Origin of the sequence: Microbacterium sp. Leaf436 (genome assembly GCF_001424715.1) — a bacterium.
Lineage (GTDB): Bacteria > Actinomycetota > Actinomycetes > Actinomycetales > Microbacteriaceae > Microbacterium.
Genome location: NZ_LMRB01000001.1, coordinates 844507 through 901054, shown reverse-complemented (window position 1 = coordinate 901054; position 56548 = coordinate 844507). Strand labels below are relative to the sequence as shown.

Sequence of the window (56548 nt, the reverse complement as noted above, 5' to 3'; positions counted from 1 at the left end):
CGGGCCTCGGCCGTACGCTCCGCATCCAGCAGGCCCACCGCCGCGTGCAGACGGTTGGCATTCTCGTGCCGCTGCACGCGCAGGGCGTCGCCCATCGCCCGGACGCTGTCGAGACGCCCCGACAGCGCGGCGACGTCGGTGCGGTCGCGCAGCACCGCGACGCGGCCGAGCGTGCGCGCACCGCGGCGGACAGGGCGCACGTCGATGAAGACGACCCGGCCGCCGACGGGCAGCCCCGTGCTCGCGCCGGTGCCGGCCAGGGCGGTGGCGACGGCGGGCGCGAGGGCGAGGGCGGAGAGGGGGCGGCCGACGGCATCCGTGATCCCGAGCAGTCGTTCGGCCGCGGCGGTGCAGACCCGCACGATCCCCGCGTCGTCGAGCGCGAGCACCCCCTCGTCGGCGCCCTCGAGCACGGCGGTCTGGGTCTGCACGAGAGCGACGAGCTCCTCGGGCTGCACCCCGAGCGTCAGCCGTTCGAGCCGGCGGCGCATGAGCAGCGCGACGGCCGCGCCGATCGCGACGGCCAGCAGCACCGCGACCGCGATGCCGACGAGGAGGGCGGGGAGGTCGTCGAAGACGCTCGCGCGCTCGAACCCGACGCTCACCTCGCCGACCGGGGCACCGCCGGCGGGCGGATAGACGGGGACCTTGGCGCGGGCGGACTCCCCCAGGGTGCCGACCTCCCACGTCACGACCTCGCGGCCCGCGAGCGCGTCGGTGAAGCTCGTGCTCACCACCTCGCCGAGGCGGTCCGGATCGGGGTGGGCCAGACGGATGCCGTGATCGTCGGTGATCACGACGAACAGCCCTTCGGTGCGCGCGGTGACGTCGGCGGCGTACCGCTGGAGGACACCGTCGCGGAGTGTCGCGGCGACCGGCGTGCCGGGGTCGGCGGAGTACTCGGCGACGAGGTCGCGCACCTGGGGCGACTCGGCGACCGAACGCGCGATGTTCAGGGCCGAGGAGTCGGCCTCGGCCCTCAGCTGCTGCACGCCGAGCCACGCGAACACCGCGGTGCACACCGCGACCACGGCGACCTGCGTGGCGACCTGCACGACGAGCATCCGGGTGGCGAATCGCATACGCACCTCCGGGCTCGTGCTGCGCGAAATGCGCAGAACACACGGTACGCGCATAACCCGCCGCAATGCGAGCAAGCGCGCGCCCGGGGGCACGGCATCCGTAGTGTCGCCGGATCGAGAGCGCGAGAGCCGCGCCCGTCACGACGAAGGAGTCGCGATGACCCCCCTGATCCTTGCGGCCGAAGCGGCCGAGTACCCGGTGGGCTATACGCCCGCCGACGGGGTGCTCGTGGCCCTCGGCTTCCTCATGGTCCTGTCGTTCATGGCGCTGATCATGACGCGGCGCCTGACCCCCATGGTCGCCCTCATCGTGGTTCCCACGGTCTTCGGCCTCATCGCCGGCGCGGGCCTGGGCCTCGGCGACATGGTCATCGACGCGATCAGCACGATGGCGCCCACCGCGGCCCTGCTGATGTTCGCGATCATGTACTTCGGCATCATGATCGACGTGGGGCTCTTCGACCCGCTGATCCGCGTGATCACGCGCGTGCTGGGCGACGACCCGGCCAAGATCGTGCTCGGCACCGCGATCCTCGCCGCCGCCGTGTCGCTCGACGGCGACGGTTCGACCACCTTCATCATCACCACCTCGGCGATGCTGCCGCTGTACCTGCGGCTGGGCATGAGCCCCGTCGTGCTCACCTGCGTCGCGGGACTCATGAACGGCACCATGAACATCGTGCCGTGGGGCGGCCCGACCGTGCGCGCCGCGACCGCCCTGGGCCTGCAGCCCACCGACGTGTTCGTGCCGATGATCCCCTCGTTGATCGCGGGCCTGGTCGTCGCGCTCGCCTTCGCGTGGTTCCTCGGTCTGTCCGAGCGCAAGCGTCTCGCGGGCTCGGTCGACACCTCGAAGCTCGACGCCCCCGGTGGATTCGGTCGCCTCGGCGCCCCGAAGATCTTCCGCGGCGCGGAGCACAAGCCCGGCGCGGTCGCGTCGCTGCGCACCGGCAACATCGTCACCGTCCGCGGCGGGCGCGACGCCGTCGCCGCGACCCAGCTCGTCGACACCGCCGACACCGCGATGGCCGACACCATGCTCGACCCGAACCGCGCGACCCTGCGCCCGAAGCTCATCTGGTTCAACCTCGCGCTGACGGCCGCCGTCATGGTGCTGCTGGTGATGGACCTGTTCCCGCTCGCGTTCGTCTTCATGGTCGGGGCCGCGGTCGCCCTGATCGTCAACTTCCCCAAGCTCCGCTCGCAGGCCGATGAGATCGTCGCCCACGCGCCCAGCATCGTCGGCGTCGTGTCGATGGTGCTCGCCGCCGGCGTGCTCGTCGGCGTGCTCAACGGCACGGGCATGGTCACCGCGATGGCCTCGTGGATCACCGAGGTGATCCCGACGTCGATGGGCCCGTTCCTCGCCGTCATCACCGGGGTGCTGTCGATCCCGTTCACGTTCTTCATGTCGAACGACGCGTTCTACTTCGGCATTCTGCCCGTGCTCGCCGAGAGCGCCGCGAACTACGGCATCGCCCCGGTCGAGATGGCGCGCGCCTCGATCACCGGCCAGCCCGTGCACCTGCAGAGCCCGCTGGTTCCCGCCATCCTGCTGCTCGTCTCGCTCGCCGGCGTCAACCTCGGCGACCACCACAAGAAGGTGCTGTGGCGCGCGACGATCGTCTCGCTCGTCATGCTCGGCGTCGGCGTGCTGGTGGGCGCGGTGCCGCTGCTGGGCTGAGACCGCGTGCTCGAACGAAGACCCCGGATGCCTCGGCATCCGGGGTCTTCTCGGTTGACGGCGTCAGCGCGCGAGAGGCGCCGACGACCGCACGACGAGACGGGTCGGCAGGGGGGTGCTCTCGGTCGCGGTGTCGGGCTCCTCGACCAGCAGCAGGACCTTCTGCATGAGGATCTCGCCGAGGGCGGCGAAGTCCTGCCGCACGGTCGTCAGCGAGGGGTACACGAACGCGGCCTCGGGCACGTCGTCGAATCCGACCACCCCGATGTCTTCGGGCACGCGCAGCCCGCGCTCGCGTAGGGCCGAGAGCACGCCGATCGCCATGTGGTCGTTGGCGACGAAGATGCCCTCACCGGGAGACAGGTCGGCCTCGGACGCGATGCGGTACCCGCTCGCCGCCGACCAGTCGCCGTGCACCGCCGGCGTCGACTGCGCGCGCGCGGCGGCGATCTCTTCGCGCCATCCGCGGATCCGCTCGACGGCGTCGGGGTTGCGGGCCGGACCCGCGATGTGGCGAACCGTCTCGTACCCGGCCTCGAGCAGGTGGCGCACCGCCCCGCGCGCGCCCCGGTACTGGTCGATCGCGACCAGGCGCGGGTGGGGGCGGGCGCTGGCGGCCGCGGCGACGATGGGGATGTCGAGGTCGAGGGCCTGCACGGCGGCGAGCACCTCGGTGTCGACGACGACGAGCACGATGGCGTCGACGCGCTGCTTCAGGAGCCCGTCGATCGCGGCCCGCACCGGGGCGACGTCGCTCTGGGGCGAGCTGATCGCGTCGACGTTGTACCGCGCGGCGCGGGCGGCGAAGTTGAAGTTCGTCGCGATCGACGAGGGGCCGTAGTCGACCGTGCCGGGGGTGACCAGACCGATCGTGCGGGTACGCCGCGTGACGAGCGCGCGCGCCGCGGGCGAGGGGCTGTACCGCAGCTGGGCGATGGCCTGCTCGACGCGCGCGCGGGTCGCCGGTCGCACGTTGGGCATGTTGTTCAGTACGCGCGACACCGTCTGATGCGACACCCCGGCCAGACGGGCGACGTCGAAGATGTTGGCGGTGCGCGAGGCCTTGTCGTCAGCCACCCAGGTCCTCGTCCCCGCTCGTGTGCCCCGCGACCAGTGCGAGCAACGCGTCGGAGGTGAGGTCGGCGGCCGGCACGATCTGCGCGAGCACGCCGTCGCGCATGACCGCCACCAGGTGCGCGACGCGCAGCACTTCGTCGAGCTCGGCCGAGATGTAGACGATCGACAGACCGTTGTCGCTGAGCTCGCCCACCAGCCGCTGGATCTCGGCCTTGGCCCCGACGTCGATGCCGCGGGTCGGTTCGTCGAGCACGATGAGGCGGGGGGACAGTGCCAGCAGCCGCGCGAGCAGCACCTTCTGCTGGTTGCCGCCCGACAGCGTCGACACCCGCCGATCGATGTCGGTGGGGCGGATGTGCAGCGCCTCGACCCAGCTCATCGCGAGCTCGCGTCGACGCGCGGTGCTGAGGCGGTGCAGCACCCCGCGCTGCGCCTGCAGTGCGAGCGTGATGTTGTCGAGCACGCTGAGGTCGCCGATGACGCCCTCGGTGCGCCGGTTCTCGGACGAGTACGCCACCCGGCGACGGATCGCCTCGCGCGGGTTGCCGAGCTGCGCGGTCTCGCCGTCGATGCGCAGGTCGCCGGCGTCGGGGCGGTCGACGCCGGTGAGGGCCCGAGCCAGTTCGCTGCGGCCCGAGCCGAGCAGTCCCGCCACCCCGATGACCTCACCCTCGGCGATGTCGAGGTCGGCGGCGCGCAGCCGGCTTCCGGATGCCAGACCGCGGGCGCTGAGCAGGCTCGGCCCGTCGGCGGCCTCGACCTCGCGCTGCCCGAGCGGGGCGAGGGTCTCGACGGTCGCGCCGAGCATCTTCTCGACCAGGTCGATGCGCAGCAGCTCGCGCGTGCCGTACTCGCCGACCAGGCGACCGCCGCGCAGCACGGTGACGCGGTCGCAGATCTCGTACACCTGGTCGAGGAAGTGCGACACGAAGACGATCGCGATGCCCTGCGACTTCAGATCGCGGATGACGCGGAACAGTTCGGCGACCTCGTCGGCATCCAGGCTCGAGGTGGGCTCGTCGAGAACGAGGACCTTCACCTCGGTCGACACCGCGCGGGCGATGGCCACCAGCTGCTGCACGGCGAGCGGGTGCGACGAGAGCACCGAGGCCGGGTCGACGTCGACCCCGAGAGCGGCGAGCGCCGACTCGGCCCGCGCGCGCATCTCGCGGTGATCGATCACTCCCCAGCGGCGGGGTTCGCGCCCGAGTGAGATGTTCTCGGCGACGGTGAGGTTGGGGAGCAGGTCGATCTCTTGGTAGACCGTCGAGATGCCCACCGCCTGCGCGTCGGCCGGAGACGCGAAGCGCATCTCGTGCCCCTCGAGCAGGATGGAGCCGGCGTCGAGACGCATCGCGCCCGTGAGGGCCTTGATCAGCGTGGATTTGCCCGCGCCGTTCTCGCCCATGAGCGAATGCACTTCGCCGGGGAGCAGGCGGAAGTCGACGTCGGCGAGCGCGGATTCGACGCCGAAACGCACCGTCGCCCCGCGCACCTCGAGGAGGGGCGGGGCGACGGCGGACATGGGCTCAATCATGCCCGCGCCGACGCGGGAGTGCGAACACGACCCGGCTGATTCAGCGGCTGAGCGCGGAGCGGGAGACGATCACGCGCTGCACCACCACGAACAGCAGCAGAAGGGCTCCGACGGTGATGCGCGTCCACGACTGTTCGGCTCCCGAGAACGAGATGATGGTGCGGATCAGGCCGTACACGAAGACGCCGATCATCGAGCCGACGACGAACCCGCTGCCGCCGGTGAGGAGCGTGCCGCCGATGACGACCGCGGCGATCGTGTCGAGCTCGGTGCCGACGCCGTTGAGGGGGTAGCCGGCGCCCGAGTAGGCCGTCAGCACGATCCCGGCGAGTCCCGCGCAGACCCCGCTGATGACGTAAACCGAGAGCTTCGCCCGCACCACCGGCAGACCCATGAGCCGCGCCGACTGCTCGTTGCCGCCCACGGCGTACACCGTGCGGCCGAAGCGGGTGTAGCGCAGCACGAACGCGGCGAGCGCGACCGTGAGCAGGGCGATGATCCCCGTGGGGGTGATGTACCAGCCCGCGAACGAGAAGCGCGTGGACTGCAGCCAGAGCAGTCCTTCGTTCTCGACCTTGATCGACTCGAGGCTCACCACGAAGGCGAGGCCACGGGCGAGGAACATCCCCACGAGCGAGGCGATGAACGGCTGCACGTCGAAGAACTGCACGAGGATGCCGATGAGCAGGCCGATCGCCGCGCCGATGAGCACCATCGCCGGCAGCGCGACGGCGACGGGTACGCCGTCGCCGAGCATCTTGGCGCAGAGGATGCCGGTGAAGGCCATCACCGCACCGACCGACAGGTCGATGCCGCCGGTGAGGATGACGAAGGTCATGCCCACCGCGAGCACCAGCAGATAGGCGTTGTCGAGCAGGATCGACGACATGATGCGGTTCAGCTGGAAGTTCGGGAAGTACCACATCGACCCGGCGATCATCAGAACGAGGATGATCACCGCGGCGAACACCGGCACCCACGAGATGTGACGGCTGAGGAAGCGGCGGTACGTGCTCGCCGGTGCCGCCGAGCCGTGTCGTTCTTCGGTGAGAGTGGCCATCAGGACAGCACCTTTGCGTCGGGACGTCGGGTCAGGGAGCGGATCTGGAAGTAGGCGCGGAAGCGGCTCGACTGCAGCAGCACCACGATGAGCACGGCCGCGGCCATGAAGACCGGGCTGACCGCCGGCGGGACGCCGAGGAAGGTGATCGTGCTCTTCAGCGTCTGGATGGTGAACACGCCCACCACGGTTCCGGCGAGACTGAATTTGCCGCCGGCGAGAGAGGTGCCGCCGAGGACGACCGCGAGGATGGCATCGAGTTCGATGTACAGACCGGCCGCGTTGGCGTCGGCCGCCATGATGTTCGAGCTGTAGAGGATGCCGGCCATGCCCGCGAGCGCGCCGCTGGCGATGTAGGCCCCCCAGATGATGCCGCGGGAGCGGACGCCGGCCAGGCGGCTGGCCTCGGGGTTGATGCCCACCGCCTCGGTCAGCATGCCGAGGGCCGTGCGGCGCTCGATCACGCCGATGAGGATGACCGCGACGATCGAGACGTAGAAGGCGAAGGGAAGGCCCAGCACGTACCCGCCGGCGATGAACTTGTAGGGGTCGCTGTTGATCGTGGTGATGAACCCGCCCGTGATGAGCAGGGCCACACCGCGACCGGCGAGCATGAGCACCAGGGTGGCGATGATCGGTTGGATGCCGAGGACCGAGACCAGGAAGCCGTTCCACACCCCCAGCAGCAGAGCGACGCCCACCGCAGCGGCGATCGCGGTGAACACCACGCCGAGGTTGCCCGGTTCGGGCGAGGCCTCGATGACGGTCAGCGCGACGGCCCCCGACACCGCCATGATCGCTCCGACCGACAGGTCGATGCCGCGGGTGGCGATGACGAGGGTCATGCCGAGCGCGACGAGCATGAGCGGCGCGCTATTGCGCAGGATGTCGATCAGCGAGCCGTAGAACTGACCGTTCTGCATGGTGATGCTGAGGAACGACGGCCGCGAGATGGTGTTGACGGCGATGAGCGCGACGAGAGCCGCGATCGGCCACACGAGGCGGTGCGAAAAGAATTTCTTCATGCGATCTTCTCCCGATCGGACGACGGTGTCTCGGGGGCGGTGGGGGATGCGGCGGTGGGCTGGCCCTCGGCGATGTAGGACACCAGCGCATCGAGATCGACGTCTCGGGTGGCCAGTTCGCCGATCTTACGACGGTCGCGAAGGACCGCCACGCGCTGAGCGAGACGCAGGACCTCTTCGAGCTCCGACGAGATGAAGACGACCGCGAGGCCCTTCGCGGCGAGCTCGGCGACCTTGCGCTGGATGTCGGCCTTGGCGCCGACGTCGATGCCTCGGGTCGGCTCGTCGAGCAGGAGGAGCTCGGGCGCGGTGGCCAGCCATCGTGCCAGGAGCACCTTCTGCTGGTTGCCGCCGGAGAGGTTGCGGATCAGCGCGTGGGGGTTGGCCGGGCGCACCCCGAGGGCGGTGATGTACTCGTCGACGATGGCCGCGGTCTCGGCGGCGCCGACCTTGCGCAGCGCACCTCGACGCGCCTGGATGCCCAGGACGATGTTCTCGGCGACGGTGAGGTCGCCGACGATGCCCTCGGCGCGGCGGTCCTCGGACGAGAAGGCGATGCCGCGGTCGAGCGCGTGTCGCGGAGACCCGGTGCGGGTGGCGGTGCCACCGACCTCGATGGATCCGCCGTCGGGCCGGTCGGCGCCGGCGATGAGGCGCGCGAGCTCCGTGCGCCCCGAGCCGAGCAGGCCCGCGAGCCCGACGATCTCGCCCCCGAAGACCTCGAGATCGACGGGCTCGAGGGCGTTCTTGCGCCCGAGCGACAGGGCGCGCAGCACCGGGGTGCCCGACCGGTCGATCGGGCGTTCGGCGCTGGCCGAGATGGCATCCAACTCGCCCAGTTCGCGGCCGATCATCTTGGCCACGAGCTGTTCGCGACCGAGTTCGGCGATGGGGTATTCGCCCACGAGCGCTCCGTTGCGCAGCACCGTGAGGCGGTCGGAGATCTCGTAGATCTGGTCGAGGAAGTGCGAGACGAAGAGGATCGCGACACCGCGGTCGCGCAGGTCGCGGACGACGCCGAAGAGCTGCTCGACCTCGCCGCGGTCCAGGCTCGAGGTGGGTTCGTCGAGGACGAGCACCTTGGTGTCGACCACCATCGCCCGGCTGATCGCGACGAGCTGCTGCACGGCGATCGAGTGGCTGGCGAGGATCGAGCGGGTGTCGATGTGCACCCCCAGGCCCGCCAGGTGCGTGGCCGCGGCGGCGTGCGTCGCCTTCCAGTCGACCATGCCGGCGCGGCGGATCTCGCCGCCGAGCATCACGTTCTCGCCGACCGTGAGGTTCTGGCAGAGGTTGACCTCTTGGTAGACGGTGGCGATGCCGGCGGACTGCGCATCGGCCGTGGAGCGGAACTGCCGCTCCTGCCCGTCGACGAGGATGGTGCCCTCGTCGATGCCGTAGACCCCGGTCAGGGCCTTGATGAGAGTGGACTTGCCGGCGCCGTTCTCTCCCATGAGGGAGTGGACTTCGCCCGCGTGGAGGGTGAAGTCGACGCCGTCGAGCGCCTTCACCCCGGGGAACTGGATGCTGATCCCGCGCATCGCGACGACGGGCGCACGTTCGGTTGTCATGCTCGATCGCTTTCTGTGCGGGGTCGGACTCGCCGACCCCGCACGCCGGGGAGGATGTTCCGTCGATGCCGGGGCGATCGGACGGGGTGCCGCCGAGGGGGAGCTCGGCGACGGGATCCGAACGGATCAGTAGGGGCGGCTGTCCAGGACCTTCTCGGCCTGCTCCTGGTCGAACGCCTGGTCCTCGACGACGTAGCTCTTGTCGACGGACTCGCCGGCGACGACCTTCTTGACGACCTCGGCGGTCTTCTCACCCAGGAGCGGGTTGCACTCGACGATGTAGTTGAACTCACCCGCGGCCAGAGCGGTCATGCCGTCCTTCACCGCGTCGATCGTCACGATCTGGATGTCCTTGCCGGGCGTCATGCCGGCGGCCTTGATGGCCTCGAGCGCGCCGAGACCCATGTCGTCGTTGTGGGCGAAGAGCAGGTTGATCTCGGAGCCGTACTTCTGAAGGAAGCCCTCCATGACCGTCTTGCCGTCGGCGCGGGTGAAGTTGCCCGTCTGCGAGTCGAGCACCTTGATGTCGGTGCCGGCGATCGCGGAGTCGAAGCCTTCGGCGCGGTCGGTGGCGGCCGACGAGCCCGTGGTGCCCTCGAGCACGACGAGGTTGGTGGGCTTGTCCCCGAAGTTGTCGGCGGCCCACTTGCCGGCCGTCTCGCCTTCCTTCTTGAAGTCGAGGCCGATCCAGCTGGCGTAGAGGTCTTCGGATGCCGAGACGGTGCGGTCTTCGAGGACGACGGGGATGTTGGCATCCTTCGCCTCCTGCAGCACGTCGTCCCAGCCGTCGGTGACGATCGGCGCGAGCACGATCGCGTCGACGCCCTGGTTGATGAAGCTGCGGACCGCGGCGATCTGCGCCTCGGGCTTGTTGTCGGCCGCGTTGAAGATGAGGTTGAAGCCGTTGGCCTCGCTGAACGCCTCTTTCATCGACTCGGTGTTGGCGCTGCGCCATCCGCTCTCGGAGCCGGTCTGCGCGAAGCCGACCGTGATGGTGTCGCCGCTGCCGCCACCGGCACCGCCCGCCGCGCCCCCGCCGCCGGCACAGCCGGTCGCGGTGAATGCGATGGCGCCGACCAGGGCCACGCCCGCAATGATCTTGTTCGCCTTCATGATGAAACCTCCTCGTTTCGCCGGCTGCGATGCCGGTTCATGTGATGCAGCCCCTCGGGTGAGCCGTTGCTGAATGTTAGCGCTCACACAACCAGGAGTGTCAAGCGATTTCCCGCCGCGAAAAGTCACGGATTGATAAATGTGAAGCCTCACACTGAGCCGCCCGGCGGGGTGTCGACGGTTTCGCCGTGTTGCGCCGACGATGCCGATACCCGCGTAAGCGCCTAGCGTCGTAGTCATGACTTCGCTTCCGCACGGGGACCACGAGAGCACCCCCGCGATCGGCACCACCGTCTCGGCGGACGACTTCAAGCGCGCGTTCCGGGGCCACCCGGGCGGCATCGCGGTCATCACGGCCTATGGCGAGAACGGCCCCGTCGCCCTAACCGCCTCATCGGTGTCATCGGTCAGCGCCGACCCGCCGCTGCTGATCTTCTCGGTCTCGGCGCTGTCGTCGGCGACGCCGACGATCATCGCGGCCGACACGATCGTGGTGCACCTGCTCGACGCCGAAGACATCGGGCTCGCGCGAACGGCCGCCACGAGCGGTCTCGACCGCTTCGCCGACACCTCCACCTGGTCGCGGCTGGCCACGGGCGAGCCCGTGTACCACGGGGTGCGCGCGTGGCTGCGGTGCCGGATCGTGAGCCGCATGGATGCCGGCGGCTCGACGGTCATCGCCGCTCAAGCCCTGCAGGTCGACGTCGAACGCGACCTCGAACCCGGCGAGTCCGGCGCCGCGCTGGTCTACCACAACCGCGCCTGGCACCGCCTCGGCGACCACTCCCGCCTGGACGACTGAGCCGGGGCGACGGTCGCGCGGTGCGCCGTCAGCCGCGAGAACACACGTTGTCGCCGAGCACACACGCCGTCACGTGTGCGCTCGAGCGGAGCGTGTGAGCTCGCGAGTGCGGCGGGCGGCGCGGTCTGGCGGCCGGCGGGCGGCGCGGTCGCGCGAGCGTTAGGCGGCGCGGTGACGACCCGCGTCAGGCCCAGGTCACCTCGGCCGTCGCGAGCACGACCTCACCGGGGCCGAGGGCCACCACGCGAGAGGCGTCGGCGGTGCCGCACAGGCGGATCGCGGAGTCGACGAAGGCCGGCGCGGTCATGCGCACGCGCAGCGCCGTGATGCGCCGATCGGGGGCATGACGGCGAGCGGCGTCGACGAGCAGGATGCGCAGCAGCGGACCGTGCACGAGCAGGTCGTCGAGCCCCTCCTCGTCGCGCGCCCAGCGGCGGTCGTAGTGCACGAGGTGGGTGTTGAACGTCAGCGCCGAGAAGCGGAAGAGCTGGCGGGCGTCGAGGGTGACCTCGTCGATCCACGCGGCCTCGGCGGCGGCCGCGGGGTCGGTCCGGGGCGGGCGGGCGGGGCCCGAGGCCGCTCCGAGGAAGACGTCGTGCCAGGTGCTGCGCACCACGACCTCGCCTCCCACGGCGATCGCGCGCTCGATGTCGGCGAAGACCAGTCGGCCACTTGCTCCCGTCTTCTCGACGAGCGAGCCCGCGGTCGCCGTCTGCGTCGCGACGTCGCCCACACGCAGGACGCCGGGGAACACCGTGTCTTCGCCCGCGTACATCCGCCGGGGCAGATCGATCTCGGGCAGGATGCCATCGCGCGCGGGCGTCCCGTCGGGGCGCAGGTCGTCGAGCGCGACGGCGAAGGGGAAGAAGACGCCCTCCCACCCGGGCGGGAGCGTCGCGCCCTCGGCACGCACCGGGTCGGCGGGGGCGAACGTGCCGCGGAAGGCCTCGACCGGCACGGTATCCAGGATCTGCGTGCGGGTGATGCTCACGACAGCGCGCCCGAGGCGCGCAGCGCCGCGATCCGGTCGGCGTCGTACCCGGCGAGACCGGTCAGCACGGCATCGGAGTGTTCGGCGAAGCGGTTCGCGACGCGCGCCGGCGTGGCGGGGGTGGCGCTGAGCTTGATGGGCTGCCCGAACATGCGCAGCACCCCCAGGTCGCCGTAGTCGGCCTCGACGATCATGTCGCGCTCGGCGATGCCGGGGTCGTCGACCACCTCGCCGATCGTCTTGATGGCGGTGAGGGGGATGACGTCGCCGGCGAGGGCTTCGAGCTCGGCCTTGGTGCGGTCCCGGAGCCACCCCGCCACCACCGGCTTCACCCGGCGCGCGTACACCTCGGCGTCGAACCTCTTGCGCATCGTGTCGATCTCGGGATCGTCGGCCACCTCGGGCGACCCGAACAGCTCGCAGCTCGCGCGCCACAGCTTGTCGGTGTAGGCGCCGAAGAACACCTGACCGTCGGCGCAGTCGAACAGCTCGTACGGCCGCACCCACGCGTGCTCGTTCCCCGCGGGCTGGGCCTCGACCCCGCGCACGGTGTAGTCCACGACGGCGGTCTCGGTGAGCGCCAGGATGCTGTCGACCTGGGCGACGTCGACGAGCTGGCCCTCGCCCGTGCGCTCCGCGTGCCGGAGGGCGGCGAGCGTGCCGATGACGGCGAACAACGTCGCCGAGAGATCGCCGATCGTCACCCCCACGCGCACGGGCGGCTGCCCGGGGTAGCCGTTCATCGACCACATGCCGCCGGCCGCCTGAGCGGTGTTGTCGAAGGCGGGGCGGCGGCTGCGCGACCCGGTCTGGCCGTAGCCCGAGACGGCGACGTAGACGAGGCGAGGGTTGGCCGCGCGCAGCACGTCGTAGCCGACGCCGAGCTTGTCCATCGTGCCGGGCCGGAAGTTCTCGACCAGGATGTCGGCCCGTCGCACGAGGTCGAGGAGCGTCTCGGTGCCGCCCGGGGCGGCGAGGTCGAGGCCGACGCCGAGCTTGCCGCGGTTGTACTGCGCGTAATAGGCGCTGAACTCCTCGTCGCCGTGCGTGAGGTACGGCGGGAAGCCGCGGGACACGTCGGGATCGCGGGGGTTCTCGATCTTGATGACCGTCGCGCCGAGGTCGGCGAGCGTCTGCGCGGCGTAGGGTCCGGCGAGCACGCGCGACAGGTCGAGCACGACCACACCCGCGAGGGAGCCGGATCCGGGGGCCAGGGGAATGCTCATGCGGGGGTCTCCTCCAGGGGGACGGGGGCGGTGCGGGTGAGCGCGGCCGCGACGCGGGAGACGTGCGGGCGCCCGCGGACGCCCGCGAGCCACGCGCTCGTGCGGGCGAGGGCGACGAGGTCGAGACCGGTGCGGATGCCGAGACCCTCGAGCATCCACACCAGGTCTTCGGTGGCGAGGTTGCCGGTGGCGCCGGGGGCGTAGGGGCAGCGGCCGAGGCCGCCGACCGAGGAGTCGAACTCGGTCACCCCGTTCTCCACCCCCGCGAGGACGTTCGCGAGGGCCTGACCGTAGGTGTCGTGCAGGTGGAGGGCGAGGGCGGAGCGCGGGATGCCGGCACCCGCCACCGCCTCGATGACCGCCTCGACGTGGCCCGCCGTGGCCACCCCGATCGTGTCGCCCAGGGCGAGGGTGCGGCATCCGGAATCGTGCAGCGCCGAGGCCGCGTCGACCACGGCGGCGAGGTCGACGTCGCCCTCCCACGGGTCGCCGAACGCCATGGAGACGTAGCCGCGCACCGGGACCCCCTCGGCCCGGGCGGCCGCGACGACGTCGGTCGCCCGGGACACCGCCCCGGCGCGGTCGGTGTTGAGGTTGGCGCGGGCGAAGGACTCGGTGGCGCTCACGACGACGGCGACCTCGCGGATCCCGGCGGAGAGGGCGTCGTCGAGGCCGCGGCGATTGGGCACGAGGGCCACCGCGCGGCTCGCGGCGGGGACGGCGACCGACGCCACGAGGGGGCGCGCGTCGGCGAGTTGCGGGATCCACGCGGGCGGGACGAAGCTGGTCAGCTCCAGCGCCGTGACGCCCGCGGCGTAGAGGCGTCGGCAGAGCTCCGCCTTGACCGCCGTGGGAACGACGTCGGTCTCGGCCTGCAGACCGTCGCGGGGACCCACCTCGTAGACGGTGACCTCGGCAGGCATTCCCGCACGGGCGACGACGCGGGGGAACGAGCGGGGCGCGGGGCTCGTCACGACGAGGCTCCGCGCAGCTCGGCGAGCACCTCGCGCGCGTCCTCGACGCGGATGCGGCCCTCGGCGACGATGCGGGCGGCGACGGCCGCGACCTCGTCGACCGCCGCCCCCGCGCTGGCGGCGATCGTGCGGGCGTGCAGCGTCATATGACCGCGCTGGATGCCCTCGGCGGCGAGCGCGCGGCACGCGGCGAGGTTCTGGGCGAGCCCCACCGCCGCGATGGCGGCGGCGAGCTCGCGCGCCGAGCCGACGCCCAGCAGCTGCACGGCCGCACGGGCGGCGGGGTGCGCGCGCGTCGCTCCCCCGACGAGCCCCACCGCGAGCGGCACCTCGAGGGTGCCCACCAGGTCGCCGTCGGCGTTCTGCTCGAACCGCGAGAGGGCGCGGTACGCGCCACTGCGAGCGGCGTGCGAATGGCATCCGGCCTCGACCGCCCGGGTGTCGTTGCCGGTGGCGAGCACCACCGCCGAGATGCCGTTCATGATGCCCTTGTTGTGCGTGGCGGCGCGGTACGCGTCGGCCTCGGCGAACGCGCTCGCCGCCACGATGTCGGCCACGACGCGCGGCCCGCCGAGCAGGTCGGCCGGGAAGACCGCGCGAGCGCGCGTGAGGCGCAGCTCGGCCTTGTTGGTGAGGATGCGCAGCAGCGTGCGGGCTCCGGCGATCTCGGCGATCCGGGGGGCGAGGGCCTCGGCCATCGTGTTCACGGCGTTGGCGCCCATGGCGTCGCGCACGTCGACGTGCAGGTGCAGGATGACCTGCACCCCGGCGCGGGTGGCGAGGGTGCGCACCGACACGTCGACCGCTCCCCCGCCGAGCGACACGAGCATCGGGTCCTGCGCGTCGGCCAGGGCGAGCAGCTCGTCGCGCGCCTCGAGCAGGCGCAGGCACGCCCCCTCGGGATCGACGGCGTCGAGCACCTGCACCTGGGCGATCATCACGTCGCCGGTGGACGAGGTGAAGAAACCGCCCGTCTCGCGGGCGATGCGCGCGGCGTTCGAGGCGGCCGCGACGACGGAGGGCTCTTCGGTGGCCATCGGCACGAGCCGGTCGACGCCGTCGACGCGGAAGTTCGTGGCGACTCCGACCGGGATGCCGATGAGTCCCACCACGTTCTCGACGAGGTGGTCGGCCTGCGACAGCGACAGGCCGTCGCGGGGATCGAGGGCCGCGAGGTCGTCGGCCGACAGACCGGCGGCCTCGGCGACGCGCGCGCGTCGATCGAGCGGCTCGTGGTCGCGGAGGCCCGGGAGGCGGCTGTTCGTGGTCACGGGGGCTCCTTCGCGGGCGGGATGCCGCCGCGTCGACCGCGGCGTCCCTTCGACGCTAAATCGAGACCCGGTGGCGGCATATGGACCGCCGACACACCGGATGACTCCCCCACTGCGTCGATCACCCATCGCCGCGCGACCCCAGCCGCTCGCGCAGTTCGTCGAGGCGAACCGCCGTCGACAGGCGGAAGAAGCGCTCGTCGTCGCGCCACCCCTCGCCCAGCAGCGCGTCGAGCTTCTCGAGGCGCTGGAGGATCGTGTTCGTGTGGAAGGTGAGGGCCCGCGCCGTGCGCGTGGGGCTGGCGCCGTGGCGCACGAAGGCCCGCAGGGTAGCGAGCAGATCGCTGCCGCGAGACGCGTCGTGCCGCCGGACGGCGCCGAGCATCGTGTCGAGGAAGGCATCGAGGACCCGCCGGTCGGCACCGATGGTCGCCGCGTACGGCAGGAGGTCGTCGGCGGGGACCCGTGCGTCGTCGATGCCCAGGGCCTGGGCGAGGGAGAGGGCGGAACGCACGTCGGCGGCCGCCCGCACGAGGGCTCCCGCCTCGACGCGCACGGTCACGGCCAGCACCTCGGTGTCGACGAGGGAGCGCACCGCCTCGTACGAGACGGGGTCGAGGGGATCGCCGTGGGCGGCCAGCACCAGGCCGTCGAGCTCACCGACCAGGGCGGCGGGCCCCAGCCGCCGGGCCACCACGCGGGCGATCTCGGGACGACGCTCCGCCGGCACGGCGAACGCCGTCACCGCCCCCACGGCCGTCTCGTCGATCCCCGCGCGCCGCGCGGCCGCCGCGACGTCGGCGCGACGCTGCGGCGAGGCCGTGACCAGATCGAGCAGCAGGTCGGAGCGCTGCCGGTGCCCGGCCTCGGCGACGGCCTCCTCCGACAGGGCGAGCAGCGCCGCCACCTGCCCCGCCCGCTCGACGGTGCGCAGGTCGACCTCGTCGAGCGATCGTGCCGGAGGGCCCACGACGATCGCCCCGAACACCCGACCGCCGGCGACGACGGCGCTGACGATCCCGGCATCCGGGAGCCGGATGGGTCTCCCCTCGGCGCGGCTGTGGTCGAGCGCGCGCTGCACCGACGCCGTCGGGGTCGCCGCCTCGTCGCCGCCGGCGCGCACGCCCCCCGCGGCGTCGACGATCGTCACGGCCGCCTGCAACGCCGTCGACAGCGTGGCGGCCACGGGCGCCAGTCCGCCCCCGGCCAGCACCGCGTCGACGAGCTCGCGATGCACGCGGTTGGCGCGGTCGCGCGCGGCGACGTGCGCGGTCAGCTCGGCCACCGCCGCCTCGGCGCGCAGCGCCTGCGTGCGGGCATCGGCCAGCGCCGCCGCCGTCTGCAGCACCACCGACGCATGGGCGGCGAGGGCGGCCAGCAGCGCGATGTCGTCGGGGGTGTAAGCGCGCTCGTGCCGTTCGGCGACGAAGAGCACCCCCAGCACGGCGGAGTCCGAGAGCAGGGGAACGCCCAGAAGCGACACGATTCCCTCGGCCTCGACCGCGGCGTCGATGCCCGAGGCGTGCCGCTCGGGGGCGACGGCGTCGTACCGCCGCACCGCCCGGGGCAGCCGTGTCTCGGCGATCGCGCTCACCAGGCCGCGCCCCGGGGGGACCTCGAGGTCGCGCAGCGCGCCCGTCACCGCCCCGCGGGTCGCGCGCACGCGCAGCGCCCCGTCGACGCCGTCGAACTCCGACAGGTAGGCGACGTCGGCGGCGAGCAGCTCCTGCGCCCGCTCGACGAGACGCTCGAGAACGGCGTCGGCGTCGCGCATCGCGGCCAGCTCGCGCGCGCTGGCGTAGAGGGCCGCGAGCTCGCCGGCCCGGCGACGCAGTCCCTCGACCTCGCTGCCGACGGCGTCCGCGGACCGGTCGGGGTGGATCACGGGATCGCTCAGTCCGTCGTCATCCGCACGCCGAGCACCGGCACCGCGTCGAGCAGGTCGAGGGTGTACCTCTCGGTGGGCGCGGCCAGCAGCTGCTCGGTGGGGCCCGACTCGACGATGCGCCCGTGACGCATGACGGCGATCTCGTCGCTGACGTAGCGGACGACGGCCAGGTTGTGCGAGATGAAGAGCATCGACAGGCCGAAGCGCTCCTGCAGCTCGCGCAGCAGGTTGAGCACCGAGCCCTGCACCGACACGTCGAGGGCACTGGTCACCTCGTCGGCGATGAGCACGCTCGGCTCGCCCGCGAGAGCGCGGGCGATCGTGACGCGCTGCCGCTGGCCGCCCGAGAACGCGGCGGGCAGGTCGCCGGCACGGTCGGGATCGAGGTGCACGAGCCCGAGCAGCTCCCGCACCCGCGCGACGCGGGCATCGCGAGAGAAGGACTTCCCGCTCGCGAGGAGGGCCTCCGCGATCGACTCGCCGATGCTCATGCGCGGATCCAGCGCCGAGAACGGGTCCTGGAACACGAGCTGCAGACGGCGACGCGCCTCGCGTGCGTCTTTTCCCCGACCGGATGCCACGACCCCGCCGACCCGCACCTCTCCGGCGGCGGGCGGCACGAGGCCCACCGCGGCCGCGGCGATCGTGCTCTTGCCCGACCCCGATTCGCCCACGAGGCCCAGCGTCCGTCCCGCGGGGACGACGAGCGAGACGTCGTCGACGACAGTGGCCCGGCCGTATCGGACGGACAGGCGGTCGATCTCGAGGGCGTTCACACCCCCACCTCCTCGGCGAGGGCAGCGGCGGCCAGTTCCGGCGGGATGACCGGAAGAGGGCGCGTGCGGTCGGACGTCATGTCGGGCAGGCACGCGATCAGCGCGCGCGAGTACGGGTGGGTGGCGTCGTCGCGGATGCGCTGGGCGTCGAGCTCCTCGACGATCAGGCCGTCCTTCATGACGAGGACGCGATCGCAGAACGCCGAGACGAGCGCGATGTCGTGCGAGATGAAGACGATCGCCGCGCCCGTGTCGCGCTGCGCCCGGCGGAGCACGCCCATCACCTGTCGCTGCACGGTGACGTCGAGGGCGGTGGTGGGCTCGTCGGCGATGATGAGCTTCGGTCGGCCGGTGAGGGCCTGACCGATCATCGCGCGCTGGCGCATCCCGCCGCTGAACTGGTGCGGGTACTGCGACAGGCGCCGCTTCGCGTCGGCGATCCCGACGGCCTCGAGCGCGGCGGCCGCGTGCGCGCGGGCATCGGCGCGCGACATCTTCAGGTGCACCTCGGGAACCTCGGTGAGCTGGCGGCCGATCGTCAGCGCGGGGTTCAGCGAGGTGAGCGGGTCCTGGAACACCATGCCGAGCTCCACACCGAGCGTGGAACGATCGGCCGCGGTGAGCGGGCGCGTCATGTCGATGCCGTCGAAGGTGTGGGCGCTCGTCGTGATCCGCGCATCGGTGCCGAGCAGACCCGCGAGGGCCATGGCCGTGAGCGATTTGCCCGAGCCCGACTCGCCCACGATGCCCACGACCTCGCCCGGGAGGATGCGCAGCCCGACGCCGCGGACGCGCTCGACCTCGCCGCCGTCGGGGGTGGCGAACGCGATGCGCAGGTCGGCGATCTCGGCGACGGGTTCACCCGCCGTCGCCGCCGGTCGTGCGGGGGCGGCGCCGACCCCGGAGCGACGCAGCGGGGCCACCGCGCCGAGGGCGCGTCGGGCCACGGCCGCTCGGCCCCCGCCGCGCGCGTCGCCGAGCGCCTCGCTCACGAAGGTGAACACCAGGCCCGCGAGCACCACGGCGATGCCGGGGCCGATCGCGGCGAGCGGATTGACGTAGATGCGGGTGATGCCGTCCTGCAGCAGTCGCCCCCAGTCGTACTCGGGCGCCTGCACACCGAGACCCAGGAACGACAGCCCCGCGAACGACAGCAGCGTCACGCTGGCGGTGGCCGCGGCGTTGACGAACAGCGGGTTGGCGATGTTGGGCAGGATGTGGCGCACCAGGATGCCGAACGGTCCGACGCCGACGACGCGGGCGGCCCGCACGTAGTCGCGGCCCGAGACCGACGACGCCAGGTTGTAGACCAGACGCGCCATGAAGGGGATGCCCGAGATACCGATCGCGAGCATCGCCGTCACGGCGCTCGCGCCCCAGATGACGGTGAAGAACAGCACCATCAGCAGCCAGGGAAAGGCGAGGAGCACGTCGAGCAGGCCGGTGGCCAGTCGACGTGCGTGCCGCGGCAGGATCACGGCGATGAGGCCGTAGGCGATGCCGCCGACCGTGGAGACCACCGTGGCACCCAGGGTCAACAGCAGCGAGATGCGGGCGGCGACGAGCACGCGCGCGAAGATGTCGCGGCCGAGGTCGTCGGTGCCGAACGGGTGCGCGAGGCTCGGCGGCAGCAACCGTGCGGGGACGTCCGAGGTCTCGGCCGCGGCGAGGAAGAGCGTGGGTCCCGCGGTCGCGAGGAACAGGAACAGCAGCACGCCGATGAGAGCGGCGATGCCGGCCGGAGACAGCAGTCGTGAGCGCCAGGTCATGGGTCAGCCCTCCGTGATCGAGGACCGCGGGTCGACGGTCACCAGGATGAGATCGACGACGAGGTTCACGCCGAGGATGATGAGCGCGTAGACCACGACGAGCCCCTGCACGATCGGGTAGTCCTTCGCCCCGACCGCCGGGACCATGACCCCGCCCATTCCGGGGATCGCGAAGACCGTCTCGATCAGCACGGTGCCGGCGATCATGCCGCTCAGCAGCAGCCCGCTCACCGTGAGCGAGGCGGTGATGATGTTCGGCAGCGCGTGGCGCAGGTAGACGAGCCGCCCCGGAAGACGCTTCGCCCGCGCGGTGGTCATGTAGGTCGCCCCCAGCACACCCGACATCTCGACCTGCACGATGCGGGCGAGGTAGGCGAGGGGCCCGAGGGCGAGCGCGAGCACCGGCAGCACGGCATCCTCGGGCTTTCCCCATCCGGCCGCGGGGAGCCATTTGAGCTGCACGGCGAAGAGGGCGATGAGCCCGACGGCGAGCAGGAAGCCGGGCACCGCGATGAGCATGCCCAGCACGCCCGAGATGAGCGCGTCGGCGACCTTGCGACCCGGACGCTGCAGGGCGACGGCGGCGCCGATGCCGATCGGGACCGCGGCGACCAGGGCGAGCAGGAAGCTCAGCACCCCCAGCGTGACGGTCGCCGGAAAACGTTGACCGATGGTCTCGGAGACCGACCGGCCGGTGCGGATCGACTCCCCGAAGTCGCCGCGCAGCAGGTGCGCGACGTAGTCGAAGAACTGCTGCGGCAGCGGCTTGTCGAGACCGAGCTCGGCGCGGGTGGCCGCGACCAGTTCGGGCGAAGCCTGGATGCCGAGGGCCGCCCGCACCGGATCGCCCGGCACGAGGTGGATGAGGAAGAACGACGCGACGACGACGACGGCGAGCGAGACGAGCAGTCGCCCCAGTCGTCGCACGAGGAACGCCGCGCGAGGAGAGAGCCGCGGACCGCGGCCGCGCCCCTCCGCCCGCACCGCCAGGGCGGCGGTGGGGGCGCCGGCCAGGTCGGCGACGACGGGCGGAGGGGTGGCGGTCATGGGATCAGCCCTGCATCCGGATCGAGGTGGGGTTGAGGAAGTTCGGCTGCTCGAACGTCGCGCCGCTCATGTAGTTCGGCAGGATGTTGTCGATCACCGGGAAGGTGTCGAAGCGCTCGATGAGCTCCTTCTCGGCCTGCTGCCACAGTCCGCACGCGGCGTCGGGGGTGGCTGTCTTGGCCTGGGTGGCCAGGGCGTTGTACTCGGGGTTGTCGACGAACATGAAGTTCAAGCCACCCTGGTCGGGAGTCGCTCCCCCGAAGAAGAGGTCGAGCACGACGGGGCTTCCCGGCCCGATCTGCACCCACCCGGTGTCCCAGTCGAAGCTCGTGTAGAGCTGGTCGGACCAGGCCGCGGCGTCGTTGGCCGACAGCTCGGTGACCACGCCCAGCGAGTCCCACGTCTCTTTGACCAGTTCGGCGGCCGGAGCGTGCGAGGCGGTGGGGGCGTCGTAGATGAACTTCACGTTCAGGGGCTGCCCGTTCTTCTGACGGATGCCGTCGCTGCCGAGGGTCCAGCCGGCTTCGTCGAGCAGTTCGCCGGCGCGATCGAGGTCGGTGGCCGGCAGGCTCCAGCTCGGCGGGTCCTGCACGCACAGCAGCGGCGTCTTCATGACGAGCCCGCTGGAGGGCAGACCCGTGGCGCCGGCGATGACCGGGCCGACCTCGTCGCGATTGATCGCGGTCGAGAGGGCCTCGCGCACGAGCGGGTCGGAGAAGGGCCGGCCCTCGCGCTCGTTGAACAGGATCTGACCGACCGGGTTGCGCACGCCCGCGTAGGTGATGCCCGCGCCCTCGAGGCGGTCCTGGTCGGGGCCGGTGACCACGCCGGAGTTCAGCTCGCCCGAGAGCAGCAGGTTCGTCACGGTGCTCTGGTCGGACACGATGCGCGCCTCGATGGTCTCGGGCAGCCCCTCGGTCTCGTTCGTGACGCCGTACGGGCCCCACGTGTAGCCGTCGCGCTGGGTGAAGACGTACGCGTCGCCGGCGCGCGCCTCGCTCAGCTGGAACATGCCCGTGCCGTTCGTGGTGTCCGACAGCGAAGCGACGTCGGCGAGACCGGCATCGCACACCATCATGATCGTGCCGAGGTTGACGGCCAGGAACGGGTCGTTGACCGTGCTGGTCACGGTGACGACGTTGCCCTCGGCCGTGGCCGACACGGCCTCGGTGATGACGGTGCCGTACGAGAAGGTCGCGTTGGCCGGGTCGGCGTTGTAGTTGAGGTTGTCGGCGACGGTCTGCGCGGTGAACTCCGAGCCGTCGGCGCAAGTGATGCCGTCCTTCAGCGTGAAGGTGGCCGAGGTGCCCTCGTCGGTCCAGCTCTCGGCGAGCCAGGGTTCGTACTCGCCGTCGGGGGTGACGTAGATGAGCGACTCGTAGGCGATGGTGACGACGTCGAAGGTGTCGGGCGAGACGGCCTTCATCGGGTCGAGGTCGCCCGGGTCGTCGCTGATCGCCTTGACGAACGTGCCGCCCGAGACGACCGAGCCCCCTCCCCCGCTGCTGTCGGAGGGCGCCGCGCACGACGCCAGTGTCAATGCGAGAAGGACGACCCCGGCCGCGGCCGGGACGAGAGTGCTGCGTTTCATTGCCATGCTCCTTGATTCGGGGGAAGCGACGGTGGTGCAGGGGTGGTGCAGGTGTCAGCGCGCGGGGATGGGTGCGGCGAGATGGCTCAGGGGGCCGGCGGCTTTGACCGAGACCTTGAGGGTGGGGCGGGTCGTGTACGACAGCGACGTCTCGAGGACGTCGACGATCTCGACCGCGAGGGGATCGGCCCCCGCCTGGATGGCCTTCGCGATCGCCGCTTCCGAGGCGGCCGCGATCGCGGCATCCCGGTCTTCGGCGTCGGAGATCTGGTCGGCGCGGCCCCCGGCGAGCGAGATGGCCGCTCCGACGGCGTTGGCGACGTCGGCCCGGTCGGGGCGGAGCACGTCACCGGCCCCCGGCAGATCGTCGGGAACGAGTTGGGCGCCGCCGCCGACGACGATCAGCGGCAGGTCGACGCGGCCGAGCGACAGCCGTTCGACGGCCTCCTCGATGCGTTCGTGCGCGTGGGCGAGGGCGCGGGCCAGCATGTCGCGGTGACCCGCCGACAGCGGGGGGAGCGAACGACCCCGGATGCCGTGCCCCGCGGCCGCGGCGGCATCGGTGAGCGTCGGGGTGGAACCGCCGAACAGCAGTCCCTCTTCGGCGATGCGGTACCCCACCGATCCCGGGCCGACGGCGCCGGTGCGGGGGTCGATGATCGTGCCCCCGCCGATGCCGAGGCTGAGGATGTCGGGCATGCGGAAGTTGGTGCGCACGCCGCCGATATCGCGGGGCAGGGTCGATTCGCGGGGGAATCCGTCGACGAGCACGCCGAGGTCGCTCGTGGTGCCGCCGACGTCGACGACGATGGCGTTCTGGGCGCCCGAGAGGAAGGCGGCTCCGCGGAGGGAGTTCGCCGGCCCCGACCCGATGGTCAGCACCGGGTAGCGCACGGCGTAGTCGAGCGACATCAGGGTGCCGTCGTTCTGCGCGAAGAAAGTCGAGACGTCGAGACCCTCCTCGGCGACGACGTCGACGAGGGCGCGGGTCACCTCGCTCGCGACGCCGCGCAGGGCCGCGTTGAGCACCGTGGCGTTCTCGCGCTCGAGCAACCCGTCGGGACCGATGTCCTGGCTGAGGAACACCGGCACGTTCTCGCCGATGTGGTCGTGCACGAGCTGCTCGACGTCGCGCTCCTGCTCGGGCGACGAGGGGGCGAAGATCCCGCACACCGCGACGCTGTCGAACCGTCCGTCGAGGCCGTCGAGGAACCGCCGGATGCCGTCGCGATCGAGCGGCGAGATGGGCGTGCCGTCGACCATGTGCCCGCCGCCGAGCATGGCCGCCCCCGCCAGCACCTGGGTGCTGAGGTCGGTCGGCCAGCCCGTCAGCGGCGGCCACTCGGTGGCCGCGGGAGCCCCGAGCCGCACGAGCGCGACGCGGTCCAGGCCCCGACGGGCGACGATCGCGTTGGTCGCGTGGGTGGTGCCGAGCATGACGCGCGACACCCGGTCGCGGTCCTCGGCGAGCTGCGCGAGCACGGCGGCGATACCGGCACGGATGCCGCCGATGACATCGGCCGTGGTCGGCTGCTTCGTCCAGGCGATCACCGACCCCGTGGCATCCACGACGACCGCGTCGGTGTTGGTGCCGCCGACGTCGACGCCGATGGACAGGTCGCGAACGGCGATCATCGCGCGTCCTTCCGCTCGAAGGGGACGTAGGGCAGGTCGTAGCCGAAGGCGCGGGGGCCGGCGATCTCGAGGCCGCGCTCGGTGCGCCACAGGGGGTCGCACGCCCAGGCCAGCACCGACACGCGCTGGCCGTAGCGCAGCATCTCGGTCGAGATGGCGTGACCGGTCTCGAGGTCGACGACGGTGATGAGGTCGGGCACGGTCGCCAGCACCTCGCCGTCTTCGAGCACCACGAGGTTCTCGTTGCGCAGCTCGACGCGCTGCAGGCGCCCGCGGTCGTCGCCGATCCCGGCGATCGTGATCGAGCCGCGCACGAACCCGCCCTCGGTGCGGCGCGAGACGTCGACGATCTTGCCCGAGATGAGCACGTCGGCGTCGAGCTCGTCGGCGATGGCGGCCACCGGCTCGGCGGCCGAGAGCAGCGCGCGTCCGACGCGGATGGCCGTGCTGATCGTGCCCGGGATGACCGCTCCGCGAGCCGTCTCGGCGGTGAGCAGGTAGTGGGCGCCGAGGCAGATTCCCCCGGCGGCCACCGTGACGGCGCGGGCGTGCCGCTCGAGCCAGCCGAGGTCGACCGTGCGCAGGGTCACGACGTTGCCGACGACGTCGCTGAGCACCGCGAACTCGCACGGGACGCCGGCGACGTTGGTGGAGATCATGGTCGCCTCCGGGAACGCGCGGCCCATGCCGTCGGCATCCAGCAGGGCGACGCCCAGGCGAGCGGCCCATCCGGCGGGCGAGACGCCGTTGCTGCCGCCGATCTCGGCGGGCATGATCGCGGTGATCGTGCGCCCGGCGACGCGTTCGGCCTCGCGCAGCAGGGTCTCGACCTGCTGCACCGACGAGAGCATCTCGATGCCGACGGTCGGTGCGCCGATGCCGCTCATCATGATGACGGCGTCGTCGGGTCCGAGGTCGTCGAGGCTCAGCAGCCGCACCGGCCCGTGCTCGCGGATCGCGCGCTCGGTCGTCAGCTGCGAGGTGTAGACGGCGCCGCCGCCGCCCGTGCCGAAGATCGCCGCGCCCGCGGCGAGCGCGGCGATGTCGTCGGCCGTGACGTGCTCGGGGGCGCGGGCCGCGGTCGGCGTGACGGGAGACGGAAGTGCCATGACACGACACTAAGCACCGCCCCCGCGAGCGACAATGTGGTGAGCAGACAGGGAATCGGCGTACATTGTGCTGGTGGCACAGCTCACCACTTCCGACCTTCTCGCTCAGACCGAACGCCTGGGCATCGCGCACGCCGCCGGCCCCGAGGGGGGAGCGACGATCGAACGCGTCGACGTGTCGACCCTCGCCGATCTGCCCGGCCTGACCGCGGGCACCCTGGCCGTCGTGGCCGGCGACGACCCGCCCGCGCCGTACCTCGTCGACGTGGCCCTGCGCCAGGCCAGCGCGCGCGGGCTGGCGGGCCTCGTCATGCCCGCGGGCTTCACGGCGACCGAGACCGCGACCGTGCTGGCGCTGCGCGGCGGCGTTCCCGTGCTCGTGTCGCTCGCGGCGCCCGCTCCCGACCTCGCCGTGGCGATCGACCGGGTGATCAGCGGGGGCGCGGCCGAGTCGATGACCCGCGCGGCCTTCGCGGTCGAGAAGGCGACGCAGGCCGCGGCTGCGGGCGAGGGAGACGCGGTGGCGGCGATCCTCGACGCCGCGGGCACCGCCCTGGGCGTGCGGGTGAGCCTGCGCGAAGACCTGGTGACCTCGTGGACCGACGCCGACGCCGTCTTCGCGGGCGAAGTGCCCATCGGCCGGCTGGTCGCCGAGACGTCGGACCCGGCCGCCACCGTCGCCCTGCCGGTCGTGGCCTCGCTCGTGTCGCGGGCCATGCAGCGGCACCTGCAGGACCGCTTCGCCCCGAATCAGTCGCGCGCCGACCTCATCGTCGAGCTGATCCTCGCCGAGGCCGGTCGCGTCGACGGGTTCGTCGCTCCGGCCGCACGCCTCGGTCTGCCGCTGCAGCTCTCGCACGCCGTGGCGTGGATGCGTCCGCAGCACCGCACCGACCCGGGGCTGCGCGCCCCGCGCTTCGTCGAGGCCGCGCTCGAGCTGTTCACCCTGCAGCTCATCGAGGACCGCCCCGAGCTGTGGCACATCGCCTTCCTGCAGGACGACGTCCTCGTCGTCAGCAGCGAGGACCACGGTGCGGGCGACCACCAGCGGCGCCTGCGCGACGTCGTGTCGCGCGTGCAGTCCCAGGCACGCCGTCTCATCGGCGACGACTGGACGTACACGGTCGGTCTCGGCACCCCGCAGACCGGAGCCGCGGGTCTTCGGCAGTCGGCTGCCGAGGCGCGCGTCGCCGCCGACTCCGCCATCGCCGGCGGTCGATTGGATGCCATCGAGCTCACCGACGTGACCGGGCTCCGACGTCTGCTGCTCGACTTCTACGCCTCGCCGGTGAGCCGCAACCTGCTCGACGACATCCTCCACCCGCTCGACGTGCTGGGCCCCGAGAAGGCGACGACGGCCGTGCGCACGCTGCTGTCGTACCTCGGCCACCGTCATTCGCTCGCGCAGGCCGGGCGCGAGCTGAACCTGCACCCCAATGCGGTCGGCTACCGCATCCGACGCGCGCGCGAGCTGCTCGGGGTCGACCTCGACGACCCCGACACCCGCTTCGCGGTCGAGCTGGCGTGCCGCGTGCGCCTGCTCGGCTCGGGGCGCTGAGGAGGGCGTCGGGGCCTGATCGCGGCGCCGGCGTGGGGCGGTGGCCCTCCATCACCCGGGCGCCCGCTGTGCCGACGGCACACTTCGACCCGGTGATCCTGTGCCCGGGCGACGATGAGGTTCGGTGGACCCCGGGGTAGCGTCGACGGCATGCTCTCCACCGATTTCCGCGCGCTCGGGCTCGAGGACATCCGCGGCACGCTGGGCGAGCCGGAGGGTCCCTCGCTGCAGAAGATCACCGACCACCTCGATGAGAACTGCCTGCGCTTCCTGGCCCACTCGCCGTTCGCCACCCTCGCCACCGCCGATCGCGACGGAACGTGCGACTGCTCGCCGCGCGGCGACTACCCCGGTTTCGTGCGGGCGATCGACGACCGCACCGTCGTGCTTCCCGACCGCCTCGGCAACAAGATCGCCGACTCGATGCGCAACATCGTCGACAACGGCCACGCCGCCCTGCTGTGCTTCGTGCCGGGAATGAGCGAGACGCTGCGCATCAACGGCACCGCGTTCGTCACCGACGACCCCACCCTGCTGCGCTCCCTCGAGCAGGACCACACCGTGCCCGACCTCGCGATCGTGCTGCGCATCGAGCAGGTGTACCTGCACTGCGGGCGCGCTCTGCTGCGCGGCGGGATCTGGGACGCCGACATGCAGGACCTGGCCACGCAGGTGCCGACCTCGGGCCAGATCTGGGCGAGCACGTCGGGATGGGATGCCGCGGTCGGCGACGTCATCGACGAGGCGATGTCCGGCGCCTACCGGGCGCTGTACTGAGGTGCGCAGCCGCGAGGGACTGATACCCCTGGTGGTCCGCGAGATCATCCGCCAGACGCCCGACATCGTGAGCATCCGCCTGCAGAACGTCGATGGATCCCCCCTCCCCGCCTGGAACCCCGGCGCCCATATCGACCTGCAGCTGATCACGCGCCACGAGCGGCAGTACTCGCTGTGCGGCGACCCCGCCGACACCGCGTCGTACCGCATCGCCGTGCGCCGCGAGGAACTGTCGCGCGGCGGCTCGCACTACATCCACGCGTTCCTGCGCGAGGGCAGCACCGTCTGGGTGCGCCCGCCCCGCAATCTGTTCGAGCTCGGCGAGGCCCCCGCGTACCTGCTGCTGGCCGCCGGGATCGGGGTCACGCCGATCCTGTCGATGGCCCGTCACCTCGCCGCCGTCGACGCCGACTGGAGGATGATCGTCGTCGCCCGGGATCGCGACGGCGTCGCCTTCGCCGACGAGATCGCCGCCCTCGGCGATCGCGCCACCGTCCACGTCAGCCGCGAGCGGGGGCGTCTCGACCTCGACGCGGTCGTGGGCGGGATCGCCCCCGGCACCGACGTCTACGCGTGCGGGCCGGCGTCGTTCGTCGACGCGCTCTGGGCGCTGAGCCCGACACTGCCCGAGGGGTCCGGCATCCATCTCGAGCGTTTCGAGCCCCGGAAGCGGGAGTTCGGGCCGAACGAGGCCTTCACCGCCACCGCCGCCCGGTCCGGTGTGACCGTCGAGGTGCCCGCGACCCGGTCGCTGCTCGAGTCGCTCCAGGGCGCCGGGGTGCCGATGAACGGCTCCTGCCTGCGCGGGGTCTGCGGCTCGTGCGCCGTGCCCGTGCTGGATGGGGCGGTGGACCACCGCGATTCGCTGACGGTCGACGACGAGTCCCGCATCATCTACCCGTGCGTCTCGCGCGCTCGTGCGGGAGAGACGCTTGTCCTGAACGCCTGAACGCCTGAACGCCTGAACGCTCCGCGCGGGCGGGAACGCGTCGACCGGGCGCGGGGATCGCGCTCGCGCACGCGCCGGATCGTCGAGCGTCCGCACGCGACGGCCCCGCGCGACGGCTGGCCTGTCGGGGGCGACCCGCCGCCCCCGACGAGCCCGGTCACACCGCCCGGTGCGTGAACCGCCCGCCGAGCAGGGTCGCCGCCACGGTCATCTCGCGCAGGTCGTCGCGGTCGCACGCGAAGGGGTCGCGTTCGAGCACCACGAGGTCGGCCGGCTGCCCGACGGCGAGGGTGCTGCGGCTGCTCGCCGCCAGCGCGACGTCGAGCGGAAGGCGTTGTTCCGGATGCCAGGCCTCGCGGTCACCGCGGCTGCGCGAGGTCGCCGACGCGATCGCGTGCCACGGGTCGAGCGGGGCGACGGGGGCGTCGGAACCGAGGCGCAGGGCCGCGCCCGACCGATGCAGAGAGCCGAACGCGAAGGCCCGGTCGGTGCGTCCCGACCAGTGCAGGTCGGCGATGTCGCGGTCGTCCATCGCGTGCTCGGGCTGCACGCTGGCGATGAGGCCCGCCCGGCGGAATCGGGCGAAATCGCCGTCACTGACGAGTTGCGCGTGCTCGATGATGCCGGGCATGCCGAGAGTCTCGAACACACCGATCACCTCGGCGTTCGCGCGGTCGCCGATGGCGTGCACGGCGGGGAGGATGCCGCCCTGCTTCGCGCGTCGGAGCAGTCGGTGCAGCTCGTCGACCGAGACGCTCTGCACGCCGCACGCGTGGGCGTGCAGGGGGTCGGCACCGGGGTACGGGTCCCAGCACCACGCCGTGCGCGTGTTGAGGGAGCCGTCGACGACGACCTTCAGCCGGCCCATGGTGACGAGTCCGTCGGCGTCGAGCGGGTCGCCCGTCCGCAGGCCCGCGGCGATGGCCTGCTCGAGTCGGTCGGGCCACACCGAGGCGTCGACCCGCAGCGCGTGCACGCCCGCGGCGACCCGCTCGGGCCACTCGAGGAAGTTCGGGACGTTCTCGTAGTCGACGATGCCGACCACACCGCGCCGGGCCGCGGCGTCGGCGACCTCGCCATATGCCTCGACCGGAATGGATGCCGCCTGCTGGAACCGCTGCAGGGCGGCGATCCACTCGAACTCGGCGACGACGCCGCTCGCGTCGGGGCGGAGGCCGAGGCGTTCGGCCCCGCGGGAGTTCATCCACCCGGCGTGCAGGTCGCCGCTCACGAGCACCACCGGAACGTCGGGGAACGCGTCGTCGAGGAGTCGGAGTGTCGTCGGAGTGGTCCACAACCCGTCGCGGTAGCCGTAGCCGACGAGGACGCCGTCGGTGCGCGGCGCCCCGGCGACGAGCGCCCGACGCACGGCATCCACGACCTCGTCGGGGCTGTGCGTGCCGGCGACGTCGACGCGGCGGCTCGAGATGACCCACTGCGAAAAGTGCACGTGGGCGTCCCAGAGGCCGGGACCGATCGCGCGGCCGTCGAGCTCGACGACCTCGCCCTCGGCCGGCGCGGAACCGGCCGGGACGATCGAGGCGATGAGGCCGTCGCGCACGACGACGTCGACGGGCTCGCCGCCGTACGGCCGGCCCGAGCGCAGGGTGAGCGCGCTCACAGAGCGGGCACCGGGGCGCCGACGAGGCCGAAGAGGTCCTTCGGATCGTCGGGGGCGGCCACGAGGTCGATCTCGAGCGCCAGTTCGGTGCCCGCGACGCTGTCGCGCAGGAACCGCAGCGCCGAGAAGTCCTCGATCGCGAAGCCGACCGAGTCGAAGACGGTCACCTGGTCGTCGGAGGTGCGCCCCGGCGCGCGGTCGGTGAGCACCTCCCAGAACTCCGTGACCGGGAAGTCGGCGGCGACCCGCTGGATCTCGCCCTCGATCCGGGTCTGCGGGGTGTACTCCACGAACACCGGCCCGCGCGACAGGATCGCGGGGTCGAGCTCGGTCTTGCCGGGGCAGTCGCCGCCGATGGCGTTGATGTGCATTCCGGCTGCCACGTTGGAATCGCTGAGCACCGTCGCCGCCGCCTTGTCGGCGGTGCAGGTCGTGACGATGTCGGCCTCGCGAGCGGCCTCGGCCGCCGAGTCGCACACCTCGATGTCGAAGCCGAGCGGGGTGAGGTTGCGCACGAGCTTGGCGGTGGCCGCGGGATCGACGTCGAACACGCGCAGACGATCCACGCCCAGCACACCGCGGAACGCGAGGGCCTGGAACTCGGCCTGACTCCCCGCGCCGATCATCGCCATCGTGCGCGCGTCGGGGCGAGCCAGTCGGCGCGCCACCATGGCCGAGGTCGCGGCGGTGCGCAGCGCCGTGAGCAGCGTCATCTCCGACAGGAACACCGGGTAGCCGTTGTGCACGTCGGCGAGCACGCCGAACGCGGTGACGGTCTGGTACCCGCGGCCGGGGTTGAAGGGATGCCCGTTCACGTACTTGAAGGCGTACGTGTCGGGATCGCTGATGGGCATGAGCTCGATCACCCCGAACGGGGTGTGGCTGGCCATACGCTCGACCTTGTCGAACGACGACCAGCGACGGTAGTCGGCCTCGAGGTACGCGACCATGTCGGTCATGAGCCGCTCGGCTCCGTTCGTCGCGACCCAGCGCACCATGGCATCCACGCCTACGAATCCGGTCATCGTTCTTCTCGTTCCTCTCGTTGGCGGATGGCATCCATCCGACCGGCCAGGGCCGGGTTCTCATAGGGGCCGGGAGCGCGCAGCGCCGCGACGATGCGGTCGACGACGGCGGCGGGCTTGTCCTGGCTGAGCTTCTGCTTCGCCTCGAACCGTGTGACGGGCAGGCGGAACCCGACCGTCCCGTGCACGATCCGCTCGGCGTAGGCGGTGTTCTCGAGGCTCCGGTGCATCAGGAAGGGGTTCGGCAAGGGCGCCTCGAAGTGCGTGACGAGCCGGTCGAGTACCGCGAGGTTCTCGTGGTCGCTCAGCAGCTCGGGCGTGCCGTACAGGTGCGCGACGACGAAGTTCCACGTCGGCACGGCCGGCGACACGTCGTACCAGCCGGGCGAGACGTAGCCGCTCGGCCCCGACACCACCACCATCACCTCGTGCGCGCCGAGCTCGTGCAGCGCCTCGTCGGGGCGCCCCACGTGGCTCACGATCGAGAACCCGTCGCCCGCGTCGTCGACGAGCACCGGATAGTGGGATGCCACGAGCCCCCGCCCGGGCACATGACTCACCAGCGTGGCCCAGGGGTTCTCGCGCACCAGCTCGCGCACCGCGTCGAGGTCGGTCAGGGCGTAGTCGGGGGCGTGTCTCACGGCGTCTCCTCCGGGGCGGCGGTCGGCGGACCGAAGATCAGCACGAGCTCGGCCGGGGCGTCCGAGGCATTGCGCACGCCGTGCACCATGCCCGCCGGGGCGTATGCGCCGTCTCCCGCCCTGAGCACCCGGTCCACCCCGTCGGCGGTGAAGACGATCTCGCCCGCGGTGACGACGTACATCTCGTCGCTGCTGTCGGCCGAGCAGCTGTCGGCGGCGCCGGTGAGGTGGCGGTGCTCGCCCTCCGAGGCACCGGGGGCCAGGTGGTAGAGCATCACCTGGGCGCCGAGGGCCGTGGCATCCGGGAAGTACCACTCGATGCCCACGCGCCCCTCCCCCTCGTAGAGGGTCCAATCGTGGTGGCCGTCTCCGCGGCGCTGAATCTGCACGGGGGTCCTCACATCGCCGGGGCGACGGTCGCGTCGACCGCGAACGCCGACAGGTCGTCGGTGGTGTCGCCGCCCATCGCGAGCTCGGCCAGCGCCAGACCGATCGCCGGAGTGAACTTGAACGCGTGCCCGGCGCCCAGCGCGACGATGATGTCGGGCTGCTCGACGAGGGGGCCGATGACGAAGCGACGGTCGGGGGTCAGCGCGTACTGGCAGGTGACGGTGCGCAGCACCGGGCCGCTCGCGGGGATCGTCGCCGAGAGGAACGCCGCCAGCTCGGCCGTGCGCTCCTCCGACGGGACGAACGTGCGCTCCGCCGGTGACATGTGCACCTCCGACACGTCGCGCGCCGCCTTGATGGTGGGCTCGCCGTAGGTCGGGAAGCCGTAGAAGCACTGCTCGTCCTCCCAGATCCAGACGGGGAACCTGTCGCGCTCGAACGCCTCGGGCTCGGACGGGGCGAAGTAGCTCACCTGCTCCTGCATGACCTCGAGCGGAATCCGGATGCCGAGCGGCTCGAGCAGCGTGTTCGTCCACGCGTCGGCGGCCACGACGACGCGGCGAGCGCGCACCTCGCCGGACGAGGTGGAGACGATCACGCCGTCGCCGTCGGGAATGAGGCGGTCGACTCGCGTGCGGTCCCGCAGGTCGGCTCCCCGCACCCGGGCGTGCATCTGCAGCGTCGCGACCGTGCGGGCGGCGTGGGCGATTCCCGAGTCGGGCGTGTAGACGGTGGTGACACCGGCGGGCACCGAGAACTGCGGCCACCGCTCGTGCACCTCGTCGGGGCCGAGCAGGTCGAACGGCACGTCGTTGTCGGTCAGGCTACGCGCGAAGTCGGCGGCGTCGTACGGGCCGCCGTCGGGGATGAAGACGACGCCGCCGGTGATGCTCAGCAGCCGCTCCCCCGTGGCCGCCTCGAGCGCCGCCCACTCGCGGTACGCCGCCTGCGCGAAGCGCACGTACGCGGCCGAGCCGTACGAGGTGCGCACGATGCGCGAGGTGTCGTGCGAGGCGCCGCGCACGTGCCCGAGCTCGAACTGCTCGAAGGCGACCGTGCGCGCGCCCCGGCCGGCCAGGTGGTACGCGGCGGCGCTGCCGAGGGCTCCGAGACCGACGACGGCGACGTCGAACTGCTCCATGGCGGGTCCTTTCGAGGGGCCGGTCGGGTGCCCGGCGAATGTCAGCCATTATTCGAACCCCGCGCGGCGGGGCTGTTACGGTCGCCGTGAGATGCAAAACGCCACGGTCGAGATTGCGATCGCGGGGGGAGGGATGCCGTGAGCGCGAGGATCGAGCACGCGATCGCCGCCCTGCGTGCGGTCGCAGCACGCCCCGACCCCACCCGGCCGCTTCCGCTGTCGTCGATCGCCCGCGGCGCACGGGCGAGCCTCAGCACCGTGTCGAGGCTGTGCGCCGAGCTCGCCGACATCGGCCTGCTCGCCCGGGCCGACGACTACGGCAGCTATCGCGTCGGATCCCGCGCCCTCGCCCTGTCGGGTCGGGCGTCCGCGGCGCTCGCCCCGGTCGTGCGGTTCGAGCTGCACCGCATCGCGCAGGAGACCACCGAGACGGTCGTCCTCGCGGCCCCCGAGACGGGCGGGGCACGCGTGCTCGCGACCGTCGGTTCGGGGTGGACCCTGCACGTGCCCGTGACCCTCGGCGAACTCGTCACCGACGAGCGTCGCGCCCTCGTGCGGGCCTCGCGCGGCGGCGATGGCCTCGTCGAGTCGCAGCTCGGCCGAGCGGTCGAGATCGCCGTCCGGCTCACGACACCCGACGGGCGCACGGTGGCCGCCCTGGCGGTGAGCCTCCCGGTCTATCGCGCCGCCCGCGCCCGCCCCCGCGTGCGCCGCGTCCTCGCCGATGCGCGGCGCGCGTTCGAGCAGGCTCTGGCCGAGGCGCACGTCGGGCCCGGCCGCGGGGACGCCGCCGCCGTCGAGCCGACCCGCGCCCTCGAGGCGGCGACGCGCGTGCTCGAACACCTCGCCGACGGCCCCGACTCGGTGGCGGGCATCGCGCCCGCCGCGCGACTCCGCCCCGATCGCGCGCGTCGAATGGTCGACGCCCTCGTGCGCACGGGAGCGGTCGCGCACGACGCCGAATCCGACCGCCTGCATCTCGACCTCGCCCTGCACGCCTGGTATCGCGCAGCGACCGAGCCCCTCCTCGCACGCACCGGCCCCGCCCGTGCCGCCGCGACCGCGGCCCGCGCCGAGGCCTGCGTCTTCGTCACCGCGCTCAAGGGCATGCGCAGTTTCACCCTGGTCGAGCACATCGAACCCCTCGCCGAGGGCCTGATCATGGCGCCCTGGCTGGGCCGCCCGCATCCGCTCGTCGGCTCCGACGGAGGCCCCACCCTCGCGATGGACTTCACCCTCGATCAGCTGGGCGCGCTCTTCCCCCGCCGGCACGGGGCCGCCGAGTACGCCCAGTTCACCGGACGCGTCGAGCGCGTGCGCGCCGACGGGGTGCTGACCATGGAATCCATCGACGAGTTCGGCATCACCTCGATCTCCGCCCCCGTGCGCGACGCCGCGGGCCAGGTCGCCGCCGCCGCCTGCATCGTCGGGGCGACCGAGAACGTCAAACCGCGCCTCGCCGGCCTCGAGGCCGCGGCCCGCGCCCTCGCCGCGGAGCTCTCCGCCGACCTGCACGCCCCGGGCTCGGCATCCATTCCCGCCCTCGCCCCGATGGGCGTTGCGCCCATACCGCCGCGTCGCTGACGCGGCTATCGTCGCTCGCACCCCGAACGAAGGACCCCGGATGCCGTTCACCCCCGACCCCGCGATCTTCTACGACACCGCCGGTGACGCCGACGACCCGACGGTGGTGTTGATCGCCGGCGGCGGCGCGCAGCTCATCGCCTGGCACGTCGACCTGGTCGCCCGACTGGTCGAGCGGGGTCTGCACGTCGTGCGCATGGACAACCGCGACGTGGGGCTCTCGGCCCGTTTCGGCGGACCCGACGACATCGACGGCGGGTACGGCCTCGAAGAGATGGGCGACGACGTCGTGCGCGTGCTCGACGATCTCGGCCTCGACGCGGCGCACCTCGTCGGGCACTCGATGGGCGGGATGATGGCGCAGATGGCCGCGATCCGGCATCCCGAGAGGGTCCGGAGCCTGGGTCTGCTGTCGACCATCCCGGGGCGCGATGCCCGCTACGTGCTCCACGACGAGAGGCCCGAGCTCATGCGGGCTCCGCTGCGGTACTCGCGCGCCGAGATCACCGCCGGGGCCGCCGCCTTCGCCTCCGCGACCGCGGGCGAGCGCTACCCGCTCGACGTCGAATGGAACGCGTGGGCGGCGGGCGAGGCGTTCGACCGCGGGTACTTCCCCGAGGGCTTCTCGCGGCAGTGGTCGGCGTTGCTGCGCGCGCCCGAGCGGCTCGAGGCACTGCGGGCCCTCGACGTTCCCGCCCTCGTCTTCCACGGCCGCGACGACGACGTGCTGCACTGGAACGCGGCGGTCGACATGGCCGCGGCGCTCCGCGACGCCGAGCTGCAGGTGCACCCCGGCATGGGGCACTTCATCGCCCCCGAGCTCTGGCCCGAGCTGATCGGCGGGATCGTCCGCGCCGTCACCGCCGGCGAGTCCCGCGCGTAGCCGTCGCTGCCGCGGCACGCGCGCGGCGAACCGTGCGACCGCCGGGGCGGGTCAGTGGGCGGCGTCGGCGGGGGCGTCGCGCTTCACCAGGCGCGTGACCCCGGTCATGATGCCGACGATGATGAGCCCCAGGATCAGGCCGAACACCGCCGACATCGCGGTCTCGACGATCCAGACGATCACGGCGCCGGCGGCCTCGATCGCGTGGGTCACGAGGTGCACGACCTCGTACGGTCCTGCCCACAGCGTCTCGGAGAGGTTCTGCAGCACCAGGTGCCCACCGACCCACAGCATCGCGACGGTGCCGATGACGCTGATCACGCGGAACACCGCGGGCATGGATGCCACGATCCGCACGCCGAAGCGACGCACCCCGCGTGAGGCGCTCTTCATCAGCCGCAGGCCGATGTCGTCGACCTTCACCAGCAGGGCGACCGCGCCGTAGACGACCACCGTCATGGCCAGGCCGATCACCAGCAGGGCGCCCAGCGTCATCCAGATGCCGAAGCCGGGGTCGAGGCTCGACAGCGCGATCAGCATGATCTCGGTGCTGAGGATGAGGTCGGTGCGCACCGCACCCAGCACGAGCTTCTTCTCGTCGCGGGGACCGTCGTCGTCGTGCGCGCCGTGATGCACGCCGAACCACTCGAGCACCTTCTCAGCGCCCTCGAAGCACAGGAACCCGCCACCGATGATGAGCAGGTAGGGAAGCACCCACGGCGCGAACGCGGTGAGCAGCAGCGCGATCGGAATGATGATCACGTACTTGTTGATGATGCTGCCGAGCGCGATCTTCCACACCACGGGCAGTTCGCGCGCGGGGGTGAGCCCCTGTACGTACTGCGGCGTGACGGCGGCGTCGTCGATGACGACTCCCGCGGTCTTCGCGCTGGCGCGCATGGCGGCGCTGAGGATGTCATCGACGACGGCGAGCAGACCGACCGACATGTGCGTTTCTCCCGGGGGTACGAGGGTGCGGGCGCGAACGGCCCACAGCCCCGAGGTTAGCGGGCGCGAGACGGTCCCCCGCCGTGTGGCCGGTTCGCGAACGTCCGCGGCCGCGCGTCGAGACCGGCCGTGCGCACGGCTTCGCCCCGGGCCCGACACCCCGCGACACCCGGCATCACGACCCTGTCGGTCGGGAGGCGGCTCTGGCTAGGGTGGGCAGACGCGTCCAGCAGGGAGTCCCATGTCGTTCATCACCCGCGGTTTCTCGGGCCGGCGCCGCGAGCGCGATCCTCGGCTGCCCCCGGGGCAGACGCTCATGGCCGACTGGCCCGTGCTCTCGGCGGGGCCCACGCCGACCGTCGCCGACGACGCGTGGGAGTTCGTGATCGGCACCGAGAACGGCGTGCACCGGTGGAACCGGGCCGAGCTCGAAGCCCTCGGGGTCGAAGACGTCACCGTCGACATCCACTGCGTCACGCACTGGACGAAGCTCGACATGGCGTGGCGGGGCGTCTCGCTCGACCGCGTCTTCGCCGAGGTCGAGACCGCGCACCGCTTCGCGATGGTGCACTCGTTCGGCGGGTACACCACCAATGTGGCGCTCGACGATCTGCTCGGCGGAAAGAGCTGGATCGCGTTCGAGGCCGAGGGCGCACCCCTCACCGCCGAGCACGGCGGCCCCGCCCGGCTGCTCGTGCCGCACCTGTACTTCTGGAAGAGCGCGAAGTGGGTGCAGGGCTTGGTCACCATGCCCCGCGACTCGCCGGGCTTCTGGGAGCAGAACGGCTACCACTCCCACGGCGATCCCTGGCGCGAGGAACGGTACGAGTGAGCCGCCGCCCCGCCTGGCACGTCGCGACCGTCGTCGAGAGTCGAGCCGAGACGACCACGGCCCGCCGCCTCGAACTCGAGGTGCCCACGTGGCCGGGCAACGACGCGGGGGCGCACGTCGACGTGCGCCTCACCGCACCCGACGGCTACCAGGCGTCGCGCTCCTACTCGCTCGCCTCGTCGGGAGACGGGACGCGCGTGACGCTCGCCGTCGATGAGATCCCCGACGGCGAGGTGTCGCCCTTCCTCGTGCACGATCTGCGCGTCGGTGACCGCATCGAGCTCCACGGCCCGCTGGGGGCGTTCTTCGTGTGGCGTCCCTCCGACGACCCGGCCCCCGTGCAGCTGATCGCGGGCGGGTCGGGAGTGGTGCCGCTGTACGCGATGGCCGCGGCCCACGCGCGGAGCGGCGAAGCCGCCCCGCTGCGACTGCTGTACTCGGTGCGTTCGCCGGGCGACGTGTTCTTCCGCCCCGAGCTCGAGGCGCTCGCCGATCGCGGTCTGCCCCTCGACCTGGTCTACACGCGCACCGCCCCGCCGGGAGGCTCGGCACCGCCGGGGCGTCTCACCGCCGAGGGGCTGCGACGAGCCGTGTTCCCCGCCGCCCAGCGGCCCCGGGTCTACGTCTGCGGGCCCACGCCGTTCGTCGAGGCCGTCGCCGGCTGGCTCGTCGACGACGGACACGCTCCCGCGGCGGTGCGCACCGAGAGGTTCGGGGGCGCCTGACGGCCGCGCTCCACGGCGACGCCGGGGAATGCGAAAAGCCCCGGCGAACCGGGGCTTTTTCGGCGGAGACGGAGGGATTTGAACTCCCGCCACGCTCGCGACGTGACGGGGAGGTCGCAAGAGTGCCCCGTCATTCCGCACATCTCGGGTCACGTCAGCACCTTTTGAACTATCGCCACTCTCGGCGTTTGTTGCCATTCTGTTGCCACGGACGAAGGGGGCAGGGGTACTCGCTACCCGAGTACCCACAGGGGTACGCGAATTTGACGTACCCCTGTGGGCGTGGGGTACGCCTAGCGGACCCCATCTGCAACCGTGGTTGCATGTGTCGGATCCCCGACATGTGAGGGGCTCGCGGATCGCTACCCCCCTGGCGAAGGGGGTGCACAGTGGGCATGCCCTCGGGGTGTCGGCTCAATCGACACCCCTCGAAGGGGGCCGGGGTGGTTCGCATCCCGCATTTCAAATGAGGGATGGCAGGTCGCGTTTCGGACGCGACCTGGCGGTCGGATCCCAGATCGGACCGCAACAGACGGTGATCTCGGATCAAAAGCTGTCCCACTTGTCCCACTTTGTGTCCCGCGTCCTGTCCCGCCCTCGGGGAGCGCCGATGCCCCGCGATCCCTGTCAGCGACTGCGATCGGCGGGGCATCTGGGGCGCGAGGTGGGACACGGGACACGGGACATGTGGGACAGCCAAGGTGGGACACGAGCCCGCGGAGGGGGACAGATCACACCCGGTGGACTGACGGCGCCCTAGTGGTAGGGATTCCGAGGCCCCCTACCCCGTGCGCGGTCGGCTAGGTTGTCGAACATGAGGCGTGCTGTTGTCCCCGTTGCCGTGCTGTTGGTCGTGGCTCTGGCCGGGTGCTCGGCCCCTGCGGAGTCTGAAGGTGTGACACCCAGTGCTGCGGCGGTGGTGACAGCCTCAGAATCACCCGTTGCCCCGCTGACCGCCGAGACACCCTCCGAGGCAGCGAGCGGGGCTCCTGCCACGCCGGAGGGTGTGTTCTTAGTGAAGATCCGCGACATTCTCCCGGATGACACGTCGATCCCGAACGCGACAGACACGCAGCTGCTCGCCGCCGCTCAGGAAGCCTGCGAGCAAATGGCCGGAGGGGCCGACTCGACGATGGTCTCCGTGATCGACGGCGAGCAGAAAGACGGGGCGGGGTACTACCAGGACAGTGCCCGCATCGGCGCTGTCGCCAAACAGACCATCTGCCCCTAGCTCCCGTCCGTCTTGAGGACGTAGCCGTCCGCGCCGAGGATCATCACTCCGGCGGGCAGCCCCATCCCGGATACCGGGGAAACGGCGCCGGGTGACATGCGGATGCCGTTCGCGTCGATCTGGACGACGTTGCCGCCGTTCTGGATGCGGGCGTAGCCGTTGCTCACCTGGACGACGCTGTTGCCCTTGTAGACCTGCACGGTGTTGGCGTCGGTGAACACCTGCGCGCCGTTCTCGAAGGTCAGGGCGCCGCCGGCGACGGTGGGGTCCATCGTCATGTTGCCGGCGGTGATCTTGCCCGTGGCGCCGTCGATGACGATCTGCGCTGCGCCGCGGCCGACGTAGATCTTGCTCGTCGCGCCGTCGATGACGATGCCGTCGCCGACGTGGATCTTGCCGTCCTCGACGCGGACGTTCCCGGCGGTCAGCTTGCCCGTCAGGTCGAAGTCGCCGGTGAGCTTCACGTCCCCGGCGATCTCGCCATCGCCGGAGTCGAACTTCCACGGCCCCGACCACTCGAAGTCGCCCTCCCCGTTGAAGTGGCCGACGACCTGCAGGGTTCCCCCGGAGTCGACGAGCAGCAATCCGCCGATGATGCGGAGGCGGCCGCGGAGGATGGAGGCGTTCTCGAGCATCGCTCCGCTCTCGAGGCGGTCGACACGCTGGATGATGCGGCGGATCCAGTAGAACGCATCAGACATGTCACGCAGCAGCATCCTGCACCTCCGTCTTGAGCTCGTAGCCGTTGCCACCCGAAAGCTTGATGACTCGCATGGCGTGGTCGCCGTCCGGGATTGGCTGTCGCCCGATCGACTCGATATCCCAGCGCGTACCGGGCAGTGCCAGCATGGGCGGGTACTCGTCGCTGATCGTGAACGACCCGACCGTCCACTGCGCGCGGGGGTCAGCGTTCGCCTGGTAGTAGCGCGTGACGGTCTGCTGCAGGGCCTCCCCCGTGAGGTCGGGGAAGGTCTGCTTGGTGTCCCGGATGGGGCCGCGCGGCTCTCCCGCCCACCGTGTCTCCTGGTCGACGCCGGTGCCGTTGCCGACGCCGTGGATGCCGGTGACCTGGCTGCGCCGGCTCTTGCGGTACTTCACCCCGCTCAGGGGCGTCTCGTCGGCGTGCAGCTTGAAGCTGACACGGTCGCGGACGATGGGGGCACCGACGACCGCCTCGAACCGGATATCCCGATCACCCGGGCTGTACACGCGGAGGAACAATTCGGAGTTGGAGCGATCCTCGATCTGTCCGATGAGGTCGGAGATGCGGTACTTCTCCCAGAACTCCCAGGTCGCCGAGATGTCCCCCGCGCCGTCCGGGGGGAGGTCGATGGGGTATTCCCAGTCCGGTCCCCACTGCATCATCCGCGCGAGAATCGCTCGGAGCGCGCCCGAAGCGGACCGGTTGACGACGGTCAGGGCCGAGAATTTGTCGGCGCCGACTCCGTCGATCAGGCGCCAATCGGCTTCCCCGATGAGATCCGAGGCTTGCACCTTGAGCTTCCCGGCGTCGAGGTCATAGTCGTACTCGTCGATCTTGTGCGCGTAGACGGGGGTGTCCCCCCACCATCGGACGATGAGTCGGCTGTTCCCCTCGAACGTGGAGTCGATCTCGCCTGGCTCCCACGGTCGATCCGCGTCGTTGGTGACGATCGTTTCCGTGCTGGTGCCGTCTCCCTGGATGCTCGTCGACCAGGTGGAGTCGGCGGACTCGATGTGCGCGCGGAACCTGCCGGTGATCGCGTCGTTGACGGTCAGCGACCAACCGTTCTCTGTGGCTGTGGTCATGGGTCTGAATCCCTTCGGGGGTGCGGGGGCACATTTGTGGTGCGTGAAGGGTGTGCGGCCCCCGTCTGCAGTAACGGGGGCCGCACGGCGGTCGGCGGGTGAGGGCACCACCCCTCACACTCGCAGCGTGTCCCAGGAGGGGGAAGACGAGAGAACTCGCATCACGCGCGTACCGACCGCGGTCTGTGTCAGGACGCCTTCAGGGCGACCTTGATGAACGCGCTGGGCTGGTTCGTCGCGAAGCCGTAGCGGCCCTCGTGACGAAGCTTCACCTGGTTGCGGTCGAAGAGGGGACCGGATCCGTCGATGTCGAGGTGGTCGTCCTCGCGGGGGATGAGCTCCGTCTGCTGGAAGTCTCCGAGCAGCGCCGTCCCCTGCGGGATGAGGGGGCTGATGATGCGGTCGTAGTCGCCGAGGAGCTGGTCGAGGGACGTACGGCCGGTGCCGAACAGGAGGGCGCCGGTGTCGCCGTTCTCGCGCAGCTCGACGAGGGCCTGGTAGTCCTTGCTGTTGATGATCCAGGCGTTCGGGGTGACGAAGGTGTCTTCGAGCTGGTAGCGGCCGCTGGTGAGCTGCTTGAGGGGGGTCGTGCCGGATGCCCACGCCTTGGTGAGGATGCCCGGGGTGTTGAGGATGCCGAGCACGGGGTCTTCGCCCTGTGTGGTGACGTTGCCGTTGCCGTCGACGACCTCGGGGATCTTGACGCCGGTTCCGAGCAGGACGTCCCGTTCGAGCGACTCGATGAGGCCGAGGCCCAGCTGCGTCTTGAGGATCGCGATCAGGTTGCGGTAGTCGTCCAGGTAGCGCTTCGGCATCGGGTCCGTCAGGTGCGCGTACACCCGGTACCGGTCTTCCTTCTCCTCGAAGGTGATGCCGGAGGTGGGCTTGCGGGCCCCGTCCGGGACGGCGCCGGCGTTGAGGTTGCGGGCGGTCTGGACGAGGTAGCCGAACACGTTGCCGTCGTTCTTGCTGTCGTCACGGCTGCGGCGCGGCGGGGTCTGCGGGATGAGCTGCAGGATCGTCGACGGGCGGCCGGGCATCTGCGTGGTCTCGCGGATGATGCTCGGGATGTCGATCTGGCCGTTGATGAGGGCCTTGGTGTCGCCGCCGACGTTGCGCACGCGCGCCTCGATCGCGGTCTGGACCTTCTCGCCCCACGCCTTCGCGATGGTCGAGGAGTTGCGGCGCTCGGGGAGCTCGCTGGGGATCTGGTGGCCCTCGGCGCCCATGTCGCCGGCGGCGAGGCTGGCGCGCTTCTGGGCGACGTACGCGTAGTCCTTGATCTCGGACTCGAGGTGGGCGATCTGCTGCTCGAGCGGGGCCAGCTCGGCGGCCTTGGTCTTCATGGTCTTTTTGTCGTCGTCGACGAGGGCGAGTGCCTTGGACGACACTTCACGGAGCTGCGCCTGCAGCTGCTCAACCTTGGAAGGCATTGGGGGTTTCTCCTTAGCGGTGGTGCGCGAGGATCGCGCGTGGTGGGAGCGCTTGACGTGGCCGGTGATGGCCAGGCTGGTGTGCGGTTGGTGTGTACCTGCACCGCTTTCGCGCTCCGACCCGCTGGGAGGTGCTGGTGTCCAGATTACCAGTTCAAAGGTTCGATTGTCAGAGGCGCGCTGAGCCGGAAATGATGCTCAAAGTACGAACACAAATTCCCATCTGCTCGGCAGCCTCCGGGGTTCGATCGGCGGCGAGGGCAGCGGCCGCGCGCCCTGTCGCGGCCGCTGCACGGGTGACGAGGTCACTGGCGGGGGCGTCTCGTGCGGCGGCGTCGAGCTGGTCAGCGACGGCCGCGACCGCGATGGGGTGCGCGTGCCGGCGCAGGAGGTCCAACTGTGTGCGGACGAGCGCGATGGGTGTCGACATGGGTGGTCCTTTCTGTGGTGGGAGGGCGGGTGTGGTTTCTGTCGGAGATGGCCACACCCGCCCCGTCCCCTCGGCAGGATTCGAACCTGCGCTGCGCCGGGTAGAAACCGGGTGCTCTGTCCGCTGAGCTACGAGGGGGTTAGGTCGCGCTGGAAACGCGACCTCGGATCTCAAATCGAACCTCCGGCGGTCGCATCCGAAATGCGCGCGGTCGCGTTTCCAGCGCGATCGGTTTGCTCTCGTCGCGCTGCGCGCCACGCGGGGCTGTACTCCGCCACATGGCCGTCGTCGCGGGTGCCGCATACGCACCAGCCGGAGAGAGGGTCGAAGCGGTGTCGGTGGCCGTCGTGTCCGAACGCCGGTCGCATTTGGGATGCGACCGCGCCACCGCCGAGGTCTGCGTACGTTTCGCTGGTCATGCGCTCCCCCTCTCGGGTCTCATCTCGCAGTTCATGCATGTGCCGTCGCCGAGGATGCGGTGTTGACCGGGTGGGCAGTACTCGCCGGGTTGGGTGGTCACGAGGGTCTTCGCCGGCAGTCGGTACGAGTCGATCGACGTCACCCCGTTGTTTCTCAGATTCCTGTTCTTTTCTCTTCTCTTCTCTTCGTGGCGAGGATCCTCGCCAGTTAGCTCGCCAGTTGGCTCGCCAGTTAGCTCGCCAGGTCGAGATGAGTTATCCACAGGCCCAGTGGCGAGGATCCTCGCCATGTCGGCGGATCGTGAAGTGGCGAGGATGCTCGCCACCGGGGCGAGAATCCGCCATGCGGTCGAGCGTGAGCGAGAGGGCGTACGTTCGATCAACTTCGCCTCGACGAGAGCGTCGAAAACGTTGCGAACGGTGCGACGGTTGAGAGACAGGCTCTTCCCGAGACTCTCCGAGGAAGGCCACGCGATGCGGTCGATGTTGGCGTGCATGGCGAGCGCCGCGAGCACGCGGTTCATTCGGTCCTCGCCGATGCGGTGGCTGGTTTCTGGGATGGGCACTGTGAGCGCCCACCAGACGAGTTCGTCGTCTGCGACAACGCGAGCTCCCGTCATGTCTGGTGTGCCTTTCGGTTGGGGACCCGGGAGCCCGTCGTGCCCTACGGGCTCCCGGAGTTGAGGTGTGCGCGGTTAGACGTCTCGATCGCGGAGCTGCTCGTCGACGTCGGGGATGGTGATGGTGGTCATCGCTGGGTCACGCTTCCTTCTGGGTACTTCTTGGCAATGAGGGCGCCGAACTGGCTGCCTTCGAGGCGGGTCCACCCGTAACCGGGAAAGTGGCGCGCAATTGTCGGGGCGCAGCGTCCGATCGTCCGGGCGACCTCGTTGTATGACGCTCCGTCTGTCAGCAGGTGGAGCGCATGCCGCTTCTCCTCTGCGGTGAGCCGGACGGCGGGTGGCTTGGCGATCCCCATAGCTACGCGCCACCGGCTGATGGTTCGGGGGTTCACCTTGAGGCGCACGGCGATCTGCGCGGTGGTCATGCCCTCGTTGTGCATCTGGCGCAGGGCTGTCTCTACCTGGGGCAGCATGCTCACCCGCCCGACGTGCTCGCGCATGAGAGGTTTGCTCACGACGCGACCCCCATGAGCTGCGACGCCTCAGTGAGCGCCAGGATGACGGCGGCGACGTCCGGGGACTCGATGTAGCCGTCATCTCCCGAAGTGAGCAGTCTCACGGACTCGAGCGTGGGCTCCACGGATCCGTTGGCGCGGACGGTGGTCTGCCATTCGGCCTGCACCGTCACGAGAGGGGTGTTGACGATCGTGGCGGATTCCAGGATGAACACGTCGTGGGAGCTGCCGTCGAAGTCGCTCCTGCGCTGGTAGTCGGGGGCGGTTGCCCACGACGGGGGCGACACGAGCTGTTCGGCTTCGTGGATAGTCAGCGCGCTCATGCCGGCACCTCCGCCGCGGTCTCTTCCTCTGCTCGTCGGTTCACGGCCATCAACAGGTCGACGGCATCGACACTGCGCAGACGCGCGATGCGTGCCAGGTCGCTCATGCGGAGACGGGACACATCGGTGGCGACGTCGTTGGCGAGCGCGACGTACTGGGATACCCGCATCAGGGTGGCGCCCAACTCGCTGGCGTCGGTGAGCGACCGGTCGCTCACCTCTCCCGCGCGACGGGTGAGACCGATGGCCGGCGAGCCCGTGAGCACGAGCATCCCGTCCACTTCGTCGGCCCACTGGTGGGCCTCAACCCCGTCCATTTCGACGGCGAACCGCACCGCAGTCGGCGCGCCCGGCTCGATCACCGTCTCGGTGAGGCAGTGATCGCTCCACGCCGGCCGCAGCTGCGCAGCTGCGCGGGCCGCATCTTCTCGGGTCATGATGTGGCGCTCGCCCGATGCTTGCGCTACGTTGTTCTCATACATCGAATCTCTCCCTGGGATTCATCGGCCTGGCACTGTTGACGCAGTGACCAGGCCATTTCTCTTGGTGTGGTCGTGGGGGCTCAAGAGGCCATGGCCGTGCTCGTGCGCTCGGAAGCTTCCAGCCACGCGATGACGTCGCTCTCGCGGTAGACAACGGTCTTAGGGGTGGGCTTGAGGAACTTCGGTCCCTGGCCCCGTTCAGCCGCGCCCTTGAAGCGCAGTTGCGCGAGGTGTCTCACGGAGAGGAAGGGCCATCGCTCGTTCACCTGCGCCGGGGTCATGTAGGTAATCGATTCCGCCATGGTCTCTCCGATCAATTTGATGCCTCTTAAACTTGTTTTGATTCTTGGTGGGATCGATTAGAGCACGCAACGGATCATGCGTCAATCCCGACACGCGAGGGATCATTTCGATTCGTTAGGGTTGCAGCATGAGCGAGTCCGTCAGCATGAAACCTCTGGCGCTTGGCCCCACAGGCCGGCACGCGGCGGCGGCGATCGCGGCAGCGCGCGACAAAAGAGGCTTGACCTACAAAGCGTTATCCGACCTGCTAAGCGACAGAGGCTGGCCCATCCCGATTCTCGGATTGCGGCGCATTGAGGCCGGCGCGAGGCGTGTCAGCGTGGATGATTTGGTTGCACTCTCAGCGGCGCTCAGTGTGACGCCGCTTCAGCTCCTACTCCCGTCGGAGGATCCGGTCGACCCGCCTACTGGGCTCAACCCAGACATGACCGACAGTCGGGAGCTTTACGCCTGGGCGCGGTCGGAGATTTCGCAAAGCCCGAGGTCTCGGGAGGCGTACTGGCTGCAACGCTCGATCGAATTGCAGGATGAGCTGAGTGAAGCCGTCCGCATGGAGAAAGCCGCGACGTATCGAGATGCGCGGCTCTGGGCGGAGCGAAACCGCGAGCGGGTTCAGGCGCAGATCGACCACGCGGAGGCCCGCCTACAGACGCTGCTTCAACAAGAAGATGGGTAGTGTCTACCCGTACGAAACGAACGCCGGCAAGCGTCTGTGGCGGGCTGTGTGGCGCGACCCACTGAATCGGCAGACGTCCAAGCGAGGCTTCCCGACAAAGCGCGCCGCCGAGGAACACATCGCCCGCCAGACGGTGAACAAGGCGGACGGGACCTACATCGCCGCGAGCGCCGCTAGGGCCACCGTGAGCGAGCTGGCGGCACCATGGCTGGCCGATAAGGCGGCGCTGCTCAAGCCGTCGTCGTACGCGCCCCTCCGCGCGTCCTGGAAGAACTACGTCGAGCCCGCGTGGGGGCCGCGCGCAATCGCGGGCATTCGGCACTCCGAGGTGCAGACGTGGGTGGCCGGGATCGGCATGAGCCCGACCGTCGTCGCACGCGCGTACGGCATCCTCGCCGGGATCCTCGACGTCGCAGAGAAGGACCGTCGCATCCTCGCCAACCCGGCGCGCGGCGTTCGACTCCCCCGGAAGGTCACGAAACGCGATCGCCGCTACCTCACACACGACGAACTGTGGGCAGTGGCCGCGGCGTCGGGACGGCCGGCGCTCGTGCTCACCCTCGGCTACTGCGGCCTCCGGTGGGGCGAGCTCGTCGCCCTCCGCGTCCGTGACGTCAACTTCCTCCGGCGCCGCATAGCCGTCACCCGCAACGTCGTCGAGGTGCACGGTGAGTTCCACCCCGGCACCCCGAAGACGCACGAGTCCCGCCAGGTGCCCGTCCCGGCGGCCGTGCTGCAGCAGCTCGCCGCGGCGGTCGACGGGAAAGCCCCCGAGGCGCTGATCTTCGATGACGGCCACGGCGGCTACATGCGCCGCACGCGCGCATCGGCCGGGTCGCGGTCGTGGTGGGTGTCGGCGCTGGCCACGGCGGGCGTCGAACCGCTCGTGCTGCACGACCTCCGGCACACCGCGGCATCGCTCGCCGTGTCTGCCGGCGCGAACGTCAAGGCGATCCAGCGAATGCTCGGGCACGCCTCCGCGGCCATGACGCTCGACGTCTACGCCGACCTGTTCGACGACGACCTAGAGGCGCTCACGACCCGTCTGGATGAGGCGATCGGGACGCGGGTTGTTGCCGCCTCGTTGCCACGGGACGCCTGACCGCAACGAGAAACGCCCCCGGCGCCGCGTTTTTTCGCGGTTCCGAGGGCGTTGAGTCTGGCGGAGACGGAGGGATTTGAACCCTCGGTCCCCTTACGGGGACTCCACCTTAGCAGGGTGGTGCACTAGGCCTGACTATGCGACGTCTCCAGGTGATCGACGCCTTGCGGCACGAACACACCGGTCCATACTAACCGGTCGCCGCCCGGCATCCGAACCACGATCCGGATGCCGGGCGGCGGGGGTCAGCGCACGTTGCCGTTCGAGCAGGTGGCCTGCGCGGCGGTCTGCCCGGCGATGCCCGAGGGCAGCACGATCGCCTCCGACGTCGGCGCCGGGGTCGGCTCGGTTCCGTCGGTGGGCGCGGGGGCTGCGGTCTCGGTCGGAGCCGGGGCGCCGTTCTCGTCGACCACCACGCCGTCGCCGTCGCTGAGGTTGCCCGAGAGCTGCAACGGCTGGTTCGCCGCGAGCGCGGCCCACAGCGTGTCGGCGTCTTCGCGGTCGGGGACCACGCGGTTCGCGTCGGACGGGTCGGTGTAGGTGGGGTACTGCACGAAGACGATCTCGTTGAACGGCACGTCCTTCACGGCCGAGGCGATCTGCACCAGCGTGAGGGGGTTGGTCAGCGAGGTCGACGGGTCGACGTTGCGCAGCGCGGTCGAGGCGAGCTTGTACAGCGTCGCCGGGTTCGACAGCACCTCCTGGCTCTTCAGCTTGTTGGCGAGGCGCGACATGTACTGCTGCTGGTTCGAGATGCGCCCGAGGTCGCCGCCGTCTCCGACACCGTGGCGGGTGCGCAGGAACTGCAGGGCGTCGAGGCCGACGACCGTGCGCGTTCCGGCGGGCCAGTCGATGCCGGTGTAGGGGTCTTTGATGCCGTTCGCGATGCAGACGTCGACGCCGCCGATCGCGTCGGTGATGTTGATGACGCCGCCGAAGCTGACCTTCGCGGCGAACGGGATCTCGAGGCCGCTGAGCTGCGAGATCGTCTCGACGACGCACGAGAGCCCGCCGTACGAGAACGCACTGTTGATCTGCTGCTTGCTCATGGCCGAGTTCTCGTAGCCGTCTTTGTCGGTGCACGCCGGGATCGGCACCATCAGGTCGCGCGGGAACGAGATGACGGTCACGCGACGAGGGGCGTCGGAGATGTGCACCAGCATGTTGACGTCGTTGAGGCTGCCCTCGGCGTCGTCGCCCGTGCACCGATCCCCGAAGAGCTGGGCGAACTCGGGCTCGCACTCATCGGTGCCGATGAGCAGCATGTTCACCCCGCCCTTCAACTCCCCGATGTCCGGCGGGACGGCCGGCTGGTTCTTCAGCTCGACCGCGTCGGCGGTGAAGCTGCGGGTCAGGTCGATCGCGGCGTAGGCCAGAACGGCACCGCCCGACACCAGCAGCACGGCGAGCACGATGGCGAGGCCGCGGAACAGTTGCGCCAGCGGCCCCGGCGACGTCAGCCGGCCGTGGCGCGCGATGGTCTTCTGACCGCGCGGTGTGGTCTTGCTCACTCGGGTCCTCTCGAACGGATGCCACCGGCCCGGCAGCACGTCGACTCCGCCGCAGGGCAGGAGGTCGCAGTAATACTAGGGACGCGCGGCTGAGAATGCCGTGACTGTCGGGAGGCGCGAGGCACATCACCCGCGATAGGCGTCACGGCGGTGCGCGATCGACACGATCTCGATCACCAACTTCTGGTCGACGATCCGGTAGAGGACTCGATACTCGCCGCGGCGAGCGGAGTACAGCGGCGCGAGCGGCTTTCGCAGCGGCTTGCCCACTCGCCGCGGATTCTCGCGCAAAGCGCCCGCGATGAACTCGAATGCCGCAGCGGCGAGCTTTTCGGGCAGGTCGCATTCGAGCGCGCGCCGGGCGGCCCGCGTGAAGACGACGTCGTACTCGGGGTTCACGAAGACAGGCGTCCGCGCCGGATCATCGCCGCCCGAACGTCTTCGAGAGAAGACGTCTCTCCGGAGGCAAGATCGGCCAGCCCCTCACGCACCGCTGCAACCTCATCCGGGCGGCTGAGAATGTCGACCGTCTCGAGGAGAGCGTCGTAGTCATCAGCGCTGAGCAGCACTGCGACACGGTCACCGTTCCGGGTGACGTCGAAGCGCTCGTGCGTCGTGACGGCCGACTCGACCAGCTTCGAGAGGTTCGCCCGGGCGTCGGCGAGAGAGAGGGTGGTCATGTACAGAATTGTAGCGTTCGACACGACGGATCCGCGAGATCTCACCCAGGCCTGCTACGACTAAGAACATGGACAGAGCTGAGCGACCGATACGCCGACAGTATCCGCCCTTCGGCGAAGTTCCCGCGGCCGTCTCTGGGGCATCCGAGCTGCGTCTGGAGGTCGAGTGCGCGACTGCGTCCCTGACGGGGTTCGCCTGCTCTGCCTTCGGCTTGTCGGCAACACTGCGCACCGCCGCACGGGTACCGGACGGTGTCACCACCGTCTACGCCTTTGCCGAACATCGGCGGGTAGAGGGTGCGGTGGACGTGTGGGTCACTCCTTCGGACTCTGCCGGCGAACGGGGCGCGAGGACATATGCCCACCTGCGCAGGGGTGGGGGAGGAACCAACGGCACGGTCCACTCCGCATCCTTTGACATCTGGTTCCCCATCGACCTAGCTGCTCTGAGCGGTGACCTGACGATCGAGATGGTGTGGCCAGCGCACGACACCGCGGTTCGGACGAGCATCGCTGGTTCATCGTTACGGGAGGCCGTTGATCGAGCGGACGTGCGCTTCGTCAGCATGTGAAGAGGAGGGGGCGTCCCGCCGCTGCAGGTCGACCCGTTCGCGAGGACGCCCCCGAGCGAGTCATGCCCGTCCCCGCGTGGGGAATCCTCCCTAGCGGCGGCGAACTCACCTGCCGTTCTCCTCAACTTCCGCGAACGAAGCACGGGGACGAAAGAACCCCGCCCAAACTTTCGTTCGGGCGGGGTTCGAGTAAGCACCATCTGGCGGAGGGTGTGGGATTCGAACCCACGGGACATCTCTGCCCACTGGTTTTCAAGACCAGGTCCATCGGCCGCTCGGACAACCCTCCCGGTCGTTCGAGTCTACCGAGCGTGTGAACCTGCGCGTGCGTCCGGTCGTCACTCGGCGTCGGGCGCGACCGTGGTGCGCGCGGCCCGTCGCGCTGTCCACCAGGCCCCCGCGAAGCAACCGAGGGCGACCAGCCAGAACGCCCGCGCGGACCACAGGGCGGGTTCCGACTCCACGCGCACCCCGTCGGTCGCTCCGAGGATCGCGAGCACCGTGCGCACTCCTCCGGCCCGCCCGCGCACGCCGACCGGGTCGACGGCGGTCGCGCTCAGCATTATCGCGACATCGAGCGCCAGCGCCCCGAGCGGCACGAGGAACCACGCGGCAGCCGGCCGTTCACCTCGCAGGACCCGCCCCACGGCGGTCACGAGCAGCGCTACAGGGAGCACGACGAAGAACCACGCGACGGCGCCGAGCAGCAGCCCGATCACCACCAGGAACAGGGTGGCGCCGAGGCCACCCACCACGCCCTCGAAGTATTCGGGATCGCGCAGGATGCCGGGGACCGACAACGCCAGGATGCCGACGGGCAGCACGCCCAGTGGCCACCAGAGGAATGACCGGCGAAGGCGGGTCTTCGCCTGCACGGCCGGGAAAACCATCTGGATCGTCAGCGCCGACACGGCGAGGGGCACCCCACCGGCGCCGATGATCGACGCCGCACCGTCGTTGGCGCTCGGGTCGAAGAACAGCAGCAGAACCGCCGCCACGACGAGCCCCGCCAGCACGATCGCCGCCACGGGGAGGGCCACGCTGACGTCCACCCGCGAAGAACCCGGAGTCTCGCGCGGAGGGCGGTTCCGTCGTGCGCGCGATGCCATGGTGACGATTATCGACGGCGCGAGCCGTCGCCGCACCGGCAGTGCGCCCGCCCGCGTCCATCCCCCGTCACCCGTGGCGCTCGCTGGATATCGTCGACCGCATGGCGATGACGATCCGCGGCTCCCTGGCATCCTTCTTCCTCCGTCTCGGGCGGCAGGTCTGGGTGCGCGCGGCGATCTTCACGCTGACCGCCGTCGTCGTCGCCCTCGCCGCGAACGTCCTCGGGCCGCTGCTGCCCTTCGAGTTCGGCATCGACCTCGCGCAGAACTCGGTCGGGTCGCTGCTGCAGATCATCGCCACGGCGATGCTCACCGTCAGCACCTTCTCGGTGACGGCGATGGTCACCGCGTTCTCGGCGGCCACGACCACGGCGACGCCCCGCTCGACGCCCCTGCTCATCGCCGACCCGACGTCGCAGAACGCGGTCTCGACATTCATCGGGGCGTTCACCTTCTCGCTCGTGGGCATCGTCGCCCTGTCGACCGGGTACTACCTGCCGCAGGGGCGCACGATCCTCTTCGTCGCCACGCTCGTCGTCATCGGCATCGTCGTGTTCACCCTGCTGCGCTGGATCTCGCACCTGTCGACGTTCGGGCGCATGTCCGATGTCATCGATCGCGTCGAACGGGCCGCGACCACGTCGCTCGAGCTCCACGCCGCCGCCCCCACCCTCGGCGCGCGGCCGGCGGTCGCCGTGCCCCCGGATGCCGTGCACGTCCACGCCGAGAAGGTCGGCTACGTCACGCACGTCGACGTCGCCGCGCTCGACCGCCTCGCCCGCCGGCACGGACTCGACATCCACGTGCGCGCGACACCCGGGCGCATCGCCGATGCCCGGGTGCCGCTCGCGGCCGTGACAGGGTCGGTCGACGATTCCGTGCGCGCCGGCCTTCGTCGTGCATTCCGGATCGAGAACCACCGCACGTTCGAGCAGGACCCCCGATTCGGCGTGATCGCCCTGACCGAGATCGGCAGCCGCGCCCTGTCGGCTGCGACGAACGACCCGGGCACGGCGATCGAGGTCATCGCCTCGCTGCAGCGGGTGTTCACCCGAGCGCTGGCGGCCGAACCCGACGCCGACGTGGCGCACGAGCGGGTCCGGGTTCCCGCCCCGATGCTCACCGATCTCGTCGACGACGCCTTCCGTCCGCTGGCGCGCGACGGCGCGGCCGACGTCGAGGTGCAGGTGCGCCTGCAGAAGTGCCTCGCCTCGCTCGCGGCATCCGCTCCCGCGCGCGCCGGAGTGTTCCGCGATGCCGCCCGCGCGGCGTTCGCTCGCAGCCGGCGCGACCTCGACACGGTCGACACGCGCATGCTGCGCGCGGCCGTGCGGGAGGCGTGGGGTCGCTGAGCCTCGGGACCCGCCGAGCTACGGGAACCGTCGACAGGCTCGGGAACCTCCGCGGAGAGATCTAGAGCGCGCGCAGTACCGCGGCGACGCCGCCCTCGCTCACCGACAGGCCCACCTCGCCGGCCGCGGCGTGCACCTCGGGCGGCCCCTGGTGCATCGCGATCGCCCGGCCGCCGTGGCGCAGGGCCCACTGCATCATCTCGATGTCGTTGCGTCCGTCGCCCATGACGAGGACCCGTCCGGCCGCGATGTCGAGCCACCCGCGCACCAACTCGAGGGCGGTGGACTTGTCGACGCCCTGGGGCGCGATGTCGAGCCACGCCGTCCAGCCGATCGCGTACGAGACCTGGGTGAGGCCGATGCGTTCGACGAGCTCGAGGAAATCCTGATCGGTCTGCTCGGGGGCGACGACGACGACGCGGCACACGGGCTGGTTCGACAGCTCGGCGAAACTCACCTTGTTGGCGCCCTGCAGGTTCCAGTCGTCGAGGTAGTCGGTGAACAGCCGCGAGCCGTCGGGGAGTTCGACCAAGAAGTGGGCGCCCGAGAGGTGCTCGCCCAAAAGCGTGAGCACCTGGGTCGGGTCGAACGTCTCGACGTGCGCGCGTTCGTACACCGCGGCGTTGCCGTCGCCGACGCGTCGCATGACGATGGCGCCGTTCGAGCACACCGCGTACTCGGGCTGGATGCCGAGGCGCTCCATGATCGGGTGGGTGCTGTCCCAGCTGCGCCCGGTGGCGAGCATGACCTCGTGGCCCGCCGCGTGCGCTCCGGCTACGGCCTCGACCACGCCGGGGCTGAGGGTGTCGTCTTCGAGCAGCACGGTGCCGTCGATGTCGAGGGCGATGAGCATGCGCCCGACGGGTGCATCGTCGGCGATGCGCTCGACGACGTCGACCGCCTCGTGCTGCGCGGCGATCTCGACGTCACCGGTCTCGGGCAGGGCGGCCTCGCGACTCACGCGACCGGCTCCATGACCTCGAGCCCGCCGAGGTACGGGCGCAGGACCTCGGGGACCGTGACCGATCCGTCGGCCCGCTGATGGGTCTCGAGCAGGGCGACGATCCAGCGGGTGGTCGCGAGCGTGCCGTTCAACGTCGCCACGGGCTGCGTCTTGCCCCCGCCCTCGGGCCGGAAGCGAGTCTCGAGACGGCGGGCCTGGTACGTGGTGCAGTTCGACGTGCTCGTCAGCTCGCGGTAGGAGTCCTGCGTGGGGACCCAGGCCTCGATGTCGAACTTGCGCGCGGCGCTGGAGCCGAGGTCACCCGCGGCCACGTCGATGACGCGGTACGAGAGGCCGAGGTCCTGCAGCATGCCCTCCTGCATCGCGACGAGGCGGTCGTGCTCGGCCTCGGAGTCGGCGGGGTCGGTGTAGACGAACATCTCGAGCTTGTTGAACTGGTGCACGCGGATGATGCCGCGGGTGTCCTTGCCGTACGAACCCGCCTCGCTGCGGTAGCAGGTGGACCAGCCCGCGTAGCGCTTGGCGCCCCGCTCGAGGTCGAGGATCTCGTCCATGTGGTACCCGGCGAGGGGGACCTCGCTCGTGCCGACGAGGTAGAGGTCTTCTTTGGGCAGGTGGTACACCTCGTCGGCGTGCTGGCCCAGGAACCCCGTGCCGCGCATGACCTCGGGGCGCACGAGCGTCGGCGGGATCATCGGGGTGAAGCCCGCCTGCAGCGCCCGGTCGAGGGCGAGGGTCATGAGCGCCAGCTCGAGACGCGCGCCGATGCCGGTGAGGAAGTAGAAGCGACTGCCCGACACCTTGGTGCCGCGCTCCATGTCGATCGCACCGAGCTTCTCGCCGAGCGCGAGGTGGTCGAGCGGTTCGAAGTCGTACGTGGGGATCTCTCCATGGGTGCGCAGGGTGACGAAGTTCTCTTCGCCGCCGGCGGGCACCCCGTCGAGCACGATGTTCTCGATGCGGGCGAGGGCCGCGTCGGCGGCCGCCTCGGCTTCGCCCACCGCGTGCTGCGCCGCCTTGACCTGCTCGCTGAGCTGCTTCGCCTCGGCCACCAACGCGGCCTTCTCGTCTTTCGGCGCCTGCGCGACGCGCTTGCCGTGCGCGTTCTGCGCGGCACGCAGCTCTTCGAACGCGGTGATGGCGGCGCGGCGGTCGCGGTCGGCGGCGAGGGCGTCGTCCACCGAATCCGGCGACTCCCCGCGGGCGATCTGGGAGCGCTTCACGAGCTCGGGATCTTCACGCAGCAGAGTCAGGTCGATCACGCGTCCATCCTATGGTCGGCATCCCCCGGGGATCCGCCCCGACCTCGACCGTGAACGGCAGGCGGTCGGCCGCGGAACGGCGCGTGCACGCCCCGTGACGCATGGGCCATCGGCATCCCCCCGTCAAGCCCGGTCCCGCAGCCGGGTCGCGGCCCACCGCGGTCCTAGGGTGGACCCATGGCCGCCCCTGACGAGCCGCGTGACGACGCGGAGTCCCCCGAGACCGTCCCCGCCGATGCCCCCGCCGAGGTGAAGGCGGATGCCGCTGCGGCCGAAGGTTCGAGCGACGACTTCCACGCCGCGCGACTCGGCGACGACGTCGACGACCACGTTCACAAGGACGCTCCCGACCCGAAGGACGCCGCGGAGCCCGACGACGTCATCCACCAGCCCGAGGATGTTCAGCCGGACACCTCGGACGAGAGCTCCGGCGAGGCCCAGCGCGTCTCGGCGGACGGCGACGAGGCACCCATCGACGCCGAGCCCACCGCGAAGAAGCGCGCCGCGCTGATCTACAACCCCACCAAGGTCGAGCCTGAGCAGCTGCGTGCGCGCGTGGCCGAGATGGCCGCCGCGGCGGGCTGGGCCGAGCCTCTGTTCTACGAGACGACCGTCGACGACCTCGGCGACGACTCGACGCGCGCCGCCCTCGAAGAGAAAGTGGATGCCGTTGTCGTAGCCGGCGGCGACGGCACGGTTCGCGCGGTCGCCGAGGCGCTGACCTCCTCGGGCGTCCCCCTCACGATCGTGCCGAGCGGCACGGGGAACCTCCTCGCCCGCAACCTGAACCTTCCGCTGAGCGACACCGACGCGATGATCCGCGCCACGTTCGAAGGCGACATCCTCCCCATCGACACCGGACTCGCCCGCATCCGCCGGGCCGACGGCGAGATCGAGGAGCACGGGTTCTCGGTCATGGCCGGCATCGGCCTGGACGCCGCAATGATCCAGAACACGCGCGACGACTTGAAGAAGCAGGTCGGCTGGGTCGCGTACGTCGACGGAGCGGCGCGGTCGCTCGTCTCGGCGAAGCCCTTCCGCGTCATGTACCAGCTCAACGGACACCGTCTGCACTCGGCGAAGGTGCAGAGCGTGCTGTTCGCGAACTGCGGCGCCCTGCAGGGCGGCGTGGCGCTGATCCCCGATGCCTCCGTCGCCGACGGCCGACTCGACGTGGCCGTCCTCCAGCCGAGCGGCGTGCTGGGCTGGTTGGGTGTCTGGCGGAGCATCGTGTGGGACAACTCCGTCCTGCGCAAGTTCCGCGCGGGGCGCCGCGTGCTCGAACGCCGCAAGGACACCTCTGTGCGCTACCTGCGCGGCACGGGCATCGAGTTGGCGACGTCCCCCGCACAGCCGATCGAACTGGACGGCGACGAGTTCGGCGAGGCGACACGCATCTACACGCGCATCATCGCCGGAGGTCTCTCCGTGGCGCTGCCGAAGGGGCACGACGTCTCGACGCTCTGACGCG

The 56548-nt window shown here is 70.9% G+C and carries 53 protein-coding genes and 3 tRNA genes (1 of these 56 cut by a window edge); 14 read left to right on the top strand and 42 right to left on the bottom strand.

Translation table 11 applies throughout. The annotated features are described in order from the left end of the window. Positions 1–1082 carry the 5' portion of a sensor histidine kinase gene (locus ASG45_RS04215; protein WP_191915567.1) on the bottom strand. It extends 532 nt beyond the left edge of the window, so 1082 of the gene's 1614 nt are visible here — the first part of the coding sequence; its start codon is at positions 1080–1082; the stop codon falls past the left edge of the window. 157 nt (positions 1083–1239) lie between these two features. Between ASG45_RS04215 and ASG45_RS04210 the strand changes: the two genes are divergently transcribed. Continuing rightward, the gene (locus ASG45_RS04210) at positions 1240–2766 is read left to right on the top strand and encodes a CitMHS family transporter (RefSeq protein WP_055833024.1); all 1527 of its coding nucleotides are present in this window, start codon (positions 1240–1242) and stop codon (positions 2764–2766) included. A gap of 63 nt (positions 2767–2829) precedes the next feature. Here the strand turns inward: ASG45_RS04210 and ASG45_RS04205 are convergent, their stop codons facing one another. From ASG45_RS04205 to ASG45_RS04180, 6 genes are all read right to left on the bottom strand, one after another. Next, complete coding sequence (locus ASG45_RS04205; RefSeq protein ID WP_055833022.1) at positions 2830–3843, bottom strand: LacI family DNA-binding transcriptional regulator; 1014 nt, start codon at positions 3841–3843, stop codon at positions 2830–2832. Then, positions 3836–5368: a sugar ABC transporter ATP-binding protein gene (locus tag ASG45_RS04200; protein WP_055833020.1), complete on the bottom strand. Its 1533-nt coding sequence runs from the start codon at positions 5366–5368 to the stop codon at positions 3836–3838. Before ASG45_RS04200 ends, ASG45_RS04205 begins: the two co-directional genes overlap by 8 nt. Before the next feature lie 52 nt (positions 5369–5420). Then, on the bottom strand, positions 5421–6440 hold the full coding sequence (locus ASG45_RS04195) for an ABC transporter permease subunit (RefSeq protein ID WP_055833017.1): 1020 nt from the start codon (positions 6438–6440) through the stop codon (positions 5421–5423). Beyond that, on the bottom strand, positions 6440–7465 hold the full coding sequence (locus ASG45_RS04190; protein ID WP_055833015.1) for an ABC transporter permease: 1026 nt from the start codon (positions 7463–7465) through the stop codon (positions 6440–6442). The genes ASG45_RS04195 and ASG45_RS04190 overlap by 1 nt, the downstream gene beginning before the upstream one ends. Then, complete coding sequence (locus ASG45_RS04185) at positions 7462–9036, bottom strand: sugar ABC transporter ATP-binding protein (RefSeq protein WP_055833013.1); 1575 nt, start codon at positions 9034–9036, stop codon at positions 7462–7464. The genes ASG45_RS04190 and ASG45_RS04185 overlap by 4 nt, the downstream gene beginning before the upstream one ends. A gap of 126 nt (positions 9037–9162) precedes the next feature. Then, positions 9163–10149 carry an ABC transporter substrate-binding protein gene (locus ASG45_RS04180; RefSeq protein ID WP_055833012.1) on the bottom strand — a complete coding sequence of 329 codons (987 nt, stop codon included), beginning with the start codon at positions 10147–10149 and terminating at the stop codon, positions 9163–9165. A 238-nt stretch (positions 10150–10387) separates the two neighbouring features. On the opposite strand from ASG45_RS04180, the gene ASG45_RS04175 reads away from it, so the two are divergent. Next, positions 10388–10951, top strand: coding sequence for a flavin reductase family protein (locus ASG45_RS04175; protein ID WP_055833010.1), 564 nt, complete (start codon positions 10388–10390; stop codon positions 10949–10951). Positions 10952–11135: 184 nt separating this feature from the next. On the opposite strand, the gene ASG45_RS04170 is transcribed toward ASG45_RS04175, so the two are convergent. The 11 genes from ASG45_RS04170 to ASG45_RS04120 are packed head-to-tail and all read right to left on the bottom strand — an operon-like array spanning position 11136 to position 25228. Beyond that, a complete protein-coding gene (locus tag ASG45_RS04170; protein WP_055833008.1) occupies positions 11136–11942 on the bottom strand; it encodes a hypothetical protein in 807 nt (268 codons plus the stop codon). Then, positions 11939–13168 (bottom strand): CaiB/BaiF CoA transferase family protein, encoded by a 1230-nt coding sequence (locus tag ASG45_RS04165; protein WP_055833007.1) that lies wholly within the window; start codon positions 13166–13168, stop codon positions 11939–11941. The genes ASG45_RS04170 and ASG45_RS04165 overlap by 4 nt, the downstream gene beginning before the upstream one ends. Further along, a complete protein-coding gene (locus tag ASG45_RS04160; RefSeq protein ID WP_055833304.1) occupies positions 13165–14091 on the bottom strand; it encodes a hydroxymethylglutaryl-CoA lyase in 927 nt (308 codons plus the stop codon). Before ASG45_RS04160 ends, ASG45_RS04165 begins: the two co-directional genes overlap by 4 nt. A gap of 47 nt (positions 14092–14138) precedes the next feature. Continuing rightward, entirely contained in the window at positions 14139–15542 is a 1404-nt protein-coding gene (locus tag ASG45_RS04155) for a hydroxymethylglutaryl-CoA reductase, degradative (RefSeq protein ID WP_082516442.1), read from the bottom strand. Then, a complete protein-coding gene (locus ASG45_RS04150; protein WP_055833005.1) occupies positions 15535–17298 on the bottom strand; it encodes a helix-turn-helix domain-containing protein in 1764 nt (587 codons plus the stop codon). The genes ASG45_RS04155 and ASG45_RS04150 overlap by 8 nt, the downstream gene beginning before the upstream one ends. A gap of 8 nt (positions 17299–17306) precedes the next feature. Further along, complete coding sequence (locus ASG45_RS04145; protein WP_055833004.1) at positions 17307–18077, bottom strand: ABC transporter ATP-binding protein; 771 nt, start codon at positions 18075–18077, stop codon at positions 17307–17309. Then, the gene (locus ASG45_RS04140) at positions 18074–19846 is read right to left on the bottom strand and encodes a dipeptide/oligopeptide/nickel ABC transporter permease/ATP-binding protein (protein ID WP_055833002.1); all 1773 of its coding nucleotides are present in this window, start codon (positions 19844–19846) and stop codon (positions 18074–18076) included. The genes ASG45_RS04145 and ASG45_RS04140 overlap by 4 nt, the downstream gene beginning before the upstream one ends. 3 nt (positions 19847–19849) lie before the next feature. Then, positions 19850–20893 carry an ABC transporter permease gene (locus ASG45_RS04135; RefSeq protein ID WP_082509749.1) on the bottom strand — a complete coding sequence of 348 codons (1044 nt, stop codon included), beginning with the start codon at positions 20891–20893 and terminating at the stop codon, positions 19850–19852. Positions 20894–20897: 4 nt separating this feature from the next. Continuing rightward, positions 20898–22484, bottom strand: coding sequence for an ABC transporter substrate-binding protein (locus tag ASG45_RS04130; RefSeq protein WP_055833000.1), 1587 nt, complete (start codon positions 22482–22484; stop codon positions 20898–20900). 54 nt (positions 22485–22538) lie between these two features. Then, the gene (locus ASG45_RS04125; RefSeq protein ID WP_055832998.1) at positions 22539–24119 is read right to left on the bottom strand and encodes a hydantoinase/oxoprolinase family protein; all 1581 of its coding nucleotides are present in this window, start codon (positions 24117–24119) and stop codon (positions 22539–22541) included. After that, the gene (locus ASG45_RS04120; protein WP_055832995.1) at positions 24116–25228 is read right to left on the bottom strand and encodes a DUF917 domain-containing protein; all 1113 of its coding nucleotides are present in this window, start codon (positions 25226–25228) and stop codon (positions 24116–24118) included. The genes ASG45_RS04125 and ASG45_RS04120 overlap by 4 nt, the downstream gene beginning before the upstream one ends. A gap of 73 nt (positions 25229–25301) precedes the next feature. Here ASG45_RS04120 and ASG45_RS04115 point away from each other — a divergent pair, with 73 nt between their 5' ends. The 3 genes from ASG45_RS04115 (at position 25302) to ASG45_RS04105 (ending at position 28512) form a co-directional block, all read left to right on the top strand. Further along, complete coding sequence (locus tag ASG45_RS04115) at positions 25302–26786, top strand: PucR family transcriptional regulator (protein ID WP_055833297.1); 1485 nt, start codon at positions 25302–25304, stop codon at positions 26784–26786. Between the two features lie 150 nt (positions 26787–26936). Next, on the top strand, positions 26937–27563 hold the full coding sequence (locus tag ASG45_RS04110; protein ID WP_156458899.1) for an MSMEG_1061 family FMN-dependent PPOX-type flavoprotein: 627 nt from the start codon (positions 26937–26939) through the stop codon (positions 27561–27563). A gap of 31 nt (positions 27564–27594) precedes the next feature. Continuing rightward, positions 27595–28512 carry a PDR/VanB family oxidoreductase gene (locus tag ASG45_RS04105; protein WP_200943385.1) on the top strand — a complete coding sequence of 306 codons (918 nt, stop codon included), beginning with the start codon at positions 27595–27597 and terminating at the stop codon, positions 28510–28512. Positions 28513–28669: 157 nt separating this feature from the next. Here ASG45_RS04105 and ASG45_RS04100 read toward each other — a convergent pair whose 3' ends face one another. The 5 genes from ASG45_RS04100 to solA are packed head-to-tail and all read right to left on the bottom strand — an operon-like array spanning position 28670 to position 33330. Next, the gene (locus tag ASG45_RS04100; protein WP_055832993.1) at positions 28670–30133 is read right to left on the bottom strand and encodes an amidohydrolase; all 1464 of its coding nucleotides are present in this window, start codon (positions 30131–30133) and stop codon (positions 28670–28672) included. Further along, positions 30130–31158, bottom strand: a complete 1029-nt coding sequence (locus ASG45_RS04095; protein WP_055832991.1) for an ornithine cyclodeaminase — start codon at positions 31156–31158, stop codon at positions 30130–30132. Before ASG45_RS04095 ends, ASG45_RS04100 begins: the two co-directional genes overlap by 4 nt. Further along, positions 31155–31799 (bottom strand): FMN-binding negative transcriptional regulator, encoded by a 645-nt coding sequence (locus ASG45_RS04090; protein ID WP_055832989.1) that lies wholly within the window; start codon positions 31797–31799, stop codon positions 31155–31157. Before ASG45_RS04090 ends, ASG45_RS04095 begins: the two co-directional genes overlap by 4 nt. After that, positions 31796–32188, bottom strand: coding sequence for a cupin domain-containing protein (locus ASG45_RS04085; protein ID WP_055832987.1), 393 nt, complete (start codon positions 32186–32188; stop codon positions 31796–31798). Before ASG45_RS04085 ends, ASG45_RS04090 begins: the two co-directional genes overlap by 4 nt. 8 nt (positions 32189–32196) lie before the next feature. Continuing rightward, on the bottom strand, positions 32197–33330 hold the full coding sequence (gene solA, locus ASG45_RS04080) for an N-methyl-L-tryptophan oxidase (RefSeq protein ID WP_055832985.1): 1134 nt from the start codon (positions 33328–33330) through the stop codon (positions 32197–32199). A gap of 138 nt (positions 33331–33468) precedes the next feature. Between solA and ASG45_RS04075 the strand changes: the two genes are divergently transcribed. Together ASG45_RS04075 and ASG45_RS04070 are read left to right on the top strand one after the other, a co-directional pair. Further along, positions 33469–34914: an IclR family transcriptional regulator domain-containing protein gene (locus ASG45_RS04075; RefSeq protein ID WP_055832983.1), complete on the top strand. Its 1446-nt coding sequence runs from the start codon at positions 33469–33471 to the stop codon at positions 34912–34914. Positions 34915–34954: 40 nt separating this feature from the next. After that, positions 34955–35797, top strand: a complete 843-nt coding sequence (locus ASG45_RS04070) for an alpha/beta fold hydrolase (protein ID WP_055832981.1) — start codon at positions 34955–34957, stop codon at positions 35795–35797. 51 nt (positions 35798–35848) lie between these two features. On the opposite strand, the gene ASG45_RS04065 is transcribed toward ASG45_RS04070, so the two are convergent. Continuing rightward, positions 35849–36745: a DUF808 domain-containing protein gene (locus tag ASG45_RS04065; RefSeq protein ID WP_055832979.1), complete on the bottom strand. Its 897-nt coding sequence runs from the start codon at positions 36743–36745 to the stop codon at positions 35849–35851. A gap of 241 nt (positions 36746–36986) precedes the next feature. Between ASG45_RS04065 and ASG45_RS04060 the strand changes: the two genes are divergently transcribed. The 3 genes from ASG45_RS04060 to ASG45_RS04050 all read left to right on the top strand — a co-directional run bounded on the left by ASG45_RS04060 (position 36987) and on the right by ASG45_RS04050 (position 39533). After that, positions 36987–37577: a molybdopterin-dependent oxidoreductase gene (locus tag ASG45_RS04060; protein ID WP_055832977.1), complete on the top strand. Its 591-nt coding sequence runs from the start codon at positions 36987–36989 to the stop codon at positions 37575–37577. Further along, positions 37574–38302 (top strand): FAD-binding oxidoreductase, encoded by a 729-nt coding sequence (locus ASG45_RS04055; protein WP_200943384.1) that lies wholly within the window; start codon positions 37574–37576, stop codon positions 38300–38302. The genes ASG45_RS04060 and ASG45_RS04055 overlap by 4 nt, the downstream gene beginning before the upstream one ends. Positions 38303–39317: 1015 nt before the next feature. After that, positions 39318–39533 (top strand): DUF732 domain-containing protein, encoded by a 216-nt coding sequence (locus ASG45_RS04050; protein WP_156459357.1) that lies wholly within the window; start codon positions 39318–39320, stop codon positions 39531–39533. Here ASG45_RS04050 and ASG45_RS04045 read toward each other — a convergent pair. The 10 genes from ASG45_RS04045 to ASG45_RS04005 form a co-directional block, all read right to left on the bottom strand. After that, positions 39530–40234: a hypothetical protein gene (locus ASG45_RS04045; protein ID WP_156459356.1), complete on the bottom strand. Its 705-nt coding sequence runs from the start codon at positions 40232–40234 to the stop codon at positions 39530–39532. The two genes, ASG45_RS04050 and ASG45_RS04045, sit on opposite strands and share 4 nt — an antisense overlap. Before the next feature lies 1 nt (position 40235). Continuing rightward, the gene (locus ASG45_RS04040; RefSeq protein WP_055832971.1) at positions 40236–41321 is read right to left on the bottom strand and encodes a hypothetical protein; all 1086 of its coding nucleotides are present in this window, start codon (positions 41319–41321) and stop codon (positions 40236–40238) included. A gap of 188 nt (positions 41322–41509) precedes the next feature. Further along, a complete protein-coding gene (locus ASG45_RS04035; RefSeq protein WP_055832969.1) occupies positions 41510–42754 on the bottom strand; it encodes a phage major capsid protein in 1245 nt (414 codons plus the stop codon). A 169-nt stretch (positions 42755–42923) separates the two neighbouring features. Then, a complete protein-coding gene (locus ASG45_RS04030) occupies positions 42924–43184 on the bottom strand; it encodes a hypothetical protein (protein WP_055832967.1) in 261 nt (86 codons plus the stop codon). A gap of 65 nt (positions 43185–43249) precedes the next feature. Beyond that, a tRNA-Arg gene (locus ASG45_RS04025) sits at positions 43250–43322 on the bottom strand. Between the two features lie 277 nt (positions 43323–43599). Then, on the bottom strand, positions 43600–44223 hold the full coding sequence (locus tag ASG45_RS16095; RefSeq protein ID WP_156459355.1) for a helix-turn-helix domain-containing protein: 624 nt from the start codon (positions 44221–44223) through the stop codon (positions 43600–43602). Between the two features lie 128 nt (positions 44224–44351). Continuing rightward, complete coding sequence (locus tag ASG45_RS04020) at positions 44352–44741, bottom strand: helix-turn-helix domain-containing protein (protein ID WP_156459354.1); 390 nt, start codon at positions 44739–44741, stop codon at positions 44352–44354. Continuing rightward, entirely contained in the window at positions 44738–45064 is a 327-nt protein-coding gene (locus tag ASG45_RS04015) for a hypothetical protein (RefSeq protein ID WP_055832963.1), read from the bottom strand. Before ASG45_RS04015 ends, ASG45_RS04020 begins: the two co-directional genes overlap by 4 nt. Beyond that, entirely contained in the window at positions 45061–45501 is a 441-nt protein-coding gene (locus ASG45_RS04010) for a hypothetical protein (RefSeq protein WP_235561560.1), read from the bottom strand. Before ASG45_RS04010 ends, ASG45_RS04015 begins: the two co-directional genes overlap by 4 nt. A 125-nt stretch (positions 45502–45626) precedes the next feature. Continuing rightward, complete coding sequence (locus ASG45_RS04005; RefSeq protein ID WP_055832959.1) at positions 45627–45848, bottom strand: helix-turn-helix transcriptional regulator; 222 nt, start codon at positions 45846–45848, stop codon at positions 45627–45629. A 128-nt stretch (positions 45849–45976) separates the two neighbouring features. Here ASG45_RS04005 and ASG45_RS04000 point away from each other — a divergent pair, with 128 nt between their 5' ends. Next, positions 45977–46525, top strand: coding sequence for a helix-turn-helix domain-containing protein (locus ASG45_RS04000; protein ID WP_055832957.1), 549 nt, complete (start codon positions 45977–45979; stop codon positions 46523–46525). A gap of 184 nt (positions 46526–46709) precedes the next feature. Then, complete coding sequence (locus tag ASG45_RS03995) at positions 46710–47627, top strand: tyrosine-type recombinase/integrase (protein WP_235561559.1); 918 nt, start codon at positions 46710–46712, stop codon at positions 47625–47627. Positions 47628–47685: 58 nt separating this feature from the next. Here ASG45_RS03995 and ASG45_RS03990 read toward each other — a convergent pair. The 6 genes from ASG45_RS03990 to ASG45_RS03965 all read right to left on the bottom strand — a co-directional run bounded on the left by ASG45_RS03990 (position 47686) and on the right by ASG45_RS03965 (position 51430). Then, positions 47686–47777, bottom strand: a tRNA-Ser gene (locus ASG45_RS03990). A 95-nt stretch (positions 47778–47872) separates the two neighbouring features. Beyond that, on the bottom strand, positions 47873–49138 hold the full coding sequence (locus tag ASG45_RS03985) for an LCP family protein (RefSeq protein WP_055832953.1): 1266 nt from the start codon (positions 49136–49138) through the stop codon (positions 47873–47875). A gap of 126 nt (positions 49139–49264) precedes the next feature. After that, a complete protein-coding gene (locus ASG45_RS03980; protein ID WP_055832950.1) occupies positions 49265–49537 on the bottom strand; it encodes a type II toxin-antitoxin system RelE family toxin in 273 nt (90 codons plus the stop codon). Beyond that, the gene (locus ASG45_RS03975) at positions 49534–49818 is read right to left on the bottom strand and encodes a type II toxin-antitoxin system Phd/YefM family antitoxin (RefSeq protein WP_082509747.1); all 285 of its coding nucleotides are present in this window, start codon (positions 49816–49818) and stop codon (positions 49534–49536) included. The genes ASG45_RS03980 and ASG45_RS03975 overlap by 4 nt, the downstream gene beginning before the upstream one ends. Before the next feature lie 773 nt (positions 49819–50591). Beyond that, positions 50592–50679, bottom strand: a tRNA-Ser gene (locus tag ASG45_RS03970). 49 nt (positions 50680–50728) lie between these two features. Continuing rightward, positions 50729–51430 (bottom strand): hypothetical protein, encoded by a 702-nt coding sequence (locus tag ASG45_RS03965; RefSeq protein WP_156459353.1) that lies wholly within the window; start codon positions 51428–51430, stop codon positions 50729–50731. Between the two features lie 170 nt (positions 51431–51600). Between ASG45_RS03965 and ASG45_RS03960 the strand changes: the two genes are divergently transcribed. Further along, the gene (locus ASG45_RS03960) at positions 51601–52851 is read left to right on the top strand and encodes a DUF2254 domain-containing protein (RefSeq protein WP_156459352.1); all 1251 of its coding nucleotides are present in this window, start codon (positions 51601–51603) and stop codon (positions 52849–52851) included. Between the two features lie 61 nt (positions 52852–52912). Here the strand turns inward: ASG45_RS03960 and ASG45_RS03955 are convergent, their stop codons facing one another. Both ASG45_RS03955 and serS read right to left on the bottom strand, forming a co-directional pair. Next, positions 52913–53812: an HAD family hydrolase gene (locus tag ASG45_RS03955; RefSeq protein WP_082516440.1), complete on the bottom strand. Its 900-nt coding sequence runs from the start codon at positions 53810–53812 to the stop codon at positions 52913–52915. Then, positions 53809–55077 carry a serine--tRNA ligase gene (serS, locus tag ASG45_RS03950; RefSeq protein ID WP_055832944.1) on the bottom strand — a complete coding sequence of 423 codons (1269 nt, stop codon included), beginning with the start codon at positions 55075–55077 and terminating at the stop codon, positions 53809–53811. The genes ASG45_RS03955 and serS overlap by 4 nt, the downstream gene beginning before the upstream one ends. Before the next feature lie 177 nt (positions 55078–55254). Here serS and ASG45_RS03945 point away from each other — a divergent pair, with 177 nt between their 5' ends. Continuing rightward, complete coding sequence (locus ASG45_RS03945) at positions 55255–56544, top strand: diacylglycerol/lipid kinase family protein (RefSeq protein ID WP_082516439.1); 1290 nt, start codon at positions 55255–55257, stop codon at positions 56542–56544. The last annotated feature ends 4 nt before the right edge of the window (positions 56545–56548 follow it).

Coding starts and splice junctions, on each gene's coding strand:
- ASG45_RS04210 (WP_055833024.1), top strand. CDS start 1,240: ATGACCCCCCTGATCCTTGCGGCCGAAGCGGCCGAGTACCCGGTGGGC.
- ASG45_RS04200 (WP_055833020.1), bottom strand. CDS start 5,368: ATGTCCGCCGTCGCCCCGCCCCTCCTCGAGGTGCGCGGGGCGACGGTG.
- ASG45_RS04195 (WP_055833017.1), bottom strand. CDS start 6,440: ATGGCCACTCTCACCGAAGAACGACACGGCTCGGCGGCACCGGCGAGC.
- ASG45_RS04190 (WP_055833015.1), bottom strand. CDS start 7,465: ATGAAGAAATTCTTTTCGCACCGCCTCGTGTGGCCGATCGCGGCTCTC.
- ASG45_RS04185 (WP_055833013.1), bottom strand. CDS start 9,036: ATGACAACCGAACGTGCGCCCGTCGTCGCGATGCGCGGGATCAGCATC.
- ASG45_RS04180 (WP_055833012.1), bottom strand. CDS start 10,149: ATGAAGGCGAACAAGATCATTGCGGGCGTGGCCCTGGTCGGCGCCATC.
- ASG45_RS04175 (WP_055833010.1), top strand. CDS start 10,388: ATGACTTCGCTTCCGCACGGGGACCACGAGAGCACCCCCGCGATCGGC.
- ASG45_RS04165 (WP_055833007.1), bottom strand. CDS start 13,168: ATGAGCATTCCCCTGGCCCCCGGATCCGGCTCCCTCGCGGGTGTGGTC.
- ASG45_RS04160 (WP_055833304.1), bottom strand. CDS start 14,091: ATGCCTGCCGAGGTCACCGTCTACGAGGTGGGTCCCCGCGACGGTCTG.
- ASG45_RS04155 (WP_082516442.1), bottom strand. CDS start 15,542: ATGGGTGATCGACGCAGTGGGGGAGTCATCCGGTGTGTCGGCGGTCCA.
- ASG45_RS04140 (WP_055833002.1), bottom strand. CDS start 19,846: ATGACCTGGCGCTCACGACTGCTGTCTCCGGCCGGCATCGCCGCTCTC.
- ASG45_RS04135 (WP_082509749.1), bottom strand. CDS start 20,893: ATGACCGCCACCCCTCCGCCCGTCGTCGCCGACCTGGCCGGCGCCCCC.
- ASG45_RS04130 (WP_055833000.1), bottom strand. CDS start 22,484: ATGAAACGCAGCACTCTCGTCCCGGCCGCGGCCGGGGTCGTCCTTCTC.
- ASG45_RS04125 (WP_055832998.1), bottom strand. CDS start 24,119: ATGATCGCCGTTCGCGACCTGTCCATCGGCGTCGACGTCGGCGGCACC.
- ASG45_RS04120 (WP_055832995.1), bottom strand. CDS start 25,228: ATGGCACTTCCGTCTCCCGTCACGCCGACCGCGGCCCGCGCCCCCGAG.
- ASG45_RS04110 (WP_156458899.1), top strand. CDS start 26,937: ATGCTCTCCACCGATTTCCGCGCGCTCGGGCTCGAGGACATCCGCGGC.
- ASG45_RS04095 (WP_055832991.1), bottom strand. CDS start 31,158: ATGACCGGATTCGTAGGCGTGGATGCCATGGTGCGCTGGGTCGCGACG.
- solA (WP_055832985.1), bottom strand. CDS start 33,330: ATGGAGCAGTTCGACGTCGCCGTCGTCGGTCTCGGAGCCCTCGGCAGC.
- ASG45_RS04070 (WP_055832981.1), top strand. CDS start 34,955: ATGCCGTTCACCCCCGACCCCGCGATCTTCTACGACACCGCCGGTGAC.
- ASG45_RS04065 (WP_055832979.1), bottom strand. CDS start 36,745: ATGTCGGTCGGTCTGCTCGCCGTCGTCGATGACATCCTCAGCGCCGCC.
- ASG45_RS04060 (WP_055832977.1), top strand. CDS start 36,987: ATGTCGTTCATCACCCGCGGTTTCTCGGGCCGGCGCCGCGAGCGCGAT.
- ASG45_RS04045 (WP_156459356.1), bottom strand. CDS start 40,234: ATGTCTGATGCGTTCTACTGGATCCGCCGCATCATCCAGCGTGTCGAC.
- ASG45_RS04040 (WP_055832971.1), bottom strand. CDS start 41,321: ATGACCACAGCCACAGAGAACGGTTGGTCGCTGACCGTCAACGACGCG.
- ASG45_RS04035 (WP_055832969.1), bottom strand. CDS start 42,754: ATGCCTTCCAAGGTTGAGCAGCTGCAGGCGCAGCTCCGTGAAGTGTCG.
- ASG45_RS04030 (WP_055832967.1), bottom strand. CDS start 43,184: ATGTCGACACCCATCGCGCTCGTCCGCACACAGTTGGACCTCCTGCGC.
- ASG45_RS16095 (WP_156459355.1), bottom strand. CDS start 44,223: ATGACGGGAGCTCGCGTTGTCGCAGACGACGAACTCGTCTGGTGGGCG.
- ASG45_RS04015 (WP_055832963.1), bottom strand. CDS start 45,064: ATGAGCGCGCTGACTATCCACGAAGCCGAACAGCTCGTGTCGCCCCCG.
- ASG45_RS04010 (WP_235561560.1), bottom strand. CDS start 45,501: ATGACCCGAGAAGATGCGGCCCGCGCAGCTGCGCAGCTGCGGCCGGCG.
- ASG45_RS04005 (WP_055832959.1), bottom strand. CDS start 45,848: ATGGCGGAATCGATTACCTACATGACCCCGGCGCAGGTGAACGAGCGA.
- ASG45_RS04000 (WP_055832957.1), top strand. CDS start 45,977: ATGAGCGAGTCCGTCAGCATGAAACCTCTGGCGCTTGGCCCCACAGGC.
- ASG45_RS03975 (WP_082509747.1), bottom strand. CDS start 49,818: ATGACCACCCTCTCTCTCGCCGACGCCCGGGCGAACCTCTCGAAGCTG.
- ASG45_RS03960 (WP_156459352.1), top strand. CDS start 51,601: ATGGCGATGACGATCCGCGGCTCCCTGGCATCCTTCTTCCTCCGTCTC.
- ASG45_RS03945 (WP_082516439.1), top strand. CDS start 55,255: ATGGCCGCCCCTGACGAGCCGCGTGACGACGCGGAGTCCCCCGAGACC.